General features: G+C 33.0%; 47 protein-coding genes and 1 tRNA gene (1 of these 48 cut by a window edge). 30 read left to right on the top strand and 18 right to left on the bottom strand.

Going from position 1 to position 48,163, the window contains the following annotated elements; translation table 11 throughout:
* Positions 1 to 185: 185 nt before the first annotated feature.
* Positions 186 to 590 (top strand): acyl-CoA thioesterase, encoded by a 405-nt coding sequence (locus AC3IPI_RS24055; protein WP_039111317.1) that lies wholly within the window; start codon positions 186 to 188, stop codon positions 588 to 590.
* A gap of 31 nt (positions 591 to 621) precedes the next feature.
* Here AC3IPI_RS24055 and AC3IPI_RS24050 read toward each other — a convergent pair whose 3' ends face one another.
* The 3 genes from AC3IPI_RS24050 to ribD are packed head-to-tail and all read right to left on the bottom strand — an operon-like array spanning position 622 to position 2,914.
* Positions 622 to 1,254, bottom strand: a complete 633-nt coding sequence (locus AC3IPI_RS24050) for an IMPACT family protein (protein WP_489156316.1) — start codon at positions 1,252 to 1,254, stop codon at positions 622 to 624.
* Positions 1,255 to 1,263: 9 nt separating this feature from the next.
* The gene (locus AC3IPI_RS24045; RefSeq protein ID WP_039111308.1) at positions 1,264 to 1,866 is read right to left on the bottom strand and encodes an HAD family hydrolase; all 603 of its coding nucleotides are present in this window, start codon (positions 1,864 to 1,866) and stop codon (positions 1,264 to 1,266) included.
* The gene (gene ribD, locus AC3IPI_RS24040) at positions 1,859 to 2,914 is read right to left on the bottom strand and encodes a bifunctional diaminohydroxyphosphoribosylaminopyrimidine deaminase/5-amino-6-(5-phosphoribosylamino)uracil reductase RibD (protein ID WP_489156314.1); all 1,056 of its coding nucleotides are present in this window, start codon (positions 2,912 to 2,914) and stop codon (positions 1,859 to 1,861) included. Before ribD ends, AC3IPI_RS24045 begins: the two co-directional genes overlap by 8 nt.
* 107 nt (positions 2,915 to 3,021) lie before the next feature.
* On the opposite strand from ribD, the gene AC3IPI_RS24035 reads away from it, so the two are divergent.
* Genes AC3IPI_RS24035 through prmC form a run of 3 tightly spaced genes read left to right on the top strand, consistent with a single transcriptional unit; the run spans position 3,022 to position 5,205 of the window.
* Positions 3,022 to 3,507, top strand: a complete 486-nt coding sequence (locus AC3IPI_RS24035; protein ID WP_489156312.1) for a GNAT family N-acetyltransferase — start codon at positions 3,022 to 3,024, stop codon at positions 3,505 to 3,507.
* Positions 3,508 to 3,511: 4 nt separating this feature from the next.
* Positions 3,512 to 4,321, top strand: a complete 810-nt coding sequence (locus tag AC3IPI_RS24030) for a hypothetical protein (RefSeq protein WP_489156310.1) — start codon at positions 3,512 to 3,514, stop codon at positions 4,319 to 4,321.
* A 29-nt stretch (positions 4,322 to 4,350) separates the two neighbouring features.
* Positions 4,351 to 5,205, top strand: coding sequence for a peptide chain release factor N(5)-glutamine methyltransferase (prmC, locus tag AC3IPI_RS24025; RefSeq protein ID WP_489156308.1), 855 nt, complete (start codon positions 4,351 to 4,353; stop codon positions 5,203 to 5,205).
* Positions 5,206 to 5,509: 304 nt separating this feature from the next.
* On the opposite strand, the gene AC3IPI_RS24020 is transcribed toward prmC, so the two are convergent.
* Complete coding sequence (locus tag AC3IPI_RS24020) at positions 5,510 to 6,754, bottom strand: ABC transporter permease (protein WP_489156306.1); 1,245 nt, start codon at positions 6,752 to 6,754, stop codon at positions 5,510 to 5,512.
* Positions 6,755 to 6,909: 155 nt separating this feature from the next.
* Here AC3IPI_RS24020 and hisS point away from each other — a divergent pair, with 155 nt between their 5' ends.
* The 12 genes from hisS to AC3IPI_RS23960 all read left to right on the top strand — a co-directional run bounded on the left by hisS (position 6,910) and on the right by AC3IPI_RS23960 (position 18,447).
* On the top strand, positions 6,910 to 8,337 hold the full coding sequence (gene hisS / locus AC3IPI_RS24015) for a histidine--tRNA ligase (RefSeq protein ID WP_489156304.1): 1,428 nt from the start codon (positions 6,910 to 6,912) through the stop codon (positions 8,335 to 8,337).
* 552 nt (positions 8,338 to 8,889) lie between these two features.
* A tRNA-Trp gene (locus AC3IPI_RS24010) sits at positions 8,890 to 8,960 on the top strand.
* Between the two features lie 383 nt (positions 8,961 to 9,343).
* Positions 9,344 to 9,922 (top strand): nucleotide exchange factor GrpE, encoded by a 579-nt coding sequence (locus AC3IPI_RS24005; RefSeq protein WP_039111297.1) that lies wholly within the window; start codon positions 9,344 to 9,346, stop codon positions 9,920 to 9,922.
* 96 nt (positions 9,923 to 10,018) lie between these two features.
* A complete protein-coding gene (gene dnaJ / locus AC3IPI_RS24000) occupies positions 10,019 to 11,134 on the top strand; it encodes a molecular chaperone DnaJ (RefSeq protein WP_039111295.1) in 1,116 nt (371 codons plus the stop codon).
* Between the two features lie 175 nt (positions 11,135 to 11,309).
* Positions 11,310 to 12,230, top strand: coding sequence for an ABC transporter ATP-binding protein (locus AC3IPI_RS23995; RefSeq protein WP_039117658.1), 921 nt, complete (start codon positions 11,310 to 11,312; stop codon positions 12,228 to 12,230).
* Positions 12,231 to 12,326: 96 nt separating this feature from the next.
* Positions 12,327 to 13,643 (top strand): ABC transporter permease, encoded by a 1,317-nt coding sequence (locus AC3IPI_RS23990; RefSeq protein ID WP_039117659.1) that lies wholly within the window; start codon positions 12,327 to 12,329, stop codon positions 13,641 to 13,643.
* Between the two features lie 343 nt (positions 13,644 to 13,986).
* Positions 13,987 to 15,150: a sigma-54-dependent transcriptional regulator gene (locus AC3IPI_RS23985; protein ID WP_039111292.1), complete on the top strand. Its 1,164-nt coding sequence runs from the start codon at positions 13,987 to 13,989 to the stop codon at positions 15,148 to 15,150.
* A gap of 104 nt (positions 15,151 to 15,254) precedes the next feature.
* Positions 15,255 to 15,908, top strand: coding sequence for a DEAD/DEAH box helicase (locus AC3IPI_RS23980; protein WP_039111290.1), 654 nt, complete (start codon positions 15,255 to 15,257; stop codon positions 15,906 to 15,908).
* Positions 15,909 to 15,966: 58 nt separating this feature from the next.
* Positions 15,967 to 16,758: an alpha/beta hydrolase gene (locus AC3IPI_RS23975; RefSeq protein WP_409417239.1), complete on the top strand. Its 792-nt coding sequence runs from the start codon at positions 15,967 to 15,969 to the stop codon at positions 16,756 to 16,758.
* 7 nt (positions 16,759 to 16,765) lie between these two features.
* Positions 16,766 to 16,984 carry a putative signal transducing protein gene (locus tag AC3IPI_RS23970; RefSeq protein WP_035622589.1) on the top strand — a complete coding sequence of 73 codons (219 nt, stop codon included), beginning with the start codon at positions 16,766 to 16,768 and terminating at the stop codon, positions 16,982 to 16,984.
* A 132-nt stretch (positions 16,985 to 17,116) separates the two neighbouring features.
* Positions 17,117 to 17,920, top strand: a complete 804-nt coding sequence (locus AC3IPI_RS23965) for a Cof-type HAD-IIB family hydrolase (protein ID WP_489156299.1) — start codon at positions 17,117 to 17,119, stop codon at positions 17,918 to 17,920.
* Positions 17,920 to 18,447: a GNAT family N-acetyltransferase gene (locus AC3IPI_RS23960; RefSeq protein ID WP_489156297.1), complete on the top strand. Its 528-nt coding sequence runs from the start codon at positions 17,920 to 17,922 to the stop codon at positions 18,445 to 18,447. The genes AC3IPI_RS23965 and AC3IPI_RS23960 overlap by 1 nt, the downstream gene beginning before the upstream one ends.
* Before the next feature lie 138 nt (positions 18,448 to 18,585).
* Here the strand turns inward: AC3IPI_RS23960 and AC3IPI_RS23955 are convergent, their stop codons facing one another.
* Positions 18,586 to 19,104 (bottom strand): hypothetical protein, encoded by a 519-nt coding sequence (locus tag AC3IPI_RS23955; RefSeq protein WP_039111285.1) that lies wholly within the window; start codon positions 19,102 to 19,104, stop codon positions 18,586 to 18,588.
* Positions 19,105 to 19,745: 641 nt separating this feature from the next.
* Here AC3IPI_RS23955 and mtaB point away from each other — a divergent pair.
* Positions 19,746 to 21,080 carry a tRNA (N(6)-L-threonylcarbamoyladenosine(37)-C(2))-methylthiotransferase MtaB gene (gene mtaB / locus AC3IPI_RS23950; protein ID WP_039111284.1) on the top strand — a complete coding sequence of 445 codons (1,335 nt, stop codon included), beginning with the start codon at positions 19,746 to 19,748 and terminating at the stop codon, positions 21,078 to 21,080.
* A gap of 179 nt (positions 21,081 to 21,259) precedes the next feature.
* Here the strand turns inward: mtaB and AC3IPI_RS23945 are convergent, their stop codons facing one another.
* Complete coding sequence (locus AC3IPI_RS23945) at positions 21,260 to 21,976, bottom strand: 3-ketoacyl-ACP reductase (protein WP_039117663.1); 717 nt, start codon at positions 21,974 to 21,976, stop codon at positions 21,260 to 21,262.
* Between the two features lie 254 nt (positions 21,977 to 22,230).
* Here AC3IPI_RS23945 and AC3IPI_RS23940 point away from each other — a divergent pair, with 254 nt between their 5' ends.
* A complete protein-coding gene (locus tag AC3IPI_RS23940) occupies positions 22,231 to 23,076 on the top strand; it encodes a L,D-transpeptidase (RefSeq protein WP_409417236.1) in 846 nt (281 codons plus the stop codon).
* Positions 23,077 to 23,140: 64 nt separating this feature from the next.
* Here AC3IPI_RS23940 and AC3IPI_RS23935 read toward each other — a convergent pair whose 3' ends face one another.
* From AC3IPI_RS23935 to AC3IPI_RS23920, 4 genes are all read right to left on the bottom strand, one after another.
* Positions 23,141 to 23,728, bottom strand: a complete 588-nt coding sequence (locus AC3IPI_RS23935) for an LURP-one-related family protein (protein WP_039111280.1) — start codon at positions 23,726 to 23,728, stop codon at positions 23,141 to 23,143.
* Between the two features lie 15 nt (positions 23,729 to 23,743).
* Positions 23,744 to 23,875: a hypothetical protein gene (locus AC3IPI_RS23930; RefSeq protein WP_489156293.1), complete on the bottom strand. Its 132-nt coding sequence runs from the start codon at positions 23,873 to 23,875 to the stop codon at positions 23,744 to 23,746.
* Positions 23,865 to 24,488 (bottom strand): hypothetical protein, encoded by a 624-nt coding sequence (locus tag AC3IPI_RS23925; protein ID WP_489156291.1) that lies wholly within the window; start codon positions 24,486 to 24,488, stop codon positions 23,865 to 23,867. Before AC3IPI_RS23925 ends, AC3IPI_RS23930 begins: the two co-directional genes overlap by 11 nt.
* A gap of 345 nt (positions 24,489 to 24,833) precedes the next feature.
* On the bottom strand, positions 24,834 to 25,667 hold the full coding sequence (locus AC3IPI_RS23920) for a DUF6929 family protein (RefSeq protein WP_489156289.1): 834 nt from the start codon (positions 25,665 to 25,667) through the stop codon (positions 24,834 to 24,836).
* A gap of 209 nt (positions 25,668 to 25,876) precedes the next feature.
* Between AC3IPI_RS23920 and AC3IPI_RS23915 the strand changes: the two genes are divergently transcribed.
* The 6 genes from AC3IPI_RS23915 (at position 25,877) to AC3IPI_RS23890 (ending at position 33,205) form a co-directional block, all read left to right on the top strand.
* A complete protein-coding gene (locus AC3IPI_RS23915) occupies positions 25,877 to 26,758 on the top strand; it encodes a PPK2 family polyphosphate kinase (protein WP_489156287.1) in 882 nt (293 codons plus the stop codon).
* A 197-nt stretch (positions 26,759 to 26,955) separates the two neighbouring features.
* A complete protein-coding gene (locus AC3IPI_RS23910) occupies positions 26,956 to 28,413 on the top strand; it encodes a PhoX family protein (protein ID WP_117615791.1) in 1,458 nt (485 codons plus the stop codon).
* Positions 28,414 to 28,509: 96 nt separating this feature from the next.
* Positions 28,510 to 30,288 carry a cytochrome-c peroxidase gene (locus AC3IPI_RS23905; RefSeq protein WP_489156284.1) on the top strand — a complete coding sequence of 593 codons (1,779 nt, stop codon included), beginning with the start codon at positions 28,510 to 28,512 and terminating at the stop codon, positions 30,286 to 30,288.
* 252 nt (positions 30,289 to 30,540) lie between these two features.
* Positions 30,541 to 31,137, top strand: a complete 597-nt coding sequence (locus AC3IPI_RS23900; RefSeq protein ID WP_489156282.1) for a porin family protein — start codon at positions 30,541 to 30,543, stop codon at positions 31,135 to 31,137.
* Positions 31,138 to 31,259: 122 nt separating this feature from the next.
* Positions 31,260 to 32,312 (top strand): sensor histidine kinase, encoded by a 1,053-nt coding sequence (locus tag AC3IPI_RS23895; RefSeq protein ID WP_489156280.1) that lies wholly within the window; start codon positions 31,260 to 31,262, stop codon positions 32,310 to 32,312.
* A 179-nt stretch (positions 32,313 to 32,491) separates the two neighbouring features.
* Entirely contained in the window at positions 32,492 to 33,205 is a 714-nt protein-coding gene (locus AC3IPI_RS23890) for a LytR/AlgR family response regulator transcription factor (RefSeq protein WP_489156278.1), read from the top strand.
* A gap of 2 nt (positions 33,206 to 33,207) precedes the next feature.
* Here AC3IPI_RS23890 and AC3IPI_RS23885 read toward each other — a convergent pair whose 3' ends face one another.
* Positions 33,208 to 34,143: a DUF6268 family outer membrane beta-barrel protein gene (locus tag AC3IPI_RS23885; protein WP_489156276.1), complete on the bottom strand. Its 936-nt coding sequence runs from the start codon at positions 34,141 to 34,143 to the stop codon at positions 33,208 to 33,210.
* Between the two features lie 172 nt (positions 34,144 to 34,315).
* Positions 34,316 to 34,828 (bottom strand): hypothetical protein, encoded by a 513-nt coding sequence (locus AC3IPI_RS23880; RefSeq protein ID WP_039111264.1) that lies wholly within the window; start codon positions 34,826 to 34,828, stop codon positions 34,316 to 34,318.
* 194 nt (positions 34,829 to 35,022) lie between these two features.
* Between AC3IPI_RS23880 and AC3IPI_RS23875 the strand changes: the two genes are divergently transcribed.
* Genes AC3IPI_RS23875 through AC3IPI_RS23865 form a run of 3 tightly spaced genes read left to right on the top strand, consistent with a single transcriptional unit; the run spans position 35,023 to position 38,663 of the window.
* Positions 35,023 to 36,408 carry an MATE family efflux transporter gene (locus AC3IPI_RS23875; RefSeq protein ID WP_489156274.1) on the top strand — a complete coding sequence of 462 codons (1,386 nt, stop codon included), beginning with the start codon at positions 35,023 to 35,025 and terminating at the stop codon, positions 36,406 to 36,408.
* A gap of 27 nt (positions 36,409 to 36,435) precedes the next feature.
* Positions 36,436 to 36,663 (top strand): DUF8828 family protein, encoded by a 228-nt coding sequence (locus AC3IPI_RS23870; RefSeq protein WP_039111261.1) that lies wholly within the window; start codon positions 36,436 to 36,438, stop codon positions 36,661 to 36,663.
* A gap of 56 nt (positions 36,664 to 36,719) precedes the next feature.
* Positions 36,720 to 38,663 carry an LTA synthase family protein gene (locus tag AC3IPI_RS23865; RefSeq protein WP_409417221.1) on the top strand — a complete coding sequence of 648 codons (1,944 nt, stop codon included), beginning with the start codon at positions 36,720 to 36,722 and terminating at the stop codon, positions 38,661 to 38,663.
* A gap of 56 nt (positions 38,664 to 38,719) precedes the next feature.
* On the opposite strand, the gene meaB is transcribed toward AC3IPI_RS23865, so the two are convergent.
* The 3 genes from meaB to AC3IPI_RS23850 all read right to left on the bottom strand — a co-directional run bounded on the left by meaB (position 38,720) and on the right by AC3IPI_RS23850 (position 41,025).
* Positions 38,720 to 39,814, bottom strand: a complete 1,095-nt coding sequence (gene meaB / locus AC3IPI_RS23860) for a methylmalonyl Co-A mutase-associated GTPase MeaB (protein ID WP_489156271.1) — start codon at positions 39,812 to 39,814, stop codon at positions 38,720 to 38,722.
* 106 nt (positions 39,815 to 39,920) lie between these two features.
* Positions 39,921 to 40,562 (bottom strand): NAD(P)-dependent oxidoreductase, encoded by a 642-nt coding sequence (locus tag AC3IPI_RS23855; protein WP_489156269.1) that lies wholly within the window; start codon positions 40,560 to 40,562, stop codon positions 39,921 to 39,923.
* Between the two features lie 55 nt (positions 40,563 to 40,617).
* Positions 40,618 to 41,025 carry an Rrf2 family transcriptional regulator gene (locus tag AC3IPI_RS23850; RefSeq protein ID WP_039111258.1) on the bottom strand — a complete coding sequence of 136 codons (408 nt, stop codon included), beginning with the start codon at positions 41,023 to 41,025 and terminating at the stop codon, positions 40,618 to 40,620.
* A gap of 115 nt (positions 41,026 to 41,140) precedes the next feature.
* Between AC3IPI_RS23850 and AC3IPI_RS23845 the strand changes: the two genes are divergently transcribed.
* The 3 genes from AC3IPI_RS23845 to AC3IPI_RS23835 all read left to right on the top strand — a co-directional run bounded on the left by AC3IPI_RS23845 (position 41,141) and on the right by AC3IPI_RS23835 (position 44,040).
* On the top strand, positions 41,141 to 42,052 hold the full coding sequence (locus tag AC3IPI_RS23845; RefSeq protein WP_039111257.1) for an AEC family transporter: 912 nt from the start codon (positions 41,141 to 41,143) through the stop codon (positions 42,050 to 42,052).
* Between the two features lie 32 nt (positions 42,053 to 42,084).
* Entirely contained in the window at positions 42,085 to 43,302 is a 1,218-nt protein-coding gene (locus AC3IPI_RS23840) for an MFS transporter (RefSeq protein WP_489156266.1), read from the top strand.
* Positions 43,303 to 43,401: 99 nt separating this feature from the next.
* Positions 43,402 to 44,040: a peroxiredoxin gene (locus AC3IPI_RS23835; protein WP_039111255.1), complete on the top strand. Its 639-nt coding sequence runs from the start codon at positions 43,402 to 43,404 to the stop codon at positions 44,038 to 44,040.
* A 54-nt stretch (positions 44,041 to 44,094) separates the two neighbouring features.
* Here AC3IPI_RS23835 and AC3IPI_RS23830 read toward each other — a convergent pair whose 3' ends face one another.
* The 3 genes from AC3IPI_RS23830 to AC3IPI_RS23820 form a co-directional block, all read right to left on the bottom strand.
* Complete coding sequence (locus AC3IPI_RS23830; RefSeq protein WP_489156263.1) at positions 44,095 to 46,332, bottom strand: cation:proton antiporter domain-containing protein; 2,238 nt, start codon at positions 46,330 to 46,332, stop codon at positions 44,095 to 44,097.
* Positions 46,333 to 46,510: 178 nt separating this feature from the next.
* Complete coding sequence (gene purB, locus AC3IPI_RS23825) at positions 46,511 to 47,857, bottom strand: adenylosuccinate lyase (protein WP_039111252.1); 1,347 nt, start codon at positions 47,855 to 47,857, stop codon at positions 46,511 to 46,513.
* 93 nt (positions 47,858 to 47,950) lie between these two features.
* On the bottom strand, positions 47,951 to 48,163 hold the 3' end of the coding sequence (locus AC3IPI_RS23820) for a sterol desaturase family protein (RefSeq protein ID WP_489156261.1). It continues 480 nt past the right edge of the window; the window shows 213 of its 693 coding nt (coding positions 481–693); its start codon lies beyond the right edge, outside the window; it ends in the stop codon at positions 47,951 to 47,953.

Here is a 48,163-nt window from a genome sequence, read left to right as displayed (position 1 = left end):
AGATTCAAATAAATTATGTGTATTGATAATATTACTCTTATAAAAACGAGGTTGAATAATTGTCATTTTTCAAGATAACAAATATGTGAACAAATTTCGTTAAAAAAAAATATTTCGGGTGGTAATTATCTAAAATATTGTTGTAAGGCGAGGTTTAAGAATTAAATTTTTTTAATAAATAAATAATGAAAAATCATCAAACTCAAGTGCGTGTTCGTTACTCAGAAACGGATCAAATGGGAGTCGTTTATCATGGGAATTATATTCCTTATTTTGAAATTGGACGAGTGGAATGGCTTAGAAACAAAGGGGTTTCGTATAAAAGCATGGAAGAAAGCGGGATCGCTTTGCCAATTGTTTCAATGAATATTAATTATAAAAAATCGGCACGATATGATGAGTTGTTAACGGTGCATACAACATTTAAAAGTCAGTCATCTGTCAAGATAGAATTTGATTGCGAGATTTATAACGAGTCAAATGAGTTATTAACAACTGCTGTCTTTATTTTGGTTTTTGTGTCCTTAAAAACGGGTCGTCCAACAGCTCCTCCAAGCTATATTTTGGAGCTTCTTAAAAAGATTGAATAATTGCTAAAATTTAGCATAAATGAAAATGATTTTAGCATAATTTTATTCCTATTTCAAACATTGAATCAAAAATGTCGAATATCATTTCGGCATTTTTTTTGCGAATTTGGATCGTTATTTTGCCAATTGGGAGTCCGGAATCTTCGTCGATTTCCATTTCTTGTGAGACAATCTCCAATCTTTTTTCTTTGATAACTCGCATTACTTTATTCATGTTTTTATAATCAAAAGAGATTAAAAACTGTACATCAATGGTTTTTTCGACAATTTCGCAAACTTTTAATGCCATTTGTGCAGTTGTTCTGTAAGCGGCTATTAATCCTCCTACGCCTAATTTAATTCCTCCATATATACGTACAACAACAATAAGAACGTTTGTCACGCTAAAAGATTGTATTTGCCCGTAAATGGGCATTCCTGCTGTATTGCTTGGTTCTCCATCATCGTTGGCTCTGTAGCTTACGGTAGGTTCGATGCCTAATTGATAGGCGTAGCAATAATGTACAGCACTTGGATGTTGCTTTTTTAGGGCTTCGATTATAGGTTTTACTTCTTCTTCGGATGTAATAGGATAGGCATAGCCAAAAAATTTGCTGCTTTTTTCTTTATACAGTACTTCTTCCGATGGGAATGCTATCGTTTGATAGGTATCTTTAATTTCCAAGATTGTTTTCTAAATTATTTTTTTATCAAATAAATCTACGACATCTTCTTTTCCTACTTGTAAGTTCCATACCTGAAGACCAAGTTCGGCAGCAGCATTGGTATTTTCGATTTTGTCGTCTACAAACAAAGTTCGTTTTGGGGATAACTCGTGTTTGTTTATTATATAGGTATAAGCTTCGTGATTTGGTTTTCTCATTCCTATTTCGAATGAAAAGTAAACTTTTTCAAAGCATTGGTAGAAATCACTATAAAATGATACTCCTGTTTTATGTTCGAATGTTTTAATATGAATAGAGTCGGTGTTGCTTAATAAGAACAATCTGTATTTCTCAGAAAGCATCTGAAGAAACTCTAATCGGTATAATGGAAAATCTAGCAGAACAGCATTCCAGGCATTCAGGATTTCTTTTGCAGATGCATTAGGAATCTCTTTTTGAAACCCAGATATAAATTCTTCGGGAGTAATGTTACCAGTTTCGAATTTAATATTTAATTGATCTAGATTATTATTCCACTCAGTCAGGCCAAGTTTTTTTAGTCCATCAACTGTAGCTTGTTTGTCTAAGTTGATGAATATATCTCCAAAATCAAAAATAATAGTATCAATCATGGTTTCTAACTTGTATTAATTCGTCTTTACCAATGTAGGTTTTTTTATTTTTTATGCCAGCGATTATAGGGGCTTTAGTACCTTTTGTAAAGTAGGTGTTTCCAATAAAAAAACGTCCTTCATCCCATAGGTTTGTATCGATAAAGGATTGTAAAGTTTGTAATCCGCCTTCGATAATAATTGATTGAATTTGATGTTGGTATAAAATTGCAAGTATTTGCGGGATTATATTTTCTTTAAAATCAATTACTTCAAAGATAAGGTTTTCTTTTTCAATGGCAATTTTGGATTTTGTAAATACGATAGTTTTAACATCATTGCTAAAAATATGACTGTCTTGAGGAATGCGATTGTTTTGATCCAAAACAACGCGCACAGGATTATTACCAGCCCAATCACGAGTATTTAATTTAGGATTGTCGTCAATAACAGTTTGTGTTCCTACCAGGATAGCTTGTTCTTCGCTTCGCCATTTATGTACCAATTGGCGTGAATAGGTATTAGTAATCCAGATTGGTTCTCTTTTTATAATTGTATCGTTCTCTTTTTCTGGAGTAAGAAATCCATCTTTAGATTCTGCCCATTTTAAGATTATATAAGGTCTTTTTTGTTGATGAAATGTAAAAAAGCGTTTGTTTAGTTCGTTGCATTCATCTTCAAGGACTCCAATGGTAACTTTTTTTCCCGCTTCAAGGAGTTTTTTAATTCCTTTGCCGGCAACTTTTTCGTTTGGATCTACAGTCCCAACAACTACATTTGGAATTTCGTTTGCAATAATTAAGTCGCAACAAGGTGGTGTTTTACCAAAATGACTGCATGGTTCTAAACTTACGTAAATAGTTGCTTTTTTGAGCAATGATTTATCTTTTACTGAGTTTACAGCATTTACTTCGGCATGAGGCTCGCCTGCTTTTTTATGCCAGCCTTCTCCTATAATAGTATCATTATAAACGATTACGCTACCAACCATTGGGTTTGGGTATGTAGTTCCTAAGCCATTTTTGGCAAGTTGTATGCAGCGTTTTATGTATTTTTCATGTATATTCACAATGCAAAAGTAGTTATTTTTGAGTTTATGATTTAGTTTTGAATCTATCTAAAATAACAATAAAGTATATTTACTTTTGTACATTGTATAAGACAGAATAAGAAGAAATGGAAAATTGGATTATCAGAAAAATAACTAAAGAAGACAATCAGGCTGTGGCACAATTGATAAGAGCCGTTTTTGATGAGTTGAATATCCCGAAAGTAGGAACTGCATACGAAGATCCGTATCTGGATTTTATGTTTGAAGAATATAATAAGCCTAAAGCGGTTTATTTTGTAGTCGAAAATAATGATAAAATTGTGGGTTGTGCCGGAATTGCTTCGTTGGAAAACGAAGCGCCAACAATTTGTGAATTGCAAAAAATGTACTTTTTACCAGAAACTCGTGGTTTGGGAATAGGAAGTAAAATGATGGAAAAATGTTTGGAGAGTGCTAAGGATTTTGGTTTTGAGAATTGTTATATCGAAACGATGCCTTTTATGCATGCTGCTCAAAAATTATATAAAAAATCAGGTTTTGAATATCTTGATGCGCCAATGGGATGCACGGGTCATACTTCATGCCCAGTTTGGATGTTGAAAAAGTTATAAGTTTATGAAAAAAATTGTTGTTGGAATTGTTTTGGTTTCAATTCTGTTTTCTTGTAAAGATGCTAAAGAAACGAAAACAGAAAAAATTATTGGAGTTAGTAAAAAGACTATTGTAAAAGATTCTGTTCAGGAAAAAGAAGTAGTTTCGGAGGAGGAGTTTAAAAATGACTTTGATATTTTGCTTGCGCGAAGTTATAGAAGTTATGGAGAAGAAAATCCTGCTGTTGCTTTAACTAAAAAGTGGATTGATTTATATGAGCAGAATGGGGAATATTATTTAGGAAAAGCAGATTTTAAAATAGAAAAGGGATTTGATGAATGTTCGGGAGATTCCTTAGTGTCTGTTCTTGCTAAAAATAAATCAATCATTTTTATGGATTTGCCTGATTTGAAATTGGGAAAAATAAAGTCTTTAAAGATTGAAGAAGATAAAATTTGGCCAGACGAAAAAGTAACTTTTGCCTTTAATAATGTTAATTATACTTTACGTGGGGAAGGTAAAGTTCTTTCTTCGGAAATGGTTTCTACAGATGATAATACGGAGGAAGTTTTTAAGAAGGTCGAAAATTATAAGCTTTATCTGTCTACAGGAGATACTACTGAAAAAATGCTTTTATCGGAAGAATCGTTTAATGATACTTTTGTTAAGTTGATTTTTGCAGGAGATATTGATAACGATGGAAAATTAGATTTTGTTTTTAGCGCAAATAGACATTATGAAGAGGAGCGGGTAATTCTGTTTCTTTCGAGTAAAGCTAAAAGTGGTGAGGCGATGAAGAGGGTTTCTGAAATTGCAGTAGGATTTGATTGCTAATTAAACCTGCTTTTAACAACAAGTATAAAATGAAAATAAAACAATACAGAACGCAATTTATTCAAGAGCTTTCGGGAATTTATGATGTTCTGGAAGTGGAGAGTTTCTTCTATTTAATTCTGGAAGAGAAACGAAATCTCAAACAAATAGATTTGGCTTTAAACCCAGATTTGTCTTTTTCGGACGAAGAAATTGCAGATTGGAGTATTCTTGTAACTGAATTAAAAAAGGAAATCCCGATACAATATTTGTTAGGGAAAACGAATTTTTACGGATTAGATTTTGAGGTAAACTCAAACGTTTTGATTCCGCGACCAGAAACGGAAGAATTGGTTGAGTGGATTATTAAAGAGAATTCAAAAGTTGGAAAATCCAAAAACTTAAAAATTCTGGATATAGGTACTGGAAGTGGTTGTATTGCTATTTCGCTGGCAAAAAATATTTCTCATGCTCAGGTTTTTGCAATTGATGTCTCGGAGAATGCTTTGGCTACTGCCAAAAGAAATGCTGAGACCAATGGGGTTTCGGTTACTTTTTTGCTTCAGAATATTCTGGAAACAGAAGATTTAATGCAGGAGTTTGATGTCATTGTTTCGAATCCGCCTTATGTAAGGAATCTTGAAAAAGAGGAAATCAAGAAGAATGTATTAGATTATGAACCGCATTTGGCACTTTTTGTTGCCGATAATGATGCACTTATTTTTTATAGAAAAATAGCTGAACTAGCGCAAAAGAATCTGGAAAAAAACGGCAGCCTTTATTTTGAAATCAATCAGTATTTAGGGAAAGAAACCGTTGAATTGCTTGAGGATTTAGGTTTTAAAAACATCGAATTGCGTAAGGATATTTACGATAATGACAGGATGATTTTTTGTATTAAATAAGTTTTTTTAGAGTAAGATGTATTTTGTAAAAAGTGAAATGAGGGTTTCCTGCAAGGTTTTCAAAACCTTGTAGGAGATGACAACGTGACTTAAAAATGTAAGTTGTAAAATAGCCCCGATTGTCCCGAAGCTTCGGGAGAAATCCTTTTATCTTGATTTTTTTCTCAAGATAAAAGATTGGAGCGTAAAGCGGGACAGTTCGTGGTATGTAACGATTAAGTTGTGCTCCTGCAAACTTTCTTTTGGTAAAATGAAATACGTAAAATGTAGCTGTTATACTGAAACTGAAAACTGCGACTGAATACTATTCATAGCGTAAAGCTTCGATAGGGTCGAGTTGAGATGCTTTTATTGCGGGGTATAATCCTGACACAATGGCAACTACAAAACTGGTACCGAAAGCAGCGAAAATTGCCATCCATGGAATTACGAATACAAATTTCATTGCTGATGCAAACGCAAAACCAACCAAGATTCCTAGAATAATTCCGATTAAACCGCCTAATTGTCCTATAAGTAGGGTTTCGATAAAGAATTGTACGGCAATGGTTGTCTTTTTAGCTCCAAGGGCTTTACGAACACCGATTTCGCGGGTACGTTCTGTTACCGATACAATCATGATATTCATTAAGGCTATAGAGGAACCTAAGATGGTAATGAAACTGATTATTCCTGCTGCCCAGCCAAGGTATTGTGTGATGCTGAGGATGCGATTGATAAGATCATCGCTTCGTACTACGCCAAAATTATTATCGCGTATAGGACTTAATTTTCGAACTCGACGCATAGTGCTTGTTGCGTTATCGATGGCTTGATCCAATAATTCTTTTTTGGAAACCATTATGCTTATCGTATAGTTTATGTTTGGTGCAGTAAATAAGGAACGCGCTACCTGAATAGGAATTAATACTCGTAAATCCTGACTGTTCCCGAATGTGGATCCTTTTTCTTTAAGTACGCCAATAACTTTAAAGCGTGCGCCACGGATAGAAATGATTTTATCGATTGGGTTTACATCTTTTAATAATCCTTTCATAAAATCGGAACCTAGTACACATACGTAAGTATTATTCTCGATGTCAAACTGATTAAATGTTCTGCCAATGCTGGTTTCAAGACCAGAATTACCAATAAAATGTTCGTCGACTCCAAGTACTTTAATTTCAGGATCGGTTTTGGTGCCAAGATATTTTACTTCGGCTGTAGATGTTGCTGTAAATGAAAGCGATGTTTCGGTAAATGGATATCTGTATTTATTCTTGAATGCAACAGCTTCGGGATAAGAAATAATAGGATTTATGATTTCTCTTTCGTTACCGCCACGGTTTCGAACTTCGTTTTCGTACTGGTTTATATTAAAGGTATTTGCTCCCATAGAAGCAAAATCGTTGGAAATAGTGTTTTCTAATGCCGAAACTACAGTTAAAATCCCAACTAAAGCTGTGATGCCTATTGCAATAATTAAAACGGTAAGAATGGTACGTAATAATTGTGTTCGAATGGAACCAAATGCAATCCGGATATTTTCTTTGAATAATTTTAGCATCATACTAGTTTGTCACGAAAATACAATTTTTGTTACAAGTTTGTTTTAGAAGAGTCATTATTTATTTTAAAAAGTGAGATATTTGCACTCGATTAGAATTTAAGATTTCGAAAGCAAATCTAAAGTCTAAAATCAGAAATCTAAAATATCAAAGAGAAATGGCTTCGAAACCAAGTATTCCACAAGGAACAAGAGATTTTTCGCCTGCAGAGGTGTCAAAACGTCAATATATTATTCAAACCATAAAAAATAATTTTGAGAAGTTTGGTTTTCAACCTATTGAAACACCATCTTTTGAAAATTCCGATACTTTAATGGGGAAATATGGTGAAGAAGGTGACCGTTTGATCTTTAAAATATTGAACTCAGGTAATTTTTTCTTCAATAAAAGCAAAATAGAATTACCAGAATCTATAGAATCTCTACAAGTTAATTCTGCTGAAAAAATTGAGATCAACGAAAGAATTGAGTTGAATAAATTTACAAGTAGAATTTCTGAAAAAGCATTGCGTTACGACTTAACAGTTCCGTTTGCAAGATATGTAGTGCAGCACCAAAATGAAATTGAATTTCCTTTTAAAAGATACCAAATTCAACCAGTTTGGAGAGCTGATAGACCTCAAAGAGGACGTTACAGAGAGTTTTTTCAATGTGATGCCGATGTGGTTGGTTCTAAATCATTATGGCAAGAAGTTGAGTTGGTACAATTATATGATACTGTTTTTACCTCTTTAGGTTTAAGTGGTGTAACTATAAAAATAAATAACCGAAAAATATTATCTGGAATTGCTGAGGTTATTGGAGCTTCGGATAAATTAATTGATTTTACGGTTGCGTTGGATAAGCTTGATAAAATAGGCGAAGATGGTGTGAAGAAAGAAATGATGGAGAAAGGAATTTCGGAAGAAGCGCTTGTAAAAGTGCAGCCATTATTTAGTTTTACAGGAACGATCTCGGATAAAATTAATCAGCTTTCAGTTTTATTAGCTTCTTCTGAAGAAGGAATGAAAGGGGTAGAGGAGTTGCGTTTTATTTGTGACAATGTGTCTAACTTAGGATTGTCTACAGCAATTTTAGATTTGGATGTTACACTTGCTCGTGGACTGAATTATTATACAGGGGCAATTTTTGAAATAGCTCCACCTAAAACTGTTGCCATGGGTTCTATTGGTGGTGGTGGAAGATACGACGATTTAACTGGTGTTTTTGGATTGAAAAACATGAGTGGTGTTGGAATCTCTTTCGGATTAGATCGTATTTATTTGGTACTTGAGGAATTGCAATTGTTTCCTGATACGGTTACGGCAACCTCTAAAGCTTTGTTTATAAACTACGGTGATAAAGAGGCTTTTTATGCGCTTAAAGCGATTCAGGAATTAAGAAAAGAAAATATAAAAGTAGAGTTGTATCCAGATAATGTAAAGGTAGGAAAGCAGTTTCAGCATGCTGATAAACGTATGATTCCTTTTGCTGTTATTGCTGGTGAACAAGAAATAGAATCGAATTCGTATTCGCTTAAAAACTTACTAACGGGCGAACAAGTTTCGGTTGATTTAGAAGGGTTGAAAGCTGCTTTATTAGTATAAGGGTTTAACCGCAAAGTGCGCTAAGATTTAATTTTACTCACGCATAGAAAACGCAAAGTTCGCAAAGCTAGATCAACACAAAGCTTTGCGGACTTTGTGTTTTTTATAAAACCATACTTTTAAAAATCTTGGCGACCTTTGCGGTTATTTCACAAAGAGATTAAATTTTTTTTAGATTGTCTATAGAGGAACGCGGATTAAACGGATTTTTATCTATTATTTTTAAAAATCCGTTTAATCTTGTGCTTTTACTTTTGTAAATCCGTATCATCCGCGTTCCTTTCGAATAGAAAACACAAAGTTCGCAAAGCTAGATGAATACAAAGCTTTGCGAACTTTGTGTTTTTATAAAGTCATATTTTTAAAAAAATTTAGTGATTTTTGCGGTTGTTTCGCAGAATTTTTGTTTCGAAAGAAGAATGTAAATTTCATAAAGCTTTGGTAGTGATTGTGCTAGTGAATTATTAGCGCTGATTGGCTTAAAACTTTTTAAATTTGCGTAAAATAATTGGTGAGAAAGAAAAAAAAGCCTTTAATTTGCGGCCTTGAGTTACGGGCGTAGTTCAAGGGTAGAATAGCGGTCTCCAAAACCGTTGATGGGGGTTCGAATCCCTCCGCCCGTGCAATAAAAATATATTAAATAACAAATAAGTTATAAAATATTTTCAGAAGCTTTCTTGGAGTTAAAGGTAAAAAGCATAAAAAAAAGCTTCGTCTATCAGGCGAAGCTTTTTTTAATATAAGGTAAAGTTGAATTAATAATTTATTATAAAGCCGAAGCTAACCTTAAATTCAATTTTTGATAGGTAATAATTAATTGTAATTAATTCAAATGTATTTATTCTAAATCGCAATTATCTTAAAATTATACTAATTTTTTTGAGAATATGATAGTTTTGGATACATTGCCTAAAGACTTGATAGAGTAAGAATTTGTCAAAAGGTGACAATTTGACATTTTATAAGGTTTGGCAGTACTTTTGCAATCCATAGAAAAGAATAAAAAATGAAGTTTAAGAATATTTTTAAAAATAAAAGTAATATGACTACGGAAAATACAGAAATCGATCAAGAAATAGATGACGTAACGTTAGAGAATAATGCCAATGGCGAACAGATTATTATTGAGGAATTAAGTGTAGAAGAACAACTAGCTCAAGACTTAGCAAAAGAAAAAGATAAATTTTTACGTTTGTTTGCTGAGTTTGAAAATTACAAAAAAAGAACTTCAAAAGAAAGAATAGATTTGTTTAAAACGGCTAATCAAGAGGTATTATTGGCAATGCTTCCAGTATTAGATGATTTTGACAGAGCAATGGTTGAGATCAACAAATCTGAAAATGAAACATTGACTAAAGGAGTTGAGTTAATTCACGAAAAACTTAAAGGCACATTGGTTGCTAAAGGTTTAGAGCAAATTGAAGTGAGAGCAGGAGATGCATTTAATGCTGATTATGCTGAAGCTATTACTCAAATTCCAGCACCTTCTGATAAATTAAAAGGTAAAATCGTTGATGTTATAGAAAAAGGATACAAATTAGGAGACAAAATTATTCGTTTCCCTAAAGTTGTTGTAGGAAACTAAAATATCAAATTATAACTCCCAAATCCCAAATAAATAGTTTTGAGTCTTCAGAATTGAGTTATTTATTGGGTTTTGTTTTTTGGAATTTAAACAATTATGAAAAAAGATTTTTACGAAATATTAGGCATTTCAAAAAATGCGGATGCTGCCGAGATCAAAAAAGCGTACCGTAAATGTGCGTTGAAATATCATCCGGATAAAAATCCAGACGACAAACAGGCAGAAGAGAACTTCAAATTGGCTGCAGAAGCGTATGAAGTTTTAAGCGACCCTAATAAAAAAGCCAAATACGATCAATACGGTCACCAAGCCTTTGATGGTTCAGGTGGTTTTGGAGGTGGTGGTCATGGTGGCATGAATATGGATGACATATTCAGTCAGTTTGGCGACATCTTCGGAGGCGGATTTGGTGGTTTCGGAGGCGGTGGAGGCGGAGGTCCTCGTCGTACTAAAGGAAGTAATCTTAGAATTAAAGTTAAATTAACTTTAGAAGAGGTTGCAAATGGTGTTGAGAAAAAAGTAAAAGTAAAACGTAAGGTTCAAGCCAAAGGGGTTACTTATAAAACATGTTCTACATGTAACGGTCAAGGGCAGGTAATGCGTGTGACTAATACTATTTTAGGTAGAATGCAATCAGCTTCGACTTGTCCAACTTGTGGAGGTTCTGGTCAGATTTTAGACAAAAAACCTAGCAATGCAGATTCGCAAGGTATGGTTCAGGAAGATGAAACTGTATCAATCAAAATTCCTGCAGGAGTTGTTGATGGAATGCAGCTTAAAGTTTCTGGCAAAGGAAACGATGCTCCAGGAAACAGTGTTCCAGGTGATTTAATTGTTGCAATTGAAGAACTAGAGCACGAATTCTTAAAACGTGAAGGTGAAAATTTACATTACGATTTATACATAAGCTTTCCAGAAGCTGTTTTAGGTATCTCTAAGGATATTGAAGCAATTAACGGAAAAGTGAGAATTAAATTAGAAGAAGGAATTCAATCTGGAAAAATCTTAAGATTAAAAGGAAAAGGAATTCCAAGTATCAATGGATACGGAAATGGAGATTTATTGGTTCATGTGAATGTTTGGACACCAAAAACATTGAGCAAAGATCAAAAACAATTTTTTGAAAATGCTTTAACAGATGACCATTTTATTCCAAGTCCTGAGAAAACGGATAAATCATTTTTTGAAAAAGTAAAAGATATGTTTTCATAAACACATCTTATCTTTTATAAAACGTTATAATTAATTTACAAACCCATCTTAACTTTATTTAGGATGGGTTTTTTTGTAACAATACGAAGTTTTCGCTACTAATTATTTACTTTTACACACGCGAAACCAAAAAGGTCGAGTAGTCAAGTAGACGTAGTAAACCCAAAAAAAAAGCATGAGCAACTTACTCGAAGTACATAATGTCGTAAAACAATACGGTGATTATGTTGCGCTTAACGAAGTTTCATTAAATGTTCCAAAAGGCAGTATTTACGGATTATTAGGTCCTAATGGAGCTGGGAAAACATCATTAATAAGAATTATAAATCAGATTACTTATCCAGATAGTGGAGAAGTGATTCTTGATGGTGAGAAATTACAGCCTAAACACGTTCAGCATATCGGATATCTTCCTGAAGAAAGAGGATTGTATAGTTCTATGAAAGTAGGAGAGCAATGTTTGTATCTGGCTCAGATGAAAGGATTGTCTAAAGCCGAAGCTAAGAAACAATTAGAATATTGGTTTGACAGATTAGAAATTCAGGGTTGGTGGAACAAGAAAGTTCAGGAATTATCAAAAGGAATGGCACAGAAAATTCAGTTTGTGGTTTGTGTATTGCATAAACCAAAATTGTTAATTTTTGATGAGCCATTTTCTGGTTTTGACCCAGTTAATGCCAATGTCATAAAAGATGAAATTTTGGCATTAAAAGAACAAGGTTCGACTATTATTTTTTCGACACACCGAATGGAAAGTGTTGAAGAACTTTGTGATCATATTGCTTTGATTCATAAATCGAATAAACTGATAGAAGGCAAACTGATTGATGTAAAAAGACAATTTAAAACAAATAGTTTTGAAGTTGGAATATTAACAAACAATATCGAAGGATTGATGTATGATATTTCGCAGAAGTTTACCGTTTTACCAGCACATTTTAAATCATTGGGTGACGAACTAAAACTGGAAATTCAGATAGGAAACGCAACTCCAAATGAACTATTGAATGTATTAACACAACGCGGACAAGTGACTCATTTTGTTGAGAAAATTCCAAGTGTAAATGATATTTTTATTCAAACAGTAACGAAATAGATCGTTAGACTACTTAGACTGATCTCAAAATCTAACAAGTTTAAGAAAGTCTAAGAAGTCTAAGCAGTCTAAAAATCTAACAATCTAAAATAAAAAATGAGTATTATATCATTAATTATAAAAAGAGAATTTATTTCTAAAGTCCGTAATAAGTCTTTTATCGTAATGACTTTTTTAAGTCCGTTATTGTTTGTTGCAATAGCTGCTTTTATCGGATATTTAAGTTCTATGAAAGCCGATACGAAACGTATTGCAATTTATGACGAAACAGGTTTGTTTGCTTCGGAATTTACCAAGCAAAATGCAAAAAATGTCGAGTTTAGATATCTTGATTTATCCAAAATGCCTTTACAATCGCTAAAAGATAGTATTGCTAAAGAAAGTTTAGACGGATTGCTTTTGATTCCTAAAACTGATAAAATAAAGGATTTAGAAAGTAAAATCGAATTTATATCAAATAATAGTCCGAGTATTTCTTTTATCGAAAACACACAAAATACAATTGCCGACGAGATTACGAGAATTAATTTTCAAGAAGCAAATTTAGATACATTAGCAATAAAAAATGCACAAGCAAATGTAAATATCCATCTCGCAAAAGCATCGGGAGAAGAGAGTTTAAAAGGGCTTAACGAAATAAAAATCGCAATTGGAGGTTCTTTTGGTTACTTAATAATGATGTTTATTGTTATTTATGGTAATATGGTTATGCGAAGTGTAATCGAAGAAAAAACCAATAGAATCATCGAAATTATTATTTCATCGGTAAAACCTTTTCAGTTGATGATGGGTAAGATAATCGGAACTTCATTGGCAGGATTGTTACAGTTTTTAATTTGGGCTGTAATAGGATTTGCTCTAATGTTTGCAGCATCGGCATTTTTTGGTGTAAATGTTGGGCCAACGGCTAAGATTCCGCCAGAGTTAATGGCTACTGCACAAAAAGAACTTGTAGGTACAGCTCAAATGTATATTAATGAATTATGGAGTTTGCCAATTGCAAGCATTCTAATTGGGTTTGTGGTTTATTTTATAGGTGGGTATTTTTTATATAGCTCGTTTTATGCAGCTATTGGTGCAGCGGTTGATAACCAAACCGACTCACAACAATTTCTTTTGCCTATCATTATGCCATTAATTTTGAGTGTTTATATCGGTTTCTTTACTGTTGTAAATGATCCACACGGAACAGTTGCAGTAGTGTTTTCTATGATTCCGCTTACCTCACCAATTGTAATGTTAATGCGACTTCCGTTTGGAGTGCCTTGGTGGCAAATACTTATTTCCGTAACTTTATTGTTAGCTTCATTTTTTGCAGTAGTTTGGTTTGCTGCCAAAATATACCGAGTAGGGATATTAATGTACGGTAAGAAACCAACATGGAAGGAATTATATAAATGGCTGAAGTATTAGTTATAAAGGTTCAGAGTTGCAAAGGCGCAAAGGTTTTTGAACGTTTGAAGTTAAACTATCTATAAGAATTACACAAAAGGCATAAAAAAAAATATAATAACAAAGGTTCAAAGGTAAGAAGCGACAAAGATTTTAAACTTTGTACCTTTGAACCTTTGCAACTTAGAACCTCAAAAAAAGATACAGAGCAACAAAGGGACAAAGGTTTTTAGACTTTGTGCCTTTGTTCTTTTTTAACCTTTGCGGTTAATATTAAAATAATAATAAAGCTGTAAGGTTATAAAGCGACAAAGATTTTAAACTTTGTACCTTTGGGCCTTTGCAACTTAGAACCTCAAAAGAAATGAGTAAAATATTAATTATAGAAGACGAAGCAGCTATTCGTAGAGTACTTACCAAGATTTTATCAGAAGAGAATGATAGCTATCAGGTTGAGGAGGCAGAAGATGGTGTTTCGGGTCTTGAAAAGATAAAAAACAACGATTACGATTTGGTTTTGTGCGATATCAAAATGCCAAAGATGGATGGTGTTGAGGTATTAGAAGAAGTAAAAAAAATCAAACCTGAGATTCCGATGGTTATGATATCAGGTCATGGCGATATGGAAACGGCAATTCATACGATGCGTCTTGGAGCTTTTGATTACATATCAAAACCACCAGATTTAAACCGTTTATTAAATACAGTTCGTAATGCTTTAGACAGAAAAAAACTTGTTGTAGAAAACAAGATTTTAAAGAAAAAAGTAAGTAAGAATTACGAAATGATTGGTGATAGTGAAGCTATAAGTCATATTAAAATTATGATTGAAAAGGTAGCCGAAACGGAAGCCAGAGTTTTGATTACTGGACCTAACGGAACAGGAAAAGAACTGGTAGCACACCAATTACATGAAAAAAGTGCACGTTCTAATTTTCCTTTAATCGAAGTAAACTGTGCTGCAATTCCGAGCGAGTTAATCGAAAGTGAATTGTTTGGTCACGTAAAAGGAGCTTTTACATCGGCGGTTAAAGATAGAGCAGGAAAATTTGAAGCTGCGGATAAAGGAACAATCTTCCTGGATGAAATCGGAGATATGAGTCTTTCGGCTCAAGCCAAAGTGTTACGTGCTTTGCAAGAAAGTATGATTACAAGAGTAGGTGCAGAGAAAGATATCAAAGTAGATGTTAGGGTAGTTGCTGCAACCAATAAAGATTTAAAAACAGAAATTGCCGAAGGTCGTTTCCGTGAAGATTTATACCACCGCCTAGCAGTGATCTTGATTAAAGTTCCGCCATTAAATGACAGGAGAGAAGATATTCCGGCTTTGATTTCGCATTTTGCCGAAAAAATAGCTTCAGAACAAGGAAATACAGTGAAGATATTTTCGCCTCAAGCGATAAAACTTTTGCAAGAATATGATTGGACAGGAAACATCAGGGAGTTACGAAATGTTGTAGAACGCCTTATTATATTAGGTGGAAGCGAAATTTCGGAAACAGATGTAAAGATGTTCGCAAGTAAATAGATGCTTCGCGCAATAGGCTTTAAGCTAAATGCTTTAAGCTATTAATATTATTATAAATAATTTTTGCTTGAAGCATTTAGCTTAAAGCTTAAAGCATTAAAAAGATGAAACTAAAAAAAATAAACGAAAAGTTACAGGAGGCGTTAATCGCAAACGGTTTAACCGAAGCTAATACATTACAACAAGAAACTTTTTCTACGCTAAAAAGTGGTGCGGATTGTATTATTGTTGCTCCAAAAGGAAGCGGAAAATCTACTACAATTGTTCTAAATGTTATTCAGCAATTGACAGGTAAAAATGAAGAATCTCCTCGTGCTTTGATTATCGTAGAAGATAAAGCAAAGGTGTTGGAAATGGAAGAGCTTTTTGAGAAATACGGTAAGTATAGTGACCTTGAGGTTTATGGTGTGCATGACAAAGGAGACATGGATTATGATAAAAACTATATCTCAACAGGAGTTGATGTTTTAATCGGAACTCCAAATAAACTAAGCGATATGTTTACTACTGCGGGATATAATGTTAACCGCTTGAAGATGTTTATCCTGGATGATGCAAACCCAATTTTGAAATTACGTCATGAAACTAAAATCATGCGTATTTCTAATAGTATTACTAAAACACAGCGTATTATTTTTGCAGAACAACTGACAGAAAGTATTGATATTTTGGCAGATAAAATGTTACTTGAGCCTTATTTATTCGAAATCGATGAGGACGATGAGGATGAGGACGAAGAAGAGGATATTGAAGAATAGACTAGATTAAAAATAAGATGATGTATAATAAATGGAAATTTTTAAAACACTTAGATTTTTGATTGTAATAGTTTTAGGATTGCTGTTTATTGTTTATTTGTCTGTTGTTTCATATATCTATTTTAATCAGGCAGGTATGGTTTTTCAAAACTCCAAACTCCCTGAGAATTTTAAATTTGAATACCAACAAAATTTTGAAGAACTCAATATTCGTTCTTTTGATGGTGTAAATTTGAATGGTTTGTTATTTAAAACTGAAAGTCCAAAAGGATTGATTTTTTATCTTCACGGAAACGCAGGTACTCTGGATACGTGGGGAAGTATAGCAAATGTTTATACAAGTTTGGGATATGATATCTTTATCTTAGATTATAGAAGTTTTGGAAAAAGCGGAGGAAAGATTGATGATGAAGATCAATTAAACAAAGATATTTCGGTAGTTTATAAAAAACTATGTGAGAGATATAGTGAAAACAAAATCATCATTGCTGGCTATTCAATAGGAAGTGGTCTTGCGACGATTTTGGCATCAAATAATAAGCCTAAAGCATTAATTCTTCAGGCTCCGTATTATAGTTTTACAGAATTAACAGGTAGTAAAGTTCCTTTTTTTCCTGATTTTATGAAAAAATTTAATTTTGAAACGCATGATTATTTTAAAAAGATAAAGGCGCCAATTTATATTTTTCATGGAGATCAAGATCAATTAATTCCTTTTTCTAATTCGGTTAGATTAAGTAAATTATTAAAATCGAATGGGTATCTTTATGTATTAAAAGGACAGAATCATATTGGAATAAATGAAAATGAAGATTTTCAAAATCAATTAAAAACAATAGTATTAAAATAAATAGGATATGGGACTAATGAAAGTGTTTTCGGGAAGTGAGATTTTAGCGCAAGCTTTACAACAAAAATTAGAAGAGGCGCAAGTAGATACAGTAATTAAAAACAATATCCAATCGGCTCGTTTAGGTGGTTTTGGTAATACAGATTTGGCTGTTGAGGTATTTATTCAAGAGACAGATTTTGCAAAAGCAAATCCTATCATCGAAGACTTTAGAATGAGTCTTTAATTTAAGTAATTAGGCTCAGTTTACAGTCTCAGTAATTACAGTGAACTTAAAGTCACAGTTTTCAGTTACAGTTTTCAGTAAGTACTGAAAACTGTAACTGAAGACTGAATCTACTACTGAAAACTAAAAAAAATGCAATATAAAATGCTGGTTTTAGACATGGATGATACCTTGTTGACCGATGACCATAAAATTTCGGATATAAATAAAGAAATGCTTCTTAAAGCTCAGGCGATGGGAGTTTATGTAGTTTTGGCTTCTGGCAGACCAACTTCGGCGATGACTGCTTTTGCAAAAGAACTGGAATTAGATTTAAATAATTCCTATATGATTTCGTTTAACGGAGCTGTTATTAGTAATGTAAAAGATGATGAAATTCTTTTTGAACAAACTTTGTCAAAAGAACAAATTCACGAATTGTACGATTACAGTTTAAAGAACAAAACGCATATTATTACCTATTTAAATAATGAGATCATCAGTGAAACTGATTCGGAATTTATTGAAATAGAAAAGACTATTACTGGTTTAAAACACCATAAAGTAGCAAGTTTTAAAGAAGCTGTTAATACCGCTGCTGTAAAATGTATTTTGCTCGAAGAACCAAGTTATTTAAAAGGACTTGAGGCTGATTTAAAAACAGCAATGCCTCACTTAAGTGTAGCAATGTCTAAACCCTTTTTCCTGGAAGTAGCTCAAAACGGAATCGATAAAGCGGCAAGTTTAAAGCTTTTGGCAGCAAAATTAGATATTCATCAAAGCGAAATTATTGCTGTAGGAAATGCAGGTAATGATTTGTCGATGATAGAGTATGCAGGTTTAGGAGTTTGGGTGGATAATGTTACGCCTGAATTACGAGATAGAGCAGATGTTATTGTAGCATCAAATAATAATCACGGTGTTGCCGAAGTGGTGCAACGATATATCTTAAATTAATGAAAACTTCAATTGAAACAGAACGATTATTACTAAGAGAATTCCTCACTACAGATGATGAGGGAATGTTTAAGCTAGATTCTAACCCAAATGTACATAGATATGTAGGTAATAAACCCGTTACCCATATTGACGAAAGTCGTGCTTATATTAAAAATGTTTTGCAACAATATAAGGATAATGGGACAGGGCGTTGGGCAGTAGTTCTTAAGGAAACCAACACTTTTATTGGTTGGTCTGGAATAAAGTTTATTACTGATATGATCAATAATCACCAGAATTTCTACGAAATAGGATATCGTTTTATTGAAGAATATTGGGGTAAAGGATATGCTACCGAAGCTGGAAAAGCTTTTATAGATTATGCTTTTAATGAAATGAAAGTTGACGCAATTTATGCTTACGCAGATGCAGGAAATAGTGGTTCGAGAAGTATTCTTGAAAAGCTTGGACTGCAGTATACAAATTCCTTTATGCTTGATGGCGATGAGGAAGTTTGGTATGAACTAAAAAATCCTAATCTTTAGTTTAAAATACACCCAAATTTTTACAAACTATTGTTTTTAACGCAGTAACAAAATGTAGGTAAAGTTGTTACCGAATTTTGGTATGTAAAGATTTGGGTGATTGAGTTCGTTATGTGATAACGATATTTTTTATAGAACTTATTTTTTTGCTACAGAAATAAAATATTTATTTCCATCTCCCATTGTAAGTTTTACACGTTCGTCGCAAACATCAATAGAGTAATTAGCATTCTCGTAACAAGTACAAGTTGTATTTTTATCTTTAGACATTTCGGTTTTACAGTTGTTGCTTTTGTATGTAGACAATTGTGGTGTGTATAACGACACTAAATCAGTCGAAGCAGTTACTAATGATATGATACTCGCTGTATTACCATTTGCAATTCTATAAACGATTCTGTCAGTATAAGAAATGTCGTTTACAGTTACTTTTCTGATGTAGGTAAAAGCAGTAGAACCTTCTTCAACAGATTTTACTTCAAATTTAAATCCGATACTACGGATTTCGATATCAAATTTTGATTGAGAATTATAACTCGCCCAAGAAGTAAGTGTAGCAATAGTAGGAAACGGATTTGTAGTTGTACTAGCAGTTTGTGCCTGTGCTCCAAAAATAGTTAATAGCATTAATAAGATTGTGGGGAAAAATGCTTTCATTTTATTTTTTAAATTAATTTAAATACCTACTCTATATGGTTTTCGGCTTGCCCATTTATGTTTTTGTGTTCAATAAAGAATTGCAACAACTTTATGAAAAATAGTTAACGCCAATTGCTGTTAAATAGTATTGTTTTTACCACATTTTTCGTGGTGTGAATTTAAGGCGAATATTTACGCGAACAAAGCGTATAATAGGAAAACTTTAGTTTTTTAATTCATTTTTTAAAAAAGCCCGCATCTTGTTAATATCCATTTAATTGAGAGAATTTTATTTATAGATAATAATGCTAAAAAAAGTATTTAAGATGGGTAAAAATAAGATTTGTCTGTAGTTTAAAAACTTTTTATGTTCTTTTTGGAACTTCATTTTGCAGTTTTTTTTCTTAATTGAGGTTTCATTGAGTCAAAATGACACTTTTATTCTATTTTTTATAAAAATTAGGTTCTGTTTTTGATTAAAAGTAAAATCAGTATTGGTTTTAAGTATTTTTTGAAGGAAGTAAATGTTGGTACATGGCAAAATATTGATATATAGCTAATTATTGATTTCGTTTTGAAGAATATTGTACGTAAATTTGCAAACTCTTTTGAAAAGAGATAAATTATAATAAATACTACTTAAAACGTAGTTTATTGCCATGGAAAATAGAAAAAAAGTTGCTTTTTATACGCTTGGATGTAAACTGAATTTTTCAGAAACATCTACAATTGCTAGAAATTTTCAAGATGAAGGTTTCGATCGTGTCGATTTTGAAGATGTTGCTGATATATATGTAATCAACACCTGTTCGGTTACTGATAATGCTGATAAGCAGTTTAAGCAGGTTGTAAAAAAGGCGATGAAACTTAATGATAAAGCGTTTGTTGCTGCTGTAGGTTGTTATGCGCAGCTTAAACCAGAAGAATTAGCATCGGTAGATGGTGTTGATTTGGTTCTGGGAGCAACCGAGAAGTTTAAAATCACGGATTATATCAATGATTTGAGCAAAAACGATATGGGCGAAGTTCATTCTTGCGAAATATCGGAAGCTGATTTTTATGTAGGAAGTTACTCGATTGGTGATAGAACCCGTGCTTTCTTAAAAGTACAAGATGGTTGCGATTACAAATGTACTTATTGCACAATCCCACTTGCAAGAGGAATTTCTCGTAGTGATGCTTTGGAAAACGTATTGCAAAATGCCAAAGAAATATCATCTCAAAACATCAAAGAAATTGTTCTGACTGGAGTTAATATTGGTGATTATGGAAAAGGAGAATTCGGAAATAAAAAACACGAACATACTTTTTTGGATTTAGTTCAGGCTTTGGATAAAGTAGAAGGAATTGAGCGTTTGAGAATCTCTTCAATCGAACCAAACTTACTTAAGAATGAAACGATTGAATTTGTATCTAAAAGTAGAACTTTTGTTCCTCATTTTCATATTCCGTTGCAATCAGGAAGTAATGATATTTTAAAATTAATGAAGCGTCGTTACCTTCGTGAAGTATATACGGAACGAGTGAATAAAATTCGTGAAGTTATGCCCCATGCTTGTATAGGTGTCGATGTAATTGTTGGGTTTCCTGGAGAAACAGATGAGCATTTCCTTGAAACATATCATTTTTTAAACGAAATGGATATATCTTATTTACACGTTTTTACTTATTCTGAACGTGATAATACTGAGGCTGTAAATATGGCTGGAGTTGTTCCTGCAAATGTGCGCTCAAAACGTAGCAAAATGTTACGCGGATTATCGGTTAAAAAACGTCGTGCTTTTTACGAAAGTCAATTAGGAGCTAATAAAACGGTGCTTTTTGAAAGTGAAAACAAAGAAGGATACATTCATGGATTTACTGAGAATTACGTAAAAGTAAAAACGCCTTGGAATCCTGAATTAGTAAATACGCTACACGAAATAAATCTGACTACGATTGATGAAGATGGTAGTGTACGATTGGAGTTTGTAAATAAATTAGCAGAAGCTTAAAAGAGAGAAAAGACTGAGGAGAAGCAAGAGGCAAGACTTACGAGATTCTAGAAGTATGAATTGTAACTTATTTGTCTAATTGAGCGGAGTCGAAATTTATATAAACGAAAATAGAAATTTTATAAAATAACAAAACCCCTTTTGCAAGGGGTTTTATTGTATATAATAGTTAGGTCTGATTAAGGATTTGTAGACCAAATACTGCTGTTTTTTATAAAAACTCTACGGTTTAATTTAAGTTGAGCAATGATTAGTTCTGCGATATCTTCAGATTGCATTACTTTTTCAGGATTACCATCTGTTAGCTTTAAGTCTTTTGCCATATCGGTAGCTACAGTACTTGGGGTTAAAGCAGTAACTCGGATATTATGTTTTCTCATTTCTTGCATTAAAGAATCTGTTAGTCCAAGAACTGCAAATTTAGAAGCGCTATAAGCACTTGTTAATGCATTTCCGTTTAATCCTGCAGTCGACGAGATATTGATGATGTCTCCTGTTTGGTTTTCAATCATATTTGGTAAAACGGCACGAGTAACATAATAGGTACCCATTAGGTTTACCTGAATGATTCTTTCCCAAGCTGCTGGCTCTAATTCTAAGAAATTACCAAAAGCAGCAATTCCTGCATTATTAATTAAAATATCGATGTTTTTAAACTCGGCTATTGCTTTTTCTACCGCTTTATTTACAGAGTTAATGTCGGATACATCTGCTGTTATTGCTAATGATTTTACTCCAAGAGCATTTATTTCGGTAGCAACCTGATCAATGTCAGCTTGAGTTCTAGCCAATAAAATCACATTTACTCCTTCTTTTGCTAATGCAATAGCAACAGCTTTTCCTATTCCTTTTCCTGCACCTGTAATTAGGGCATTTTTATTTTTTAGATTACTCATATTAGTTATTTTAATGTACGATAAAGTACAATTTGTTTGAATCGTTTGTCATACAAAAATACTTATTTTCAACTTTGGAAGTGGCTTTTAATAGGGATTCTTAATATAAAATTAACTGCATTTTTGTTTTTTAAAATACTATTACGTTTTCGTTTTTTCTTTTATTGGTATATTTAAATAAAGAAACATATGGGGGAAATTATGTAATGCTTTTCTCTATTTAATAAGCCAAATTTGTAGTAAACACATTTATTATGAAAAAGATACTTCTTATTTTAACTATAGCAATTCTGTCCTTCTCATGTAAAAAAAAGGAGAGTCCAGAGATTAAAGAAATAGAAATACGAAAAAAGGCAACAGCAATTTCTTATCATATCGAGAATAGAAAAGATTGGTTGAAGGCTAATACAGCAAATGATGCACAATTAGGTAATCTTGCAGCTATTAATCGTACTGACAAAGCAAATTTTGCTAAAATGGATTCTATTATTGTTCCATCAGATTTAAATGAAAAAATCGAGAATTATCTTCCGTTTCCGTTGACTGTTCCTTATTTGAGAGATATTGATAAGATAATATTCTTTTCGTATCCATCGCAAACATTTGCTGCCTATGAGAAAGGACAATTAGTTTATACTGGACAAACTAATATGGGAAGAAAAAAAGACCCAACTCCAACGGGACTTTTTTATACCAATTGGAAAGCCGAAAAAACGACTAGTACTTTTAACGATGAGTGGGAGTTGCGCTGGAATTTTAATATAGAAAACAAAAAAGGTGTTGGTTTTCATCAATATGCTTTGCCAGGATATCCGGCATCACATTCTTGCTTGAGACTTCAGGAAAAAGATGCTCGTTATCTTTATGATTGGGCTGATCAATGGGTATTGGCTGATGAAGAGAATGTAAAGGTTAAGGGAACTCCTGTAATTGTTTTTGGGTCTTATGATTTTGACGGAAAGAAACCTTGGTTACAATTAGTTAAAGATCCGCTGGCTTTGGAGATTTCGAAAGAAGAGATAGAAAAACAAACAACGCCTTTTCTGGAAAAGATTTTGACTGAACAGAAGAATAGGGAAGGATATCAAAATAACAAATAATAAAAAAAAGTCACGAATTTCTTTTTAATGGAGATTCGTGACTTACTATATTTGGCTTTGATTTTTATTCTTTTAATACCATATCGATACACATTACTGCAGCAAGAATAAGTTGCCTTACGCTATCGTCTTGTGCTACTGAATCTTCTATTTGTAGTACATAATTATCGGCACTAGTGAAGAATTCTTTCCCAATTCCAGCCCATTTTTTATTTACTTGCCCAAGCATTTTTGTGTCTTTGGTAAATTTAAAATCCCAACCTGTCCATTTTCCTTGTAGTGTACAAACAGGTCTTTCGTTTTTGTCTAAAATTTCAAATTTCCCTCCAATAGAAAGTAATTTTTGCTTGAATGTTCCGATTAGGCGTTCTTTTTCGTCAAAAATTTCTACTGTAGAACGAAAAATTGCTACACCGCGTTTTACATTGATTATTTTTTCTCCAGTTGGAGTTGCAATTTCGATGTCGAAAGGAGTTGCTCTTTTAAAATCGGTAAAACGTAATACTTTGGTAAAAAAGCCTAGATTTTTTTCTCGGCAATTCATTATTAGTTCATTGTTTTCGGGATTGTAAATGTCATAGTTATTAGCAGCTTTGAACATCCCGACGTGTTCTTTTACTAGAAAAAGATTTTGATTTAAAAGAGGGTTCATTTTAATTGTTTAGGGTTAATTTGTAAATTTTGTTTTTTCGAAATATCCTTTTGGATTTTTAGGATTAATTTCTGGCTTTGATATTTTAATAATTTCAGTTGTATTAGGATAAATTATTCTATAGGTATTGTATTGTTTATTGTTCATAGCAAATGTCATTATAGTATTCAACTATCTCTTTAATTTGATTAGAACTAAATTTGTTATCTTTTATTTTTTTGACAAGAACTTCACAATCAGAAAAATAACTGGTTGATGTTTTTTTCCAATTAGAAAGAATTCCAATATTTATATGAGTTGCATATTGATTATTCTTTCGTTTCAAATAGTAAAGATCTCTTGTTTGTTCTGTAGAGTAAGAGTAATCTGGTAATGAAATTAAATTTTGATTTGGCGAGGCTGTTGTCTTTAATTTTGGATTTACAAAAATTTGTGATTTTTCCATTCTATATAAATTAACCTCTCCATCAACTACGAGTTCAACTAGTTTTGGATTACCCGAAGAATTTAGTTTTAAATATTCATAGGTTTGCACAAAATCAATTCCTAGGAATTTAATTTTGTAAACATTTTCAAAATCCCAAGAATCTGTTTCACTGTCTTTTGAAATCTTGAATTTTATTTTATTATTTTGAATTAAGCCGAAACCTTCAATAGAATCTCCTTCTTTAAAATAAATAATACATTCTTGATTTTGTGCATAAATCTGAGTGCTAAAAAAGAGTAAGTAGATAAGTAAGTTTTTATAGGTTTGTTTCATTTTTTAAATACTCTCGGGAATAGGAAGAGTAGAATTTAATAGATTGGTATTTTGATAAATATTTTTAGCTACAAATTTTCACGATTTATTTAATTCTATCTAACTCTTTGCGAAAGGAACGCGGATTATGCGGATTAGCTAAGGCGAAAACACGGATTAAAACGGATTTTATTTTTGATTATTTTTAAATCAGTTTTAATCCGTGGCTTTACTTTTGTAAATCCGTATCATCTGTGCCCCTTTATAGACAATTTAAGTTAGCAACTCTTTCGCTATCGCTCGGGTGTCAAAGTCCCAAAACGGCTTTCTTGAAATCTGAGAATATTTGTTACTTTGAGTCTTAAATTACAAGGGTAAAGTTAATTTGTAAATTTTAGTTTCTAAAAGCTCAGTATCATTGTCTTCGCAAAGTAAAAACTCAATTTGATTGTTAGATTTTTTATAAAGTGTTAGTCCTTCAAATTTATTGGTTGAAGTGATTTTTTTGGTGTAGTCGATTTTCATGGTTTTTAAATCGATTCTACCAATAAAACTACCTAATATCTCTCCATCGGCATAAGTTGATTCTGTATCTTCGGCTGTAGCCAAAAAGTAAATTTTATTATCTACAAGTATGGCATCGGTAAAACTGCTGCGAACTCCTTTTATTTTAGGTAGTTTATAATCTACAGATATAAGGCTGAATTCATCTCCCAAACTTTTGGCATGTATGGTAAATATGGAGTTTTTATTGGTTTTTCCGTTTCCACGATTGAATAAGTACCAGTTTTCTCCATCAAAAATAGATCCTTCCAGATTAAAATCTTCGGGTTTTATTCCTGAGAAGTTTTGCATTACGGCATAAAAATCGGTTAAGTTGTTTGTAGTGATCTTGGTTTTTGATTTTACATCAAATTCGACCATTTTATTTCTTTGGTCGGTTGAGCCTGAACCAAAAATATACAAGGTGTCGTTATGATGTGTTATAGATTCAAAATCGGGTTTTAGATTTTTTGCAATATTTTCGGTTGGATTTGTAATTATCTCATGCTTTTTTAAATCGGAATTATCGATGTTGTATTCGTATAAATAACCACTATTGTCGCCAATGATATATAATGAATTGTCTTGATATATAAGTCCTGATGCTGAACCGATCCCGATGATTTGGAATAGGATTTCGAGTGTGAATTTTTCCATGATTGTTGTTTTAAATGTAGTTGTTTTAGCCCCGATTATAATGAAAATACTTTGAGAGGAAATTGTTGTTTTTTCTTGAAGGAACAGAGCGACCAGCGGAAGCTCCTGTTACTTTTTAGAAAAAAGCAATTTACTGAAAAGTATTGTAATGCAAAGCGGGAAAAAGCTGACCAAAAATAGTATATTTACTTTAATTAAAACGAGGAATTATGAAATCAATTGACCCGAAAAATTTTAAAGTTGTTGATAAAATAAAATTATCAAAAATCCCGACTTTGTTGGATATAGATGCCGATGAGAAAGAGAAGGAAGTGAAGCTGGATAAGGTTCAGGCTAAATTGAGTAAACTACAAGATGTGATGTATGCACATAATAGGTACGGCGTTTTGATTTGTTTACAAGGAATGGATACTTCAGGGAAGGATAGTTTGATTCGTGAGGTTTTTAAGGAATTTAATCCGCGTGGTGTTGTGGTTCATAGTTTTAAAACGCCTACTTCGGCTGAGTTGGAACATGACTATTTATGGAGACATTATCTTGCTTTGCCTGAAAAAGGGAAGTATGCGATTTTTAACCGTACACATTACGAGAATATTTTGGTAACACGCGTACATCCTGAATTTATATTAAATGAGAATTTGCCCGGAATTGAGAAGGTAGAGGATATTCCGGAAGATTTCTGGAAGGACAGAATTGAACAAATTAATAATTTTGAGAAGCATATTACCCAAAACGGAACTATTGTTCTGAAGTTTTATTTGCATTTAAGTAAAGAGGAACAACGCCAAAGGTTATTGCGCAGATTGGAGAAAGAAAAGCATAATTGGAAATTCTCGGTATCGGATTTAAAGGAACGTGGTCATTGGGATGAATATCAGCAATATTATGAGGAAGCAATAAATAAAACTTCGACCAAAGATGCTCCGTGGTATGTTGTTCCTGCAGATGATAAGGAAATGGCACGTTATATTGTAGCCAGAATTATTTGGGAAGTAATGCAAAAACATGCTGACATTAAGGAACCAGAATTGCCTGATAGTATCAAGGATAACATTAAAATGTATAAACAACAATTAGAAAACGAGTCTTAGAAATAAGGCTCTTTTTTTTGGTTTGATGTTACTGTAAGTTTATGAATGTTTTGTATTACTAATTTAATGTTAATTAATTTTAAGTTTATTGCGGTGTTTTGGTAGAACTATTGTTTTTTTGATAATATCTAAATCATTTTAAGTTAAAGAGCGGGGGCTTACTTTGCCAAAAAAATATAAACCAACTTAAAACTAAAATGAAAAGAATTATTTTACCCCTAATTATTCTGGGATCACTGATTACATCATGTAACAACGATTCTAAAGATCAAGAGGAAGTAGCAACAAATAGTGTTGTATTAAAAGACCAATCGGTTACGCCAAGTTTGTTAAAAGCTAAGGCAGGTTTTGAAAACTTAAAAATCTATTCTCTTTTTGGTTCTGATGATGTTTTTCCAGATAGTCCAAAATTTGTTTTTGGAGGTTCTGCTGATGGTTCTGGTTTGTTAAAAAATACCGATGGAACTTTTACTTTTTTAGTAAACAACGAAGACAATTTTGCAGTTTCTAGAATTACTCTTGACAAAACTTTTAAGCCTACTAAAGGAGAATATTTGTTAAACTCTAGCGGAGGAACTTGGAGATTATGTGGTGCTACAATGGCTACGCCAGCTGAACATGGTTTTGGTCCTGTTTATTTAACTTGTGGAGAATCTGGAGAGGAATCTCGTACGCATGCATTAGATCCTAACGGAAGTGCTGGTTCGGCATCGGTATCTAAGGAATTGGCAGGTTTTGGTCGTTTAAGTGCCGAGAATGCTTTGCCTTTACGTTCATCTGCTTACAAAGGTAAAACAGTTGTTGTAATTGGTGATGATGACTCTGGAACTTACGGAGGTCAGGTTTTTATGTATGTATCTAATACTGTGGGTGAATTATCTAGTGGTTCTTTATACATGCTAAAAAGAAATGATGATAACCAAAGAGAGAAAGATATGGAGGTTAGTAAATCATATCCTGTTTCTTTTGTGAAAATTGATAATCATACTACGCTTACTGGTGCTCAAATTAATGCATCGGTTAATACATTGAAAGCGATTAAATTTGGTCGTGTTGAGGATTTAGATTACCGCAAAGGTGGTGGTACTGCTGATCGTGAATTGTATTTTAACGTAACTGGACAAAATACTACTGGAACTAACGCTGATGCTTCCAGAACTAAATACGGTAGAGTTTATAGATTAAATCTTGATGCTGCAGATCCATTAAAAGGAACTCTAGAGGTTGTTCTTGATGGTGATAACCGTACTGGAATTGCTGGTAAATTTCAAAACCCTGATAACATTTGTGTAACTAAAAACTTTGTTTACGTTCAGGAAGATGCTAATGGTTACGGAGACGAAACTCATGATGCTTACATTTATCAATACAACATTGCAACTAAAGATTTAAAAGTTGTGGTGGAGTTAGATCACCGTCGTACGCAAGCTGATGCTGCTAAATATAACGTAGGCGGAATGTCTCAATTTGGAGATTGGGAATATGGTGCTTTAATCGATATTTCGGAGCAAGTTGGTATCGAAGATACTTTTATGTTGAGTGTACAGCCACATACTTGGACTGGTGATAAATACAAAGGTGTTGATGGTGGAACAAATCGTCCTAACGAAAAACAAGCAAGTCAAATCTTAGTACTTAAAGGTTTAGCGAGATAAATTTTTTAAGTAATTATAAAACAGCTATCCACTACTTCATATTGAGGTAGTGGTTTCTGTTTTTCTGAATATTCCTCTTTTAATCGGTATTAAATCATGAAAAAAATATATTGTTTGTTGTTTGTAATAGCATTTGTTGCTTGTCAGAAAAAAAACAAACATCAGGAAATAAATGAATTGTTTAAAGCAGATATTACTTTATTAATTCAAAAAGTTGCCAAGCTTAAATATTCGGTTCAATCGGATTCGACCGAAGCAGAAATCCAGAGGCAGTTTCTAGAAGCACACCAAAGCTATAAGAAAGTTGAAATGATAAGCGAATATTATTCGCCAACGGTTTCTAAAGCGATTAACGGTCCTGCCATAAGTGAGTTTGAAGAAAATGATAAAATTACAGTTCCACCCGAAGGATTTCAGGTTATCGAAGAGTTAGTTTTTCCTAAATATAATGCAGAAAGCAAAAAAGAATTGGTTCAGGAACTGGGAGTTCTTGCAGCTAATTTAACTCGTTTAGAAAAAGTTTCGAGCACAAACGAATTAACCGATGCGCATGTTTTTGACGCCATGCGATTGCAAGTGTATCGCATTATTACTTTGGGAATTACAGGATTTGACTCGCCTGTTGTTTTCAACTCAATTCCCGAAGCATTGGTCTCTTTAGAAACTATCGAAAAATATTATCGCGTTTTTATAGAGGATAAGAAGGTTTCGAATGCCAAAGAAGTGCTTGATATTTTTGAAAAAGGAAAGAAACACTTAAAAGCAAATACTAATTTCAATGCTTTTGATCGTGCTTTTTTTATCAGAGAAATTGCGAATCCGTTGAGCAGAGGACTTTATAAAACTCAAACAGAACTAGGAATTCCGTTTATGACTGAATCTAGAGGTTTAAAACCAACGGCACAAACTATATTTGATAAGGACGCATTTGATGCAGAAGCATTTTCGGGATTTCCAGATTATAAAACAACGCCAGAAAAAATTGCATTAGGGAAAAAGTTATTTAACGATCCAATTTTATCCGGAAACAATACGCGTTCTTGTGCTTCGTGCCATCATGAAGAGAAAGCATTTACAGATGGTTTGGAACGAGCAGTTTCGTTAGACGGAAAATCGATGATTCAGCGTAATACACCAACACTTGCCAATATTGCTTTTCAGCGTGTATTTTTCTCTGATTCCCGAGTGGGGTATCTAGAAGATCAGGCAGTTGCTGTTATAAAAAATGAAAACGAAATGCATGGTTCTTTAGAGAAATCTGCATTGGCGATTAAGAAAAATCCAAATTATGTAAAGGAGTTTAAAAAGGCATTTCCGAAAGGTGAAATAAATGAATTTGAAATAAAAAATGCTTTAGGATCTTACATTCGTTCTTTGAGTCATTATGACTCTAAGTTTGATAAGTATATGCAAAATAAAACAACATTTACAGCAGATGAAAAAGCAGGTTTTAATTTATTTGCTGGCAAAGCCAAATGCGCTACGTGTCATTTTATCCCGCTTACAAATGGAACAGTTCCTCCAAATTTTGACAAGTCAGAAAGTGAAGTATTGGGGGTACCAAATAAAAATAAAATGCTTGATGGTGATTTAGGGAAGTTTGTATTAACGCAAGCAGCCATTCATAAGTTTTCGTTTAAGACACCTACAATAAGAAACATAGAACTTACAGCTCCTTATATGCACAATGGGGTTTATAATACACTCGAAGAGGTTGTCGATTTTTATAATGATGGTGGCGGTATAGGTTTAGGATTTGACCTTCCTAACCAAACGTTACCCGAAGACAAACTAAATTTAACCGAAAAAGAAAAGAAACAATTAATTGCCTTTATGAAGACGTTGACGGATGAGAGGTATTTGGGAGTGAAATGAGAGAAGTGAGATATTAGACTGGAAGAAGCAAGATGAGAGAGGCAAGATGAAAGAAGTAAGATGAAAGATGCAAGATGCTAGGTGGATAGATGATGGAGCTAGAGAAAAAACAATTTGTGTTAATTTGTGCAATTTGTGGTTAAAAAAAAGATTTCTGTCCGTTGGTCAAAAGAGTAATGCCGTTCATCAAACTAATTTTAATAGGGATTATAGTTTATGCTCCTTTGCATCAAATTAATAAAAACTATTATCATGAAAATTTACAAATTAGTATTGTTGACTACTCTTTTCTTATTAGGTTTAATTTCTAGCAAAGCAAATGCTCAATCTCCGTTACCGATTCATATAGGTATAAAAGGTGGAGCAAATTATTCAGAATTGCCAGTTTCGGATGGCTTTAGTTCTAAATATGCATCAGGTTATTTTGGTGGTGCAATGGCACGATTTGATATAGGAAGGTTTTATATTCAAAATGAAATCTTATATAGTGAGAAATCTTCTAAAATTGAGACTTCTTTAATGGGGTCACGAAATGTAAAATGGAAAAATATTGAGGTTCCCTTGGTTATTGGTTATAAAGTAGTAAATCTTGACGCTCTTAATGTGAGAGTTTTTGGAGGAGGAGTTTACTCTTATGTTATCGATGATAATATTACATCATTAAACCAATTAAAAGATTCATACAAGAAATTTGATAAGTCGAATATCGGATATCAGGTTGGAGCAGGAGTAGAGATGTGGAAGTTTACGCTTGATTTTACTTATCAAGGCGGCTTAAATAATATAAGCAAAGACTTTGACTCCAAAGTAAGTTCCTTTAATTTAAGTATCGGATATTTTATTTTATAACCTCTTTTTATAGTTAACTCAGAAGCAGCAGCAAAGAATCTTTTCGGTACTTTGCTGCTCTTTTTAGAAATATCGAGTTACTTTTGAGTACTAATTTTCTCATATTACTTATTCTTTTTTAGATGAAAATAAAAAACAAAGATAAATACCATTGGATTTTTATAGTCTTTTTTTGGTGTATACTAGGTACTACTATTTGGGCGCAAATGATTGAAGATTATGATGTTATTCCCGCTACTTACCAGGTTGTTTTGATTTTGTTATGTTCCATTATTTTGGCACATTTCCTCAGTGATGTTTTACTTCCTAATGCGTTGCGTAAAAATAAAATGCGCCTATTTGCAATGCAAGGGTTGTTTATAGTTTTGCTTTTGTCTTTGTGTTTGGCATTAATATATACAGCTTTTTCGGATGTGTCTTTTAGAGCAAGATTATATCCTGATGAGGTTAATATGACTACGCTTCATTTTTTATGGGCAAGGTTTTGTGGCAGCGTTCCAGCAGCGATTTTAATTAATGGTACAGCTTGTGGTATTCGATTTTATCAGGAACATAATGTTATCGAAAAAAATCATGCGCAATTGCAACAAGTGCATTTAGAGGCACAGATAAAGATTTTACAGGATCAAATTAATCCGCACCTAATGTTTAATGTGCTTAATCACATTCATATTTTGATGCAAAGCAATGTGAAATTAGCTTCGGATTTGTTGATTCAGTTTTCTGATATTTTACGATACCAATTGTATGAATGTAATAAAGAATATGTTGCGTTATATCTAGAAATCAAGTATCTAAAAGATTTGGTTTCGGTCGAAAAAACCCGATGGGGAGATGAGCTAGATGTAAAGACTAATTGGAATATCGAAGACGGACAACTACAAATTGTTCCATTGCTTTTGGTCCCTTTAATAGAAAATGCTTTTAAACACGTTTCGAGATTGCCAAACCAAAAAGGATATGTGCACTTATCTTGCGAACAAGAGAATAAACAATTGGTTTTTAAAATAGAAAACTCCTATACTGAGCAATATAAAATCCCATCTAAAAGTCAGGGATTGGGGCTTGAAAACGTACGTAAAAGACTGGCAATACAATACCCAAATCGACATGAATTAAAAATAAATAAAACCGATTCGGATTTTACAGTTGAGGTTGTTTTGGATTTAAAGTAATCAACATCAAGCAGATTTTTTACCGCAAAGGGCGCAAATTTTTGTGTTGAACTAGCTTTGCGAACTTTGCGAAAACCTTTGTACTCTTTGCGGTTAATTTTTTTGCATAAGTTACGCAGTTTAAAAATTTGCGGTTAACTTTAAAGTACTAAGAATCAGTTTTAAAAAATATATAAGATATGACTATGAAATGCCTTGTAATCGATGATGAGCCTATAGCTAGAAATGGAATTGTAGATTTTATTTCTAAGATAGATTTTCTGGAAGTAATAGGTACTTGTGCTTCGGCACTAGAAGCCACTTCGTACATTCAGGAAAAACAGGTAGACTTGTTGTTTTTGGATATTAATATGCCTTATCTCTCAGGATTAGAATTCTTGGAGTCTTTGGACAATCCGCCGTTGGTTATTTTTACCACAGCTTATTCGGAGCATGCTCTGGATGGATACCGCTTACAAGTGGTCGATTATTTGCTAAAACCTATAGCATTCCAGCGGTTTTATCAAGCTTCTCTAAAAGCGAAACAATGGCATCAAATGATTGGTTCTCCTAAACAATCGCAACTAGATCCATTTCTTTATGTACGCCAGGAAGAAGGATTCCAAAAGATTTCCTGGGTAGATATTTTATATATAGAAGGAATGCAAAATTATGCTAAGCTTCACTTTAAAGATAAGGTTCTTGTAATTCATCAAACCATGATTTCATTAGAAGAAACACTTCCAGCTGAAATTTTCTTTAGGATTCATAAATCTTTTTTGGTTAACATAACCCACATCGATTCTGTTTCTGGCGGACGTTTGTTTATAAAAGGACAAGAACTACCTATTTCAAGAACACGCCGCGAAGCATTATTGAAAGAGGTAGTGTATAAGAATTTGTTAAGCCGATAATTTTAAAATTTCCATTTAAGAGCTACAGCTCCATAAAAAGTGGTTGTAAATCTAGGATCAGCAAGATCTTTTTCTTTAAATATATCTTTTATTTTTCGGTTATTGGTCGAGAACGAACGAACGAGAGTTGATCCTATTGTAGGTTCAAATGTCCAGTGCTTGCCCAATTTTACTTGTGGTTTAATACCAGCAATAATTTGTTGATATCCTAACAATATCGATTTGCCTCCTACGTTGGTTTCCGCAGTCATTCCGCCTAACTCCAAAACAGCTTTTAGGTCAAAATTGTCATTCATTCGGTAGCCTATTTCCACTCCTTCTGGAAAGTTTACTTTAAAGTGAAAAGCACCTCGTGATTCCCAATTAAAATAAATTCCAGGAAGTACCATCGGAACACCAAAACTATTAGTAAGGACAGGTCCTAAACCAAGTGCTAAATTTGGATTGAATTGTTTAATGAAAAGAACACCTCCTTGAATCAACACATCATCTTTATTAATTTCTTCCATATCGGTATAAATACCTACAGAAGCCATTGCTAATAAAGACCATGATTGAGAAATTGATCGTAAGTGCTTGACTCCGATTTGTGCATTTAAAATCTCTGTAGGAAATCCATTTGGTAATGCTTCTGGGAGAGAAGGGATGTCATAATTTTTATTTTCCATTTTAGCATAAGCTCCCTGAACCCCAATCGACCATAATCTTGGGTTATTATATTTGTCCATTTTTAAAGAAATGGGAACTTCCAGAGCAATTTGAGCCCTTTTAAAATTGCTCTGTGCGTCAGTTTTAGAACTGTCTATTGGGCGAACATAATTAGAAAACGGAACGTAATCAATTTTGGCTTCTCCAGATATGCCAGATTGTGCTCTTACCGAAACGGAAATCAATAGAAATAAGAACAGTAGTGATAGGTAAAAAACAGATTTTTTCATGATTTAAATTAAATTTTCTACGAAGTACCATGTTCCTCTCCAATCCTAAAAAAACGTTTGACTAATGGTTATTATCTGTTGACCAATGGTAAAATATGATGTATGTCAAATTGTATATAACTAAAAAAGCCTCTCTTTCGAAAGGCTTTTTATGAATGTTTTATATTTTGGTTTACAATCTAAACCCGTATGCCAATCGCAATGCAACCTGATTGGTATTAAATTTTGTGTAATCTTCATATCGCACACTTATGTCAACATATTTATTAGCATACCCAATTCCTGGAGCCCATAAAAAAGTGGTGTCATTGTATCCGTTTGTCACTGCAAAACCAGCACCAACTTCTCCTAACACATAAAATTGATCTTCCCAAACAAAGGCTTTAAAACCAGCTTTTGCAGGAATGAATCCGATGTCTTTTAGATCCTGTTTGTTAACAAACAAATTAGTAAAACCTGTTGTTAAGGTTAATGAAGTTTTCATAGACAAATCATACTGTAACCTAACATCTCCACCCAACGACCAGCTATATACTTTATTTGTTGGAATACCACCATTTAAACCAAAACCTAAACGGAAACCTTGGTCATAGTTTTTTATTTCGGTGCTTTGTGCCGTTGCAGATGTGTATATAATTGCAAAAACTGCAATTAATAGCATTTTTAAGTTGAATCCCTTTTTCATAGTATCAGATGTTTTAGTTTATTAATGATGTAAAAGTATATTTTGGGTACAAGGAGCATGTTATATAATTATTAGCTTTTATTATATAATATTGAGGTTCCTGATAAAATGAATAATAAATAGGGTTATAAATTGAATAATAGGGAAAGAATTGAAAGGTTCTAATTATCTTTGCAGACTTAAAAAAATATAGAGTGAACTTTTCTCAATATACAAAAGAATTTTCTTATAATTTAAAATTAGCATACCCCATAATACTAGGAATGGTAGGGCATACCCTTATAGGTATTGTCGATAATATTATGGTTGGAAAACTAGGAAGCACAGAACTGGCAGCCGTTTCATTAGGAAACAGTATGATTTTTATTGCAATGTCATTAGGAATCGGGTTTTCGACAGCAATTACTCCTATAGTTGCCGAAGGAGATGCAGAGAAGAATGATAAAAAAATTCGCAACGCATTTCATCACGGATTATTCTTGTGTACTATTCTGGGATTAATGCTTTTTGGAGTAATTGTTTTGGCAAAGCCAATAATGGAATTACTAGAGCAACCAGCCGATGTAATTGCACTTGCAAAACCGTATCTTGATTGGGTAGCTTTTTCATTGATTCCTCTAATCATGTATCAGGGATATAAGCAATTTGCCGACGGACTTTCGCTTACAAAATATTCTATGTATGCTATGGTTATGGCAAATGTATTACACGTAGGTATAAATTATCTATTGATATATGGTATCTGGATTTTTCCTAAAATGGGAATTGTTGGGGCAGCACTTGGAACAGTAATTTCAAGGATATTCTTAGTAATGTTCATGCATATTATGATATCTAGGAGAGAAGAATTAAAGCATCATTTTCAGAATTTTAGTTTTTCAGAAATCAAAAAAGAAACTATTAAAAAAATTATAAGCATAGGATTTCCTTCAGCAATGCAAATGCTTTTTGAAGTAGTGTTGTTTACAGCATCAATCTGGCTTTGTGGTAATATTGGCAAAACTAGCCAGGCAGCAAACCAAATTGCCTTAAGTTTGGCTTCAATGACTTTTATGTTTGCCATGGGATTAAGCGTTACTTCGATGATTAGAGTTAGTAATCAGCGAGGATTAAATGATATTAAAAACTTAGTTGTAGTGGCGCGTTCCATCTTTTTACTTGCAATTATAATCGAAACTGTTTTTGCGATTCTATTTATAGCTTTCCACGATTTCTTACCGCATATCTTTTTGAATATGGAAAACGGAGGACAACTTTTAGACAATAACGAAGTAATAAGTATTGCATCAAAATTACTTTTAATAGCAGCAGTTTTCCAAATTTCTGACGGAATTCAGGTTGTTGTTTTAGGCGCTTTACGCGGATTACAAGATGTAAAAGTACCTATGTATATTACATTTGTAGCTTATTGGATTATAGGATTTCCTATTTCATACTATTTAGCCGAATACACAGAGTTAAAAGCAGAAGGTGTTTGGATAGGTCTTTTGGCCGGACTAACAGCAGCAGCTATATTTTTGTATATTCGTTTTCATTACCTCACAAAAAAATTAATCAATAATTCAGTTTCAAATTCTTAAATTTGACACATAAAATCTAAAATAAAAATGGAATTACCTAAATTTTTGCTCGGCGACAATACTGATTTCCCAGAAGATATCTTCATTATACATCTTGATTACCCAAGGTTTATCATCAATTTAAAAGATGATGAGGTTGAATTTATGGAAGAAGCTGAAGATCTTGACGAAGGCGAATTGAATGCCGAAATGGAAGGATTAATTGTTCTTGCCAATGAGTTTTATGATCGTGAAATAAAACGTTACGAAGAATAAACGCTCACAATTTAATTTAAAATATTTTTTTCAACACTTTAGAAATTCCTTATTAAATGAAAAAATTCGCTTTTTTAAAACCTATATTTAATTTTATAGCAATTGGATTACTGATAACTACATTAAGTCGAATATTTTTATTTTTTTTATTTAAGGAGCGAGTAGTTGAGACTCAGGATTATTGGTACATATTCCCGATAGGTTTGCGAATGGATTTGATATTGCTATGCTATATGTCATTTCTACCAGCATTATTAGTGACTTTTTTGCCTAATAACTGCATCAAATTCACAAACAAATTTTTGGTATTTTATAGTTTCCTATTTCTGTTTCTGATTCTTTTTGTAGAATTAGCAACGCCAGATTTTGTAAAACAATACGATACACGTCCGAACAAAATCTTTTTAGATTATTTAATATACCCAAGAGAAGTAGTAGGAATGCTTCTTAAAAGTTATTTGGTTTCTATAATCGTAACCTTCTTAATTTTAGGAGTTGTAATATATTTTGCTTTCAAAAAAGGGAAGAAATACTTTCATACACATCCAGCCAATTATAAAATCAAATTAATTGCGTTTCCATTTGTAGCTTTTCTGTTGTTTTTTGGAGCACGTTCAAGTCTTACTTCAAAGCGACCAATAAATGCAAGTAATGCAGTTTTTTCTACAGACCAGCTAACGAATTGTTTAGGATTAAATTCATTTTACACAGTTGCTTTTGCAGCTTATTCAATTAAAAATGAAGGAAATACTAAGATGTATGGGAAAATGGAAGAAGCAGAAGCAATTGCTCGTGTAAAAAAATACATGACAGTAAATCCTGCTGATTTTACCGATCCGGAAATTCCGTTTCTTCATATTCAAAACCCAGATACACTTTTAAAAAGACCTTATAATTTGGTTATATTTTTACAAGAAAGTCTAGGAGCAGAGTACGTTGGGATTTTAGGTGGCAAACCATTAACTCCAGAGTTTGATAAACTTTCTAAGGAGGGATTACTTTTTACCAACTTATATTGTACAGGAACACGTAGCGTACGCGGAATCGAAGCTGTTGTTACAGGATTCCTGCCTTCGCCTTCAGAAAGTGTAGTGAAATTAGGAAACTCACAACAAGGATTTTTTACTTTGGCAGATGCTTTAAAAAGAAAAGGATACGAGACGAGTTTTATTTATGGAGGAATGGCCAATTTTGATAATATGGCTTCCTTTTTTAACGGAAATGGATTTCAGGATATTGTAGATCAGGAAGATTTTGATTCCGATGGACATAAATATGCATTTAAAGGAACTTGGGGTTATTCGGATGAAGATTTGGTTGTAAAAGCAAACAATTACTTTAAAGCCAAAGGAGATAAACCTTTTTTCTCATTAATGTTTTCTACATCTAATCACGAACCATTTGAGTATCCGGAAGGAAGAATTAAACCATACGATAAGAAAGCTGCAACGGTTAATAACGCAATGAAATATGCCGATTTTTCGATTGGAAAATTCTTCGAAATGGCTAAAAAAGAAGCATATTTTAAGAATACTATCTTTATTGTAATTGCAGATCACAACACAAGAACATACGGAAAAAATTTAGTGCCAATAAACAAGTTTCACATTCCTGCTTTAATCATGGGGCCAGGAGTTCCTAAAGGTAAAGCATATGATAAATTGGCTAGCCAGATTGATATTCCTCCTACATTATTAAGTTATATTGGCTCACAGTTTGAAACACCGATGATAGGAAGAAATCTAACTAAAATAGGACCAGATGTAAAAGGAAGGTCAATTATGCAATTTAATGATATCAACGCATTTAGAGTAGATAATAAGGTGGTAATCATGCAACCAAATTTAAAACCATTGCAGTTTGAAATTAAAAATGACACTACTTTAGTTCCTGTTAAACTAGACGAAGAACTTGCAAAAGATGCTTTGGCACATGTCGTAACCGCAGGGAATTTATATAAAGAGAATAAGTATAAACTAAGAGGAAAAGGTACTAAGTAGCTAAGTTTCTAAGCTTCTGAGTCTTTAATTACTTAGTAACTTAGAATCTCAGAACCTTAGCGGCTTTTAGAAAAATATAATTCCAACAAAATAGTAGCAGCTGCAAAAGGTGAAATTTCATCATTTTGCACTGCTTTTTTGTTTTTATCAAGTTCGGCTATGATTTCTGGGTGATTGTAGAAGTTTGTTTTTAATTGCTCATTAATTGTTTCCATCATCCAGAACTGGTTTTGTTCTTTTCTTTTTTCCTGAAAATAAAGACTAGCTTTTGCCATTTCAAAATAATCAAGAATAGTTTGCCATACTTCAGGAATTCCTTCATGAGTTATGGCACTACACGTATTTACAGTAGGTTGCCATCCCGATTTTTTGAGAGGAAATAAATGCAAAGCCCTATTAAATTCAGTTTTGGCAAGCCTGGCTTTTTTTATGTTGTCCCCATCGGCTTTGTTTATGATAATTGCATCAGCCATTTCCATAATACCTCTTTTTATACCTTGTAGTTCGTCGCCGGCACCAGCAATTTTTAGCAATAAGAAAAAATCGACCATACTATGAACGGCGGTTTCGCTTTGTCCAACGCCCACGGTTTCTATTAATATGGTGTCAAATCCAGCCGCTTCACAAAGTATAATAGCTTCCCTTGTTTTGCGGGCAACACCACCAAGAGTTTCTCCCGATGCACTAGGTCTTATAAAAGCATTTTCGTCTTTTACCAATTCTTCCATTCGTGTTTTATCACCTAGAATACTTCCGTGAGAGAAAGAACTACTTGGATCAACTGCCAAGACGGCTAGTTTTTTTCCTAATCCGGTGAGTTGTTTGCCAAAGGCTTCGATAAAAGTACTTTTTCCAACTCCGGGAACACCAGTAATTCCTATTCGAACCGATTGATTAGCATGAGGCAGGCAGGCATTAATTATTTCATTTGCTTTGGCCAAATGATTCGGATTAGTGCTTTCTATAAGAGTGATTGCTCTACTTAGTGCAGTAATGTTTCCAGATAAAATACCAGAAACTAATTCTTGTGCAGAAGGTTGAATTCGTCTAAAACGCTGAATTTGCTCAATTGAAGTTCCGCTGGTAATTTCAGGTTGCGAAATTCCAGGCTTTTCATTTAAACTGCTTTCTTGTTTTTTATGTGCTGACAAACTCTTTGCTTTTTAAAAGGTAAAAGTAATCAAAACAAAAACAGTTTCAAAAGTAGAAAAGTGCTTTCGAAACTGTTTTTTTGTGAATTTGTTTTGTAGCTGTAAATTAATACGCTGCAGTAAAACGAACCTGATGATGTTTTGGAGTTTCTGCTTCATCGGCAATTACTACTGCCAAATCTTCTACAGATAAAATACTTCTTTGGTTTTCATCAAAAACCGGATTGTCTAATCCTAAACGATATTTAGCAGTTCTTCCTGTTGTAATTCCGGGATGCATTTCAAAAGCTGGGCTAAAAAATGCCCAATCCAAATCTTTTTCTTCTTTTAGTATATTCAAATAATCTCTTGCAGCTGATGCTCCTGCATGATATTCTTTTGGAAAATCTGGCGTATCTACAGCTTGCAAATTAGGAGCTACAAATAAGCTTCCTGCTCCACCAATCGTGATAAAACGTTTTACTCCCGATTGTTTTACGGCTTCCTGAATAGATTTTGAACCAGCTATAAAATCATCATAAAGATTAGGGTTTGTCCAGCCCGCATTATAAGCGCTAATTACAACATCGTTTCCTTTTAGTATAGTTGCTAATTCAGCTGTGTTTAAGATATCTGCTTTTACCCAATTTACGTTAGCAGAATCTTTTGGATTTCTTGCTATTGCAGTAATTTCATGATTGCGATTTGCTAATTCGTTTAAGATAGTTGAGCCTACAAAACCTGTAGCTCCGATAATTGCGATTTTCATAATATATAATTTAATTAGTAATAAAAAATGTTACAGTTTAGTGTAAAAAAATAGATTAGAACTGATTTGAAAAATTTTCTAACGTGATCGTGCTTAATTGCGCATTTATTTTCTCGTTGATATCAGCATATAATAAGTCTAGATTTTCGTTTATTTTTTTTCCAACAGGACAATCAGGATTAGGCTGATTCTTGGCGTAACCAAGATTTACGGTATCAAAAGTCATTTTAAAAATATCAAGTAAACTGATTTCTGATGCAGGTTTTAATAATCGTGTGCCTCCGTTTTTACCTTCCTTACTTTCTACAATATGATTTTTTTTCAGGTTCGAAATTTCTTTTCGTACCAAAACAGGATTCAAATTTATACTACCCGCAATGTATTCCGATGATAAATAATCATTCGGGGATTTAGAGAGTAACGTAAGAATATGTGTTGTTATGGCAAACTTACCTGAAATCATACTGTAATAAAATATGTTACAAATTTATAGGTTTATATTGAACTGACAAAATAATTTACTTTAAAATTAAGCTATTTAAGAAGATTTTAAGTGCTATTTTTGTTTTTTTTCAAAGATGAGCAACTTTATTTTAATTTTCGTTTTCATTAGTGCGGGGCTTATATTGCAAAATATCAAGGGTTTCCCAGTGCATATCTACAAAACGTTAAACAAACTTGTAGTTTATTTATGTCTTCCGGCTTTGGCGTTATATTTTATTCCAAAAATAAAATGGAGTACCGAATTGTTATTTCCAATCGGTGCGGCATGGATTGCTTTTATAGTTGCATTTCTTCTTTTTTCTATATTAGGTAAAAAGTATGGTTGGTCAAATAAGCTAATAGGATGCTTAATTCTCACTGCGGGATTAAGTAATACCTCATTTCTTGGTTTTCCTATAATAGAGGCTTTATATGGGAAATCAGGGTTAGAAACCGCAATTTTGGTAGATCAGCCAGGATCATTTGTGGTAATTTCGACATTGGGTGTTTTTGTTGCGGCATTTTATTCTAAAGGAAGTCCTAATTCACTCGCAATTGCAAAGAAGATATTGACTTTTCCACCTTTTATCACCTTTGTTATAGCCTGTCTTATGAACGTTTTTAATTATGATTTTGATGAAAACCTCCAGATTGGATTTCAAAAGTTAGGCAGTTTGGTTACGCCGCTTGCATTACTTTCTGTTGGGTTGCAACTTCGTTTTGAAAAGAATAGTAAACATTGGAAGTTTTTAACCTTAGGATTAGTTTTTAAACTCATTATCACACCACTATTATTTTTGGTATTGTACGTTTTTATCCTAAAACAAAATTCCTCAGTAATTAAAGTCACAATTATGGAAATGGCTATGGCACCTATGATTACAGGAAGTATTTTGGCTTCAACCTACGGTTTAAAACCACGGTTAAGTAGTATGATGATTGGTTTTGGAATCCCAATTTCGTTCATCACGCTTATTGTTTGGTATTTTATTATGAGTTTTATTTAGTTTATATATTAATTTTTTAGTTCAAATTTATTATGAGTTCCTCTAGTAATTCAGCTACAATCGATGGTTCGGTTTTGGTTCAAAAAACAGTTTATTCCGTATTATTTTCAATAGCATTTGCTCATTTACTTAATGATTTAATGCAAGCAGTAATCCCTGCTACGTATCCTATTTTAAAGGATAACTTCAATTTAAATTTTACCCAAGTCGGATTAATTACATTTGTTTTTCAGCTTACAGCATCTTTATTACAACCTTTTATTGGTTTTTATACGGATAAAAAACCTATGCCATATTCATTAGTATTTGGTATGATATTTACTATTTCAGGATTATGCTTGTTATCTGTATCCAATGCATTCTGGATGTTGTTGGTGGCAGTTGGTTTAGTTGGTGTTGGCTCGTCTATATTTCATCCAGAAGCTTCGAGAGTTGCTTTTTTGGGTTCAGGAGGAAAACGAGGTTTGGCGCAGTCTATTTTTCAATTAGGAGGAAATGCTGGTAGTGCGATAGGACCATTATTAGTAGCTTTGGTAGTTGCTCCTTATGGGCAATCACACGTAGTTTGGTTTGTTATTGCAGGGATATTAGGTATTATCATTTTATCAAGAATTGCAGTTTGGTATGAAAATCATATGAATTTGCGAGCTGCCAAAAAAATAGGTGCAGAAGAGACTACGATTCCTTTATCTAATAAAAAAATCACTATTTCGATTATCGTCTTGCTATTTCTTATTTTTTCGAAGTTTTTCTATATGGCAAGTATGTCTAGTTATTTTACTTTCTATTTGATAGACAAATTCGGAATGAGTATTCAGGATTCACAATTGTATTTATTCATTTTCTTAGCTTCAGTAGCAGCTGGAACATTAATAGGAGGGCCATTAGGTGATCGTTTTGGCCGAAAATATATTATCTGGATCTCAATACTAGGAGCAGCACCATTTACTTTATTGTTACCTTATGCTAACTTGTTTTGGACAGGAGTGCTGGCTGTAATAATTGGTGTTGTAATTGCTTCTGCATTTTCGGCTATTTTAGTTTTTGCGCAAGAATTAAAACCAGGTAAAGTAGGGATGATATCAGGATTGTTCTTTGGGTTTGCTTTTGGAATGGGAGGATTAGGTTCGGCAATTTTAGGATATGTTGCAGATCAAACAACGATTGAATATGTTTTTAAAATAAGTTCATACTTACCTTTAATCGGAGTTCTTACTTATTTCTTGCCAAATATCAAAAAGAAAGCATAATCCTATCAAGTCTATCAACTTTATGATTTTTTTATAAGGGTCGATGTTTTCCTTGTACTTTTTTTACTTATTTTTAAATAAAATTTTAAATAAATACTCATGGCAACACTACGATTAGGAGATATAGCTCCAGATTTTGAAGCAGATACAACTCAAGGCCCAATAAAATTTCATGAATGGTTGGGAGATTCTTGGGGAGTGTTATTTTCTCACCCCTCAGATTTTACACCTGTTTGTACAACAGAGTTAGGAACTGTGGCTAACTATTACCCAGAATTTGTAAAAAGAAATACTAAAGTTATTGCTCTAAGTGTAGATGGTTTAGCCTCACATCTAGAATGGATTAAAGATATTAACGAGACTCAAAATACTACTGTAAATTATCCTATTATTGCCGACGAAGATAAAAAAGTGGCAAATTTATATGATATGTTACACCCAAATGCAAGTGATAAATTTACGGTACGTTCAGTTTTTGTTATCGGAAATGATAAAAAAATAAAACTAACATTAACTTATCCAGCATCTACAGGAAGAAATTTTGATGAATTGCTTCGTGTTATTGATAGTTTGCAATTAACAGCAAATTATAGTGTGGCAACACCAGCAAACTGGAAAGATGGTGATGATGTTGTAATATCTCCATCGATTCCTGATAGCGATATTGCTGCTAAGTTTCCTAAAGGATATAATCCTATAAAACCATATTTAAGAATGACTCCTCAGCCTAATAAATAGGCTTAGCTATTAAATAAAAAAAAGGTATAATGAAAATTATACCTTTTTTGTTTATTATACTTTTTTTACGAATTGTTTCATTCGTTTTTTGTCTCCAACGACCCAAATAATATCGTCCTTTTCTAAAATCAATTGGGATTCAGGATTCAGAATTCGTTTTCCGTTTCTTTCAATTCCTACTACCAAGGCATTTGTTTTATGTCTAAATTCACTAATGCTTTTCTTGATAAATTCATTATCAGAAAGTTCTAGTTGGTTTAAAACAATCTCCGATTCTTCGGTAGTTTTAGGAGCTTCAATTTCGTTTTTATTCAGATAATTGGTAAACTCACTAACCTGTGCATCAGTACCAATAACGCATATTTCATCACCAGGAAACAAACGTTCGTTTTTGGTTGGAATTTGTATTGTAATATCACCACGTCTTATAAAAGCGATATTGATTCCCATTTCTTCTCTAATTTTTAATTCTTCAAGAGTTTTACCAGCAAGATTAGATTCTTTGGCAATCTCAAATATAGACATATGCCCATCCCAAGGAGTTAAGTTGGCATACTTCCTATCTATTTTAGTTGTTTCGCGATCATTAAGATTTTTAAGGAAGTGATTCTCTATTCTGTGGTATTGCTCGTTAAGTTTTTTAGGGAAAAATTGATAAGCGGCAACCGCAATAACTAAGGCAACAAAAGCAACCAAAGGTGAGAAGAAAATGTTTAACAGGAATCCTACATAAAATAATCCTAACCCGATGCGTATTAATATCATCATCATAATCGGACCACGATATTTTCTTTCTTCCCATAAAAGTTCAACCTCTTTTACAGCAACACGTCTTAACGAAAGTGCCCATAAAAACGGAGCAATAACGATAAGCGTAATAAGCGCAGCGATTGTATTTCCAAATCTAGTGTCCTCTACTAATGGAGCAACAAATTTAGACGATAATAATATAATCGCAGTTATAATAATAGTGTGTATTACAATCTGAGTTATATAAGATCGCAACACAATTTGCCATGTGCTTACAGATTTTATGGCTTGAGTATTAAGACTGTAACGATTAATGTTTTTAATCCATTTGCGAGGTAATTTCTGTTCTAAGTATTCAGAGAATGGCCCTGCAAATTTCACCATAAATGGCGTTGTAAATGTAGTTACAGCCGATACTGCAACAACTATAGGATATAAAAAAGCACTCGTTACATTAAGTGACATTCCCAGCGTAGCTATAATAAAGGAGAATTCCCCGATTTGAGATAAACTCATCCCGGTTTGCACTGATTGTTTTAAGGGTTGCCCAGAGAGTAAAGCTCCAATTGTAGAACTTATCGATTGACCAAAAATGGTAACAAGAGTTAAAATTGCTACAGGAATAGCATGTGTGATAAGCATCTCAGGGTTAATCAACATTCCCACCGATACAAAGAAAATAGCACCAAATAAATCTTTAACTGGTTTTACTAAGTGTTCAATATGTTCCGCTTGTGTAGTTTCTGCAATAATAGATCCCATGATAAAGGCACCCAAAGCAGGAGAAAAACCAACATTTGAAGCTAAGATTACCATCATTAAACACAAAGCAAGTGAAATGATAAGCAACATTTCGTCGGTTAATAAATGCTTGGCCTTTTTTAATAAAGTAGGGATAAAGAAGATTCCTCCAACGAACCATGCGGTAAGGAAAAATACTAATTTTAATACCGAAAGTAATAATGCACTTCCAGAAAATTGCTGACTTACTGCAATAGTCGATAGTAAAACCATCATTAAAATCGCAATAATATCTTGTACAATTAGGGAGCCAATTACTATGCCGGCAAACTTTTGCGCCTTAACACCTAATTCATCAAACGTTTTGAGGATAATGGTGGTGGAGGAAATTGATAAAATTACACCCAGAAAGATACTATCCATTTGGGACCAATCCATCCATCGGCCGACCAGATAACCTACGGCGACCATTGTTATAATTTGTGTAATTGCTGTTATGGAGGCGGTTCCGCCGACTTTCATTAATTTTTTAAAGCTAAATTCGAGACCTAAGCTAAAAAGTAAAATAATCACACCAATTTCGGCCCAAACTTCTACGCTTTTATTATCGGTTACAGAAGGAAAAAATTCAATATGATTTCCTGCTAAAAATCCTGCGATTAAGTAGCCCAAAACCAAAGGCTGTTTTAATTTTTTAAAGATTAGCACAGCTATTCCAGCTGTCATTAGGATTAATCCTAAGTCGCTAATTAATGGTTCTAAATGTTGAGCGGCATGTGTTACAGTCTCATTTGGACTCATAGGCGTATACTTTTTTGTATTTATTTTTGAATTGTTGTAAGATATAAAAAAATAAAAAAAAATGAAAGTAATGCGATTCCTTAATGTGAAATTTAAGATAATATTATAATAATAAAATCCCGTTATTTATAGTAAATGTACTTATAAATAACGGGATTTTTATCTGAAAACCAACTTTTTAGATACCTAAAAAGTTGCTTGGAGTAATCTTCATTAGCTCAGCCTTGATTTCTTCAGAAACATCTAACGTTGCAATAAAACTATGAATAGCATTTTTATCAATTGCTTCGTTCGTTCTTGTTAAACCTTTTAAAGCTTCGTATGGATTTGGATATGCTTCACGACGTAAAATGGTTTGGATTGCCTCTGCAACAACCGCCCAGTTTTTCTCTAAATCTTCATGAAACTTAGATTCGTTTAAAAGTAATTTATTCAATCCTTTTAATGTTGCTTCAAAAGCAATAATAGTGTGTCCTATAGGAACTCCAACGTTTCTTAAAACAGTACTATCTGTTAAATCACGTTGTAATCTCGAAATTGGTAATTTAGCCGAAAGGTGTTCGAATATAGCATTTGCAATTCCTAAATTTCCTTCAGAATTTTCAAAATCAATTGGGTTCACTTTATGTGGCATAGCTGATGAACCAATTTCTCCAGCTTTGATTTTTTGTTTGAAATATTCCATTGAAACATATGTCCAAATATCTCTGTCTAAATCAATGATTATATTGTTGATTCTTTTTAAAGCATCAAAAAATGCTGCAAAATGATCGTAATGTTCTATTTGTGTTGTTGGAAAAGAGTGGTGTAATCCAAGAATGTTTTCTACAAAATTACCACCGAATTTTTTCCAGTCAATTTGTGGGTAAGCAACGTGGTGAGCGTTATAATTTCCTGTTGCTCCACCAAATTTTGCAGCAAACGGGATATTAAATAACAAACGCATTTGTTCCTCGATACGTTCTACAAAAACACCAATTTCTTTACCCAAACGAGTAGGAGAGGCTGGTTGTCCGTGAGTACGTGCAAGCATCGGGATATCTTTCCATTCTACGCTTAAATCTTTTAGTTTAGATGTAAGTGTGATTAATGATGGCATATATACTCTCTCAAAAGCTTCTTTTGTAGAAAGAGGAATAGCTGTATTGTTGATATCTTGAGAAGTCAACCCAAAGTGTATGAATTCTTTATACTCTGATAATCCTAGTTTCTCGAAAGCATCTTTGATAAAATACTCAACCGCTTTTACATCGTGGTTGGTTACTTTTTCAGTTTCTTTAATCCAAAGAGCATCTTCGGTAGAGAAATTTTTATAAATGTTACGTAAACTCTCAAAAAGGTCTGAATTTACGGTTGCAAGCTGTGGCAATGGCACTTCGCATAAAGCAATAAAGTATTCAACTTCAATCAATACCCGGTATTTAATTAGCGCTTCTTCAGAAAAAAATGGAGCTAATGAAAGGGTTTTGTTTCTATATCTTCCGTCAATTGGCGATATGGCATTCAATTCGTTTAAAGTAGTCATTGTTGTGTTGTTAATTTTGAAAGATGCAAATGTAAGTTATTGTTAAAACTTCTGAAAGTTAGTTGCAAGTTATTATAGTTAAACATTACAATTTTAAATGATTGTTTTAAAAATTTTGTCCCAAATAGTAAAATAAAAGCCAAAATTATGGGATTCGTTTTTATGATGGTTCGAATGAAATTGTGTGGTCGAAATCCATTTTGTGAAAACATTCTTATTCCAGAAATTCGGAAAAATATCATTATTTAAATGACCTAATATTCCATAAGATAAATTCAGGATTAAATACACTATAATACTAATGTA

This window comes from Flavobacterium sp. GL_143 (genome assembly GCF_057834355.1).
Note: the sequence above shows the minus strand (reverse complement) of the source record. Positions and strands in the feature narration are given on the sequence as shown.

Coding starts and splice junctions, on each gene's coding strand:
- AC3IPI_RS23910 (WP_117615791.1), top strand. CDS start 26,956: ATGAAAAGAATTATTTTACCCCTAATTATTCTGGGATCACTGATTACA.
- prmC (WP_489156308.1), top strand. CDS start 4,351: ATGAAAATAAAACAATACAGAACGCAATTTATTCAAGAGCTTTCGGGA.
- AC3IPI_RS23985 (WP_039111292.1), top strand. CDS start 13,987: ATGAGTAAAATATTAATTATAGAAGACGAAGCAGCTATTCGTAGAGTA.
- purB (WP_039111252.1), bottom strand. CDS start 47,857: ATGACTACTTTAAACGAATTGAATGCCATATCGCCAATTGACGGAAGA.
- AC3IPI_RS23920 (WP_489156289.1), bottom strand. CDS start 25,667: ATGGAAAAATTCACACTCGAAATCCTATTCCAAATCATCGGGATCGGT.
- AC3IPI_RS23850 (WP_039111258.1), bottom strand. CDS start 41,025: ATGATTTCAGGTAAGTTTGCCATAACAACACATATTCTTACGTTACTC.
- AC3IPI_RS23930 (WP_489156293.1), bottom strand. CDS start 23,875: ATGAACAATAAACAATACAATACCTATAGAATAATTTATCCTAATACA.
- AC3IPI_RS23980 (WP_039111290.1), top strand. CDS start 15,255: ATGAAACTAAAAAAAATAAACGAAAAGTTACAGGAGGCGTTAATCGCA.
- AC3IPI_RS23865 (WP_409417221.1), top strand. CDS start 36,720: ATGAAAAAATTCGCTTTTTTAAAACCTATATTTAATTTTATAGCAATT.
- AC3IPI_RS24035 (WP_489156312.1), top strand. CDS start 3,022: ATGGAAAATTGGATTATCAGAAAAATAACTAAAGAAGACAATCAGGCT.
- AC3IPI_RS23945 (WP_039117663.1), bottom strand. CDS start 21,976: ATGAGTAATCTAAAAAATAAAAATGCCCTAATTACAGGTGCAGGAAAA.
- AC3IPI_RS23840 (WP_489156266.1), top strand. CDS start 42,085: ATGAGTTCCTCTAGTAATTCAGCTACAATCGATGGTTCGGTTTTGGTT.
- hisS (WP_489156304.1), top strand. CDS start 6,910: ATGGCTTCGAAACCAAGTATTCCACAAGGAACAAGAGATTTTTCGCCT.
- AC3IPI_RS23940 (WP_409417236.1), top strand. CDS start 22,231: ATGAAAAAGATACTTCTTATTTTAACTATAGCAATTCTGTCCTTCTCA.
- AC3IPI_RS23870 (WP_039111261.1), top strand. CDS start 36,436: ATGGAATTACCTAAATTTTTGCTCGGCGACAATACTGATTTCCCAGAA.
- AC3IPI_RS23880 (WP_039111264.1), bottom strand. CDS start 34,828: ATGAAAAAGGGATTCAACTTAAAAATGCTATTAATTGCAGTTTTTGCA.
- AC3IPI_RS23900 (WP_489156282.1), top strand. CDS start 30,541: ATGAAAATTTACAAATTAGTATTGTTGACTACTCTTTTCTTATTAGGT.
- AC3IPI_RS23845 (WP_039111257.1), top strand. CDS start 41,141: ATGAGCAACTTTATTTTAATTTTCGTTTTCATTAGTGCGGGGCTTATA.
- AC3IPI_RS24005 (WP_039111297.1), top strand. CDS start 9,344: ATGAAGTTTAAGAATATTTTTAAAAATAAAAGTAATATGACTACGGAA.
- AC3IPI_RS24030 (WP_489156310.1), top strand. CDS start 3,512: ATGAAAAAAATTGTTGTTGGAATTGTTTTGGTTTCAATTCTGTTTTCT.
- AC3IPI_RS23915 (WP_489156287.1), top strand. CDS start 25,877: ATGAAATCAATTGACCCGAAAAATTTTAAAGTTGTTGATAAAATAAAA.
- AC3IPI_RS23905 (WP_489156284.1), top strand. CDS start 28,510: ATGAAAAAAATATATTGTTTGTTGTTTGTAATAGCATTTGTTGCTTGT.
- AC3IPI_RS23955 (WP_039111285.1), bottom strand. CDS start 19,104: ATGAAAGCATTTTTCCCCACAATCTTATTAATGCTATTAACTATTTTT.
- AC3IPI_RS23935 (WP_039111280.1), bottom strand. CDS start 23,728: ATGAACCCTCTTTTAAATCAAAATCTTTTTCTAGTAAAAGAACACGTC.
- AC3IPI_RS23925 (WP_489156291.1), bottom strand. CDS start 24,488: ATGAAACAAACCTATAAAAACTTACTTATCTACTTACTCTTTTTTAGC.
- AC3IPI_RS23895 (WP_489156280.1), top strand. CDS start 31,260: ATGAAAATAAAAAACAAAGATAAATACCATTGGATTTTTATAGTCTTT.
- AC3IPI_RS24045 (WP_039111308.1), bottom strand. CDS start 1,866: ATGATTGATACTATTATTTTTGATTTTGGAGATATATTCATCAACTTA.
- AC3IPI_RS23970 (WP_035622589.1), top strand. CDS start 16,766: ATGGGACTAATGAAAGTGTTTTCGGGAAGTGAGATTTTAGCGCAAGCT.
- AC3IPI_RS23890 (WP_489156278.1), top strand. CDS start 32,492: ATGACTATGAAATGCCTTGTAATCGATGATGAGCCTATAGCTAGAAAT.
- AC3IPI_RS23835 (WP_039111255.1), top strand. CDS start 43,402: ATGGCAACACTACGATTAGGAGATATAGCTCCAGATTTTGAAGCAGAT.
- AC3IPI_RS24020 (WP_489156306.1), bottom strand. CDS start 6,754: ATGATGCTAAAATTATTCAAAGAAAATATCCGGATTGCATTTGGTTCC.
- AC3IPI_RS24055 (WP_039111317.1), top strand. CDS start 186: ATGAAAAATCATCAAACTCAAGTGCGTGTTCGTTACTCAGAAACGGAT.
- AC3IPI_RS23965 (WP_489156299.1), top strand. CDS start 17,117: ATGCAATATAAAATGCTGGTTTTAGACATGGATGATACCTTGTTGACC.
- AC3IPI_RS23995 (WP_039117658.1), top strand. CDS start 11,310: ATGAGCAACTTACTCGAAGTACATAATGTCGTAAAACAATACGGTGAT.
- AC3IPI_RS23960 (WP_489156297.1), top strand. CDS start 17,920: ATGAAAACTTCAATTGAAACAGAACGATTATTACTAAGAGAATTCCTC.
- mtaB (WP_039111284.1), top strand. CDS start 19,746: ATGGAAAATAGAAAAAAAGTTGCTTTTTATACGCTTGGATGTAAACTG.
- AC3IPI_RS23855 (WP_489156269.1), bottom strand. CDS start 40,562: ATGAAAATCGCAATTATCGGAGCTACAGGTTTTGTAGGCTCAACTATC.
- AC3IPI_RS23990 (WP_039117659.1), top strand. CDS start 12,327: ATGAGTATTATATCATTAATTATAAAAAGAGAATTTATTTCTAAAGTC.
- AC3IPI_RS23830 (WP_489156263.1), bottom strand. CDS start 46,332: ATGAGTCCAAATGAGACTGTAACACATGCCGCTCAACATTTAGAACCA.
- AC3IPI_RS23885 (WP_489156276.1), bottom strand. CDS start 34,143: ATGAAAAAATCTGTTTTTTACCTATCACTACTGTTCTTATTTCTATTG.
- dnaJ (WP_039111295.1), top strand. CDS start 10,019: ATGAAAAAAGATTTTTACGAAATATTAGGCATTTCAAAAAATGCGGAT.